This window comes from Bradyrhizobium sp. SZCCHNS3052, from assembly GCF_032484495.1.
Taxonomy (GTDB): domain Bacteria; phylum Pseudomonadota; class Alphaproteobacteria; order Rhizobiales; family Xanthobacteraceae; genus Bradyrhizobium.
In genome coordinates, this window is the sequence record NZ_JAUETB010000010.1 from 55374 (window position 1) to 111069 (window position 55696).

Here is a 55696-nt window from a genome sequence, read left to right on the forward strand (position 1 = left end):
CACCGGCGCCGCACAGCCACTTGGCACGCGCGGCGCCACGATGGCTGACACGGTGGGCCGTGGGAGCTGATCTGCCGTCGGTTGAGAATGCAGGTGCGATCGGCTCGGCCGTGCGAGATGCCGCACGGGGATCGCAACGCACGGGGCCCGCGCCACGGCGACCTCGTGGAACCGCCCGCCTGAGACGGAACCGGGGAACCCGAGGCGGATCCGCCGTGTTCCTATCGGGTCGTCGCGAAGCCCCGAATTGTCGGGTTCGCTGCGGCGTCGTCTCGATTGTCACGACGGAGCTTATGCATGACGGAGCAGCCTGTTCGCGGAAGCGACGAGGGTGGGCCCAGGGATCTGCCGCGCATTTCCACCGGAAGTGAAGGCCTCGACGACATTCTCGGCGGCGGCTTCGATCCCAATCGCCTGTATCTGTATGAAGGCCGTCCCGGCACAGGGAAGACCACCATCGCGCTGCAGTTCCTGCTCAAGGGCGCAAGTTGTGGCGAGCGCGTGCTGTACATCACGCTGTCGGAAACCCGGCGCGAGCTGGAGGTCGTGGCGCGGCGCCATGGCTGGTCGCTTGCCGGCGTCGACATGTTCGAGCTGGTGCCGCCGGAAACGACGCTCGACCCGGAGCGCGAGCTCACCGTGTTCCATCCGGCGGAGGTGGAGCTCAGCGAGACCACCGGTCTGATGTTCAACGAGGTCGAGCGCATCAATCCCAGCCGTGTTGTGATCGACAGCCTGTCGGAGCTCCGGCTGCTGGCCCAGAGCCCGCTGCGCTATCGCCGCCAGGTACTCGCGCTGAAGCACTTCTTCACCAAGCGCAACTGCACCGTCGTCCTGCTCGACGACCTGTCATCCTCGCAGGACGACCTGCAGCTCCACTCGGTCGCGCATGGTGTCGTGATGCTGGAGCAGCTCGCGATCGAATATGGCGCGGAGCGCCGCCGGTTGCGCGTGATCAAGATGCGCGGCATCTCGTTCCGGGGCGGCTTCCATGATTTCACGATCGCCTCGGGCGGGCTCAGGATCTTTCCGCGCCTGGTCGCCGCGGAGCATCACCGATCCTTTGCCGGCGATTTCACCTCGAGCGGCAACGCCGAGCTCGATCAGCTCCTGGGCGGCGGGCTGGAGCGCGGCACCAATGCGCTTCTCATCGGTGGGGCCGGTGTCGGCAAATCCTCGGTGGCGCTGATCTACGCCATCGCGGCGGCCCAGCGCGGCGAGCACGCGGTCTTCTTCGCATTCGACGAGGGCCGCGGCACCGTGGAAGCCCGTGCCCGGACGCTCGGCCTGCCGCTCGAACGCCATATCGAATCCGGGCGCATCCATTTCCAGCAGGTCGACCCGGCCGAGCTGTCGCCGGGCGAATTCGGCGCCATCGTTCGGCAGAGCGTCGAGCAGGACGGCGCCCGCCTGATCGTCATCGACAGTCTCAACGGCTATCTCAACGCGATGCCCGACGAGCGCTTTCTCATCCTGCAGATGCATGAGCTGCTGACCTATCTCGGCCAGCAGGGTGTGCTGACCATCCTCGTGCTCGCGCAGCACGGTCTGGTCGGGCCGATGGATACGCCGCTGGACATCAGCTATCTCAGCGATGCCGTGCTGATGCTGCGCTATTTCGAGGTGGGAGGGGCGGTGCGACGCGCATTGTCGGTGGTCAAGAAGCGCAGCGGTCACCACGAGCACAGCATCCGCGAGTTTCGCCTGAGCAGCTCCGGCATCACCCTCGGCCCGCCGCTCAGGGAATTCAGCGGAATATTTTCCGGCAATCCGCGCTTCACCGGAACGGATATCCCCGACATGGACGTGCGGGATGGGCATTGAGCGAGATCACCGCGTCCTCGTCTTCGCGCCGATCGGGCGGGACGGGCCGGCATCGGCAGAGCTGCTCCGCAGTGCAAGAATCGAGACGACCGTCTGCTCTGACCTCACGCAGCTGCTCGGTGAGTTGAGCGCGGGCGTGGGCACGGTCTTCGTTGCCGAGGAAGGGTTGTTCGCAAAGGACACCGCCGCCCTCACGCAATGGGTCGAGCGGCAGCCGGCCTGGTCCGATTTGCCCTTCATCGTGCTCACGAGTCACCGCGAGCAGAGTGCCGTCGTCACGTGGCGGCGCAATCTGGTAAGCGCGCTGCGCAATGTCTCGCTGCTCGAACGGCCGATCCAGCCGATCACGCTCACCAGCGCCGTTCAGTCCGCGCTGCGGGCGCGACGTCGTCAATACCAGATTCGCGCTCTCATCCAGGCGCGCGAGCAGGCGGCGCAGCAGCTCGAGCAACTCGTCGTCGAGCGGACGCGGGCGCTCGCGGAATCGAACGAGCATCTTCGCATCGAGATGGCCGAGCGCGCGCGGGTCGAGGAGACCCTGCGCCAGACGCAGAAGATCGAGGCCATCGGCCGGCTGACCGGCGGCGTCGCGCACGACTTCAACAATCTGCTGATGGTGATCTCCGGCGGGCTCGACATGCTCGACCGCCAGAGCGATCCGGCGCGGCGTCGCCGCCTGATGGACGGCATGATCCAGGCGGCGCAGCGCGGCGCCAGCCTGACCCGTCAGTTGCTCGCGTTCTCGCGCCGGCAGGAGCTGCGGCCCGAGCCGGTCGACATCGCCCGCCAGATCGGCGGCATGCGCGAGCTGCTTGACCGCAGCCTGCGCGGCGACGTGCACGTCGAGTTCGATTTCCCCGAGGCGCTCTGGCCAGTCGAGGTCGACCCCGGCGAGCTCGAGCTCGTCGTGCTGAATCTCGCCGTCAACGCTCGCGACGCGATGCCGACCGGCGGCACGATCGTGGTTCGGGCCGAGAACCTCCGCAATGTGCAAGACGATCAGATCGCCGGCGACTACGTCCGCCTGTCGGTGATCGACACCGGCACCGGCATGACGGAGGAGGTTCGCGTCCGGGTGTTCGAGCCGTTCTTCACGACCAAGGACGTCGGCAAAGGGTCCGGCCTCGGGCTGGCCCAGGTCTATGGATTCGTCACCCAGTCACGCGGCACCGTCCGCATCGACTCGGAGCCGGGCAAGGGGACGACGATTGCGCTCTACCTTCCGAGGTCCGAGCACGCGGCGTCCAGGGAGCCGCACCATCTGATCGATCTGCAGCGGCCCCAGGCCCGCCAGCGCAACGAAGGCCGCGTGCTGCTGGTCGAGGATGACGATGAGGTCGCTGCGCTCGTCGGCGAGATGCTCCGCCAGCTCGGCTATGAGGTGACCCGCGCCTCCAGCGCGGCCGCGGCGCTCGGTGCGCTGGCCGACGGACGAGCCGTCGATCTCGTGTTCTCCGACGTCATGATGCCGGGGGGCATGAACGGTGTCGAGCTGGCGCGCGAGATTCAGAAACGGCGCGGCGACATGCCGATCCTGTTGACCAGCGGCTATTCGGGCGCTGCCGTTCACGCCGCCAAGGAGGCGGGCGTCCGCATCCTGTCGAAGCCATATCGCATCGACGAACTGGCGACCGCACTCGATGCGGTGAAGATGGACCACGTCTGGTCGCAGGCGCGCATCTCGTGATGCGGGGGGCTGATGGTGAGCTGCTGATAGCGAGCTGCGGTCTCGGACCTCTCCGGTTCGCGATCAACCGCGCTCGATCAGCACCGAAACCGTGACATGCCCGACCTCGCCGTCATCGGAGCTGACCTTGAGGCTGACGTTCGTGGAGGAGGGATCGAGCCGGTCGCGTGCGATTGCAAGCGCGGTGTCCGCCGTCTGCATCAGCACCGTCTCGACATCATCGAAATCGACGCCATCGCCGCGCATTTCGCCAGGACTTGTCACATAGAAGCGCATCTCGTTCGTCCTGATCTGCCGTCACCCGAAGGCGGGAGCCGTCGATCTGGTGGAGATATGCGGGATCGAACCCTCCAGCAGCCACGACCATCTCAAAATCGAACATTGTGACAAGGTTCCTGCGGATGTCCGGAACACCCTGAACGCGGAACTCCTGAAGCACCCGCTTCACATGCACCGTGCTGAGACGGAGGGCTTCGGCGAGCGCAGGCTCGTAATCGGGAACTGATACTCGTTGTCGGCGACAAGACCGACCTCCGCCAGGCGTTGTCGCAGCTCAGCGACGAGATGCGCCACGCGTGCCGCTGCCGAGCCAAAGCCGAGGTGCCGCGGTGTCGATGGTGTTCAGCTCGTGCCGTCGCAACCGGCGGGTCAGGATCGTCATGGGATGCCTGACCCGCTCGCGATGGCGAAGCTCAAGACCATCGGCTTGAGGCAGGGTCTGCAGGACCGGAGGCGATCATCGAAAACGGCCGAATGCGAGGTCTGTTCCTCGCGGATCAGTTTTTTGCCGGCAGCCAGCCGCGACCGAACCGGTGCTCACCGCCGGTCGTCCATCCAATTGACAGATCCGCAGGCGGTACAATTGAACAGACGCGCCGCTTCGCCGGTTCGTGGGTTCAGGATGCTCTGAACCGCGCGCGCCGGTTGTCCGCAGCCGCGGCAGCGCGCCGGCTCGGTCCGACCGCTGTGGGAGTCACTGCTCTGATCCGACACGTCTGCCATGGCTGCCCCGAAACGGACGAGAGCGGGCGGTGGATCAGGTCGACCGCGCACGCCGGTCTGAGATGGGAGTGGGGGCGCCCGACGCTGGCCTTTTCTGGTCGATCCGCGGTTCCCCGCACCCGGCCGCGCTGCGATGACCCGCCGAGAAAATAGATGGCGTCGGTGTCGGGCCGCCGAGCCTTGCATCGTCCTCTGCGAAGGACACGGAGGACTCCAGACATGACCCCCAGAATAGTCACCGCGGACGAATGGACCGAAGCGCATCGCGCCCACCTCGCCCAGGAGAAGGCCTTCATCAGGCAGCGCGATGCGCTGGCTGCCGCCCGCCGGGCGCTGCCGTGGGTCCGGGTCGTGAAGCACTATGTCTTCCAGGCGGCGGACGGACCCGTCAGCCTGGGCGACCTGTTTCAGGGACGGAGCCAGCTGATCGTCTATCATTTCATGATGGCGCCGGGCGATCCGCACCGCTGTCCCGGCTGCTCGTTTCTGTGCGACCACATCGACGGCGCCAACCAGCACCTCCGGCACCACGATGTCAGCCTGGTCGTCGTGTCGCGTGCGCCGCTCGCCGAGATCGCGCCGTTCAAGGCGCGCATGGGCTGGGCGTTCGACTGGGTGTCATCCGAGGGCAGTGATTTCAACTTCGACTTTCAGGTCTCGTTCTCGGACGAGCAGATCGCGACGGGCAAGGCCGCCTACAATTTCGCACCCCTGACGAGCAGGTCGCCCGAGCTCCCGGGCCTGACCGTGTTCACCAAGGACGACGCCGGCAATATCTTCTGCACGTTCCAGGTCCGCTCCCGCGGCGGCGATCCCCTGATCGGCGCCTATCACTATCTCGATCTCACGCCCAAGGGCCGCAACGAGACCGGCCGCGGAAATCTCTCCGATTGGGTGCGCCTGCACGATGAATATGAGGAAAGCGGCGCGCGAGACTGTCATTGCGGCCAGTAGATCGAAACGAGTAGGGCGGATCAGCGTAGCGTGATCCGCCGCGCCGTCAGTGCCGCCATGCGGACACAGGAAATCGTGAAGGGTCCTTATAGGATCGATGCCCGGTCGGCGGACTTGTCGCGCGTGATGCCGCATTCGAGGAGGCTTCCATGCGCCGAGCCATGTTGCGACTGACGATATCAGCCCTGGTTTTTGCCTGCGGCACCGCCGCCGCGCTGGCGCAAAGCCAGACCACGCCGGATCAGCAGAAGATGCCGCCTGCGATGGCCCCGGGAACCGGCTCGCCGATGGGCGGCATGATGGGCGGCGGTATGATGGGGCATATGCCCGGCCCGATGGGACGCGGCGGGATGGGCGGCGGCGTCATGGGCCCGGCATTGATGCGCATGGTGTTCGCACTTGTCGACACCGACGGCGACGGCACGATCTCGCTGCAGGAATTCCAGGCGGCGCATGAGCGCATCTTCAAGGCCATGGACAGCAACAAGGACGGCAAGTTGACCCCGGAAGAGATGCAGGCGTTCATGCACGGGCCGCAATGACCGGCGTCGAACCGGCGTGATGGCCGGGCCTGCGCCGGCGCGAGTCCGGCAAGTGCGGCCATTTCGCTGATCTCGATCAAGTGCCCGCCGCACGGACGCGCAACAGTGCCGCCGTCAGATCCGATCGCCGCGTGCGACGAACTGCGTCGACGCGGCGGCAGACCAGCCGGAAAGAGGCGAGCATGACCTACTACTTTGCCAAAGCGGTCAATCTATCGTTCGACGCGGCGATCGAGCGGGTGACGGCCGAGCTGAAGGCGCGCGGCTTCGGCGTTCTGACCCGCATCGATGTGCAGGCGACGCTGCGCGAGAAGATCGGCGCCGACTTTCGGCCCTACACCATTCTGGGCGCCTGCAATCCGAAGCTGGCGCATGAGGCATTGCAGGCGGAGAGCCGGATCGGCACCATGCTTCCCTGCAACGTCATCGTCCAGGAGATCGGCGGGAGGGTCGAGGTCGCCGCCGTGAATCCCGTCGCCTCGATGCAGGCCATCGAGAACGCGGCGCTCGCGACGCTCGCCACAAAGGTCTCTGACGCTTTGAAGACGGTGGTCGAGGCGGTCTAGCTCTGCCGTCCAACGGGACCACCGCTGATCGGAGGATCGCCGGCCCAGGTGCATGACGACACCAGGGATGATGGACCGCGGTGATCGCATGCTTCCGCAGCAGAGCTGCGGCAGGCATGCGATCGACCGACTTGACGCCCCACGATCTCCGCGCCACGCGCCCGATTGTCGACGCTCCGGGGGCCGCAGCGCAGCTTCCGCGCGACGTTATTGTATGTCGGACGTCATGTCACAGCGGTAGAACTACGGAAAAGCCGGAATTCTCAACGCGCTTTAACGAGAGTGGAACAAGTTGCATCAATTTTTGCGCAGACATGTCGCCGGGCGCGCGGGACGATCGTCGTCGCCGCCGACCATCTGCAAACGAACTCTTCATCTGGAGGTTACCTTGTTGTTTCGATCGAACAGCCGCTCGGACGCGGAAGCACAGCTTGCAGCAATCAGTCGCGCGATGGCCGTGATCGAATTCCAGCTCGACGGCACGATCATCACCGCGAACAAGAACTTCCTGAACGCACTCGGCTATCAGCTAGAGGAAATCCAGGGCAGGCATCACAGCATGTTCGTGGAGCCTTCCGAACGCGACGGTGCCGCCTACCGCGAGTTCTGGGCGGCGCTGAGCCGCGGCGAGCTCAAGGCCGCCGAGTTCAAGCGCATCGGCAAGGGCGGTCGCGAAATCTGGATCGAAGCGTCCTATAATCCCGTCCTCGACAGCGCCGGCAAGCCGGTGAAGGTCGTCAAGTTCGCGACCGACATCACCGAGAAGAAGCTGCGCAGCATGGCCGACGGCTCCAAGCTTGCCGCCATCGATCGCGCGCAGGCCATGATCGAATTCAAGCTCGACGGCACCATCGTCAGTGCCAACAAGAATTTCCTGGACGCGCTGGGCTATCGCCTCGACGAGATCCAGGGCAAGCATCACAGCATGTTCGTCGAACCCGCGCTGCGCGACAGCGCGGCCTACCGCGAGTTCTGGGCAGCTCTCAATCGCGGCGAATATCAGGGCGGCGAATACAAGCGCATCGGCAAGGGCGGCAAGGAAGTGTGGATCCTTGCCACCTACAATCCGGTGCTGGATGCGACGGGCAGGCCAATCGGGGTCGTCAAGTTCGCAACCGATGTCACCGCGCAGAAGCTGACGAACGCCGACCTCGCCGGCCAGATCGAGGCCATCGGCAAGTCCCAGGCCGTGATCGAGTTCAACATGGACGGTACGGTCATCACCGCGAACGACAATTTCCTGCATGCGCTCGGCTACACGCTGGCCGAGATCCGGGGCAAGCATCACAGCATGTTCGTCGAACCGTCCGAGCGGGAGAGCGCCGCCTACCGCGACTTCTGGGCCAGCCTGAACCGTGGTCAGTACCAGTCGGCCGAATACAAGCGCATCGGCAAGGGCGGCCGGGAGGTCTATATCCAGGCCTCCTACAATCCGATCCTCGACCTCAACGGCAAGCCGTTCAAGGTGGTCAAATACGCGACCGACGTCACCCGGCAGGTCTTCGTTCGCATGGGCAACGAGCGCGTGCGCGCCATGATGGAATCGGTGGCGGCGGGCGCGGAGGAGCTCAACGCGTCCGTGCGGGAGATTTCCGAAGCCATGACGAAGTCGCGCGAGACCGCCATGGGCGCGGTGGACCGTGTCACCTCAGCCGACGCGCAGGCGCAGCGGCTCTCCGATGCCGCTCAGTCGATGAGCGGCATCGTCGAGATGATCCACAACATCACCGGCCAGATCAATCTGCTGGCGCTGAATGCCACCATCGAGTCCGCCAGGGCCGGCGAAGCTGGCAGGGGCTTTGCCGTCGTTGCCTCCGAGGTCAAGAACCTTGCCACCCAGGCAAAGACCGCCACCGACAAGATCGCGACCGAGATCGACAGTCTCAACAATATTTCCGGGGGCGTCGTCACGTCTCTCGGCTCGATCAAGCAGGCGATCCAGAACGTCAGCGAGTATGTGACGTCGACGGCCGCCGCCGTCGAGGAGCAGAGCACCGTCACGAGCGAGATGTCGTCCAGCATGGCGCGCGCCGCGGCCGAGGCTCAGGCGCTGGCCGAGCGCGCCGCGGCTTGAGGTCGGATCGGAAAGCACCGATCGCGCGGCGGCCTGTCAATCCAGGCCGCCGCGTGGTTGCAGGCAATGCCGCCGCCCCGCACGTCATGCGCCTGTCGTCTTCGCCGAATTCCACCTTTCTCATCGGGGCGACCCGTGGCTGATATCCTCGCATTTCCCGCCCGGGCCTCGTTGCGTATCATCGGCGCGAAAGCAGAACGGCTGCGCGATGCGGTGGTCACCGGCGAGGTCGGACGGCTGCGGCGCGAATTGGAGGCTTGGCGAAGCGCGGTCGACAATCTGGACCGGTGCATCAGGTCGGATCCGGCCCTCGCACCGCTTGCGGCCGAGTGCGACAAGATCCGCGACCTGATCTCCGTCACCGCGGGCAAGCTTGAAACATTGCTGTAGAACCGGCCGCCCCAGGGGTCGCGAGGAGTCGTGGTCAGGCTGGGACCGGCTGCTCCGGGCAGTTCGTCAGCCGCGCCGGCGCGCCCACGGCGGTGCAGCCCGACGGCACATCGGTGGTGACGACGGCACCGGCGCCGATCTTGGCAAAATCACCGATCGCGACGTCGCCCAGCACGGTCGCGCCCGAGGCGAGCAGCACGCCGCGGCCGATCCGCGGGGCGCGGCCGGGCAGCGCGTCGTGTCGTCCGATCGTAACGTTCTGCAGAATGGTGACGTCGTGGCCGATGCTGCTGTGGGCGCCAATGACGATGCCGGTGGCATGATCGAGAAACACCGCGGTCCCGAGCCGCGCCGAGGGATGGATGCTCACCTGCAGGGATGTTGACGAGTCCGCCTGCATCAGGAGCGCCAGGTCGGACTGCCCGTTGCTCCAGAGCCAGTGCGCGACGCGATGCGCCTGCAGCGCGACGTAGCCTTTGTAGTTCAGCAGCGGCGGCAGCAGCGCCGTCGTCGCTGGATCCTGCGACGCGATCGCCCCGAGGTCGCGACCCGCCGCCTCGACGAGCTCAGGCGCGGCGGCATACGCCTCGCGCGCGACCGCGGCAAATCGGGCGCGCGCGGCATCGCCGCTGCCGAGGCGGATGCCAATCTGCTGCGCGACGGCGCTGCCGAGATCAGAATGATCGAGGATTGCAGCCGACAGGGCGCGGCTGAACACGGGATCGGCCGTGGCGATGCGCCGGGCCTCGTGCTGGATCGACGACCAGAGCTCGGGACTGGATGGGTGTGTGTCGGCCATGGCAAAGCCTGCTCGATAACAGGTGACGGCGACAATATAGCCTGACCTGCGCGTTGCAGAAACCTGGACGACGCCTCGCGGGCGTCGTCATCCGATGTGGCCGGCGACGATCCACGCCGAAGGTCGCAGCTCGTTCAGTTCTGCGCCGTCCGCGCCGCTGCGGCGGCGACGCCCGCACCGATCAGAAGGGTGCCGCCCGCCTTGTTGAAGATGCTGATCACCTTCGTGCTCCGTACGAGCGCGCGGGCGCGCGAGGCGATCAGCGCATAGCCGACGGCGTTGGCGAAGGCGAGCACGACGAAGGTCGATTCGAACACCACCATCTGCGTGAGGAAGCTGCCGTTCGGACTGAGGAACTGCGGCAGGAACGCGACGAAGAAGGTGATGCTCTTCGGGTTCAGCGCCGTGACGATCCAGGCGTGACCGAGCATCTTCAGCGCCGAGGTCCTGTCGGTCCGCGGCACGGCGTTCAGCGCGCCGCCGGCCTGCCACAGCTTGATCCCGAGCCAGACGAGATAGGCCGCGCCGATCCATTTCAGCACGGTGAACAGCAGCGCCGAGGTCGCCAGCAACGCACCGACGCCCAGCATGGACAAGGTCATGGCGGTGAAGTCGCCCAGCGCGACGCCGACGGCCGTCGGCAGCGCGGTTCGCCACCCCTGGCCCAGCGCATAGGAGACCACCAGCAGAACCGTCGGCCCCGGGATCACCAGGAGGATGACGGACGTTCCCGCAAACGCGAACAAAGTCTCGATCGTCATGCTGATCGTCTCTCGCGAGGACATATGCGACGTTGGTATATCGAGGCGGATAGGGCCGCAATGATCTTTGTTGCGAGAGCCGCTTCGCCGTTTTCCTCGACGATCACAATCCGTCTGCCAACGCAAGACGTGTCATGAACGACCTTCGATCACTGCGGCGCTCCAAAAAAAGCGCTTTCGCTTTTCCAGAAAATGTGCTCTACTGCATCCATCCTGCTTCGCCACGAGGGGCGTATCGCGATCGTCACGACACGTGAGGCGGGGAGGCGATGGCCGCTTGCCTGTCGCAGCGTGCTTGCACGCGGACGAACGGCGGGCTTGCGGACGTGAAGTCGTGTGGTCCTGGCGCCGCGACGCTGGCGCCAAGCCGTCGGGCGATGATCCCGAGGCGACGGTGGCTAAACAGCCGTACACCGGGGAGATCACGATATAAGCGTGAAGACCATCGCGCGGGGAATGCCGGGATGTCTCGGCTGAACCTGTGGTTCCTGCCGCCTGCATTTTTTTCCGCAGGCGGGCCATGGGGGCGGCCAGCTCCCGGCATTCCCCGCGCCCTCGTGTTTCGCGAGGGATCGTCGATCCCATCAGCCCGGGCGCGTTGCGTCGCGGGATCTCGCCGATGCGCGCCAGAAGGCTGAGCCGGCGCGCGCGAAACAGAACGAGCGGGAGGACGCCTCCGTGCGCCGACGAGCCACCTGCCCAGTGGCCGTTTGCCCAGCGCGCGGGTGCTCGCGCCGCAGCCGGATTTGATCTACACGGGGGCGTTTACGATGGACCATTCATGACGTCTCGCGTGCACCGGTGCGTGGGACAATCAGGAGTTGCATATGTCGCCCAGCCAAGCATCGCCCCTGACACTCGTTGTCGAAACGGCCGAGATCCTGACCTCGCTCGGCGTCGCGCCGGAGCGGCTGCGCGGTGGGACGCGCGCCGCCCGTTCGCCGGTGACCGGCGAGGTGTTGGCCCATGTGCATGACGACAGCAGAGCGGATGCGACCGCGGTGATCGCGCGCGCGCATGCCGCGTTCTTGCAGTGGCGGCTCAAGCCGGCACCGAAGCGCGGCGAACTGGTGCGGCTGTTCGGCGAGGAGCTGCGCGCCCACAAGGCCGCGCTCGGCCGCCTGGTCTCGATCGAGGCCGGCAAGATCGTCTCCGAGGGGCTCGGCGAGGTCCAGGAGATGATCGACATCTGCGACTTCGCCGTCGGCCTGTCACGCCAGCTCTATGGCCTGACCATCGCCACCGAGCGCGCCGAGCACCGGATGATGGAGACCTGGCATCCCCTGGGGGTCACCGGCGTGATCTCCGCCTTCAACTTCCCCGTGGCGGTGTGGGCCTGGAATGCAGCGCTGGCGCTGGTGTGCGGCAACAGCGTCGTCTGGAAGCCGTCGGAGAAGACGCCGCTCACCGCGCTCGCGACCGACGCGCTGCTGGCGCGCGCGCTGCAGCGTTATCGCCGCGAGGGCGGCGAGGCGCCGGAGGGGCTCGCCGGCCTGCTGCTCGGCGGCCGCGCGGTCGGCGAGATGCTGGTCGACGATGCCAGGGTGCCGCTGGTGTCGGCGACCGGATCGACCGCCATGGGGCGCGTCGTCGGCGCCTGTCTTGCCGGCCGCTTTGCCCGCGCCATCCTCGAGCTCGGCGGCAACAATGCCGCGATCGTCACGCCCACGGCCGACCTCGATCTCACCCTGCGCGCCGTGGCGTTCGCGGCGATGGGCACCGCGGGCCAGCGCTGCACCAGCCTGCGCCGCCTGTTCGTGCATGCCGACGTCTACACCCAGCTCGTGCCGCGGCTGAAGCAGGCCTACGCCTCGGTGGCGATCGGCAATCCGCTGGAGCAGGGCACCTTGATCGGCCCGCTGATCGATCGCGGCGCCTACGACGCCATGCAGGACGCGCTGAGCGCCGCGCGGGATCACGGCGGCCGCGTGTTCGGCGGCGAGCGCGTCGCGGTCGGCGGCTTTGCGGAGGCGTACTACGTGCGGCCGGCCCTGGTCGAGATCGAATCGCAATCCGGTCCGGTCGAGCGCGAGACGTTCGCGCCGATTCTCTATGTGATGCCGTATCGCGATCTCGATGCCGCGATCGAGCTGCACAATGCGGTGCCGCAGGGGCTGTCGTCGTCGATCTTCACCAATGATCTGCGCGAGGCCGAACTGTTCGTGTCGTCGCGCGGCTCCGATTGCGGCATCGCCAACGTCAATATCGGCCCCTCGGGCGCCGAGATCGGCGGCGCGTTCGGCGGCGAGAAGGAGACCGGCGGCGGCCGTGAGTCCGGCTCGGATTCATGGAAGGCCTATATGCGCCGGGCCACCAACACCGTGAACTACGGCCGCAGCCTGCCGCTGGCGCAGGGCGTCAAGTTCGACCTCGGTTGATCGATGCGATGGGGCTCCCTCATCGGCGGAACCGCTTCGCTGCGTCGTGCGTTGCGCGCTGATAAGGAGATGCACCATGGCAACGAAGAAGAAAGCCTCGACCGCAAAGTCAGCTCGCGGACGCAACCAGGATCGCGCCCGCGTCGCGGGTGGACAGGACCACGAAGTCCGCTACGAAGCCAAGAAGAGCGGCCGCTCGGCGTCCGCGGTGAAGAAGGCGGTCAAGAAGGTCGGCAACAGCCGCAAGAAAGTCGAGCGCAAGCTGACGGGTCGGTGACGTCAATGCTGCTTCGGCCGCTCCGGCGGCCGAAGCGATCCCCTCGCCCAGCGGAGCGCCTTGGGCGAGTGCAGCGGATCGGGCCCATCGCAGGTCGGACAAGCAAGCTCGCGGCGCCCGCCCTTGCCCTCGCGAACCGCGAGCGCACGGCCGCAGGTCGGGCACGGCTTGCGCAGCAGCCAGGGGACCGGATGATTCGGCATGATTGCGTCTCCCGGTGGAGGCCTCAGGCTAGGGCATCTCGGGGTAGCTACGGAATCACTTATTTGAATCACGGCGGATATTCCGGCTCTCCGTGCCGTGAACAATCAGGGCAGGTGTCGCCGGTCGCCGCCAGGACGGCCTCGATCGCCGCGAGCGCGTCCGAACTACACAAGCCGCGTGGCGGATCGTCGCGTGCGATGCGAAGCGCCCGCGCCAGCGCATGCGGGTCGCCGCGCTCGCGCATCCAGCCGTGCTGTTCGCATTCGACGATCGCGCCGGCCTCGCGCAGGGTGGCGACCGCCCAGCGCTCGAGACGCTGGCTCGCGGAATGGTGTGTGACGGCAGTCTGCATCGGCCACGCTCTCCCGCCGGGAGAATCCATGAATCGGCGGGTGTTTCCAGGCCCATCCTGCAGGGCAGGGATTCCAAAATGGAGGGGCTGGCTTGCCGCGGATTATTCGGCGGCCCGGCTTGAGATCGCCGCGGGCTGGGGCCATCCTTGATGGAGTTTGAGTGAAACGGATGCAGACCGGAATGCAGATCAGGGCCAACGAGGATTTGCTGCTCATCATCGATGTGCAGAACGATTTTTGTCCCGGCGGCGCGCTCGCCGTGGCCGACGGCGATGCCGTGGTGCCGGCGATCAACCGGCTGAGCGGGATGTTCGATCACGTCGTCCTGACCCAGGACTGGCACCCGGCGGGACACAGCTCGTTCGCCTCGAGCCACCCCGGCAAGGCGCCGTTCGAGAGCGTCACGATGCCCTACGGGCCGCAGACCTTGTGGCCGGACCACTGCATCCAGGGCACGCCGGGCGCCGCCTTCCATGCCGAGCTTGCGACCGACAAGGCGCAGCTCATCATCCGCAAGGGCTTTCGTGCCGCGATCGATTCCTACTCGGCGTTCTTCGAGAATGACAAGACCACGCCCACGGGCCTCGCCGGCTATCTGCGCGAGCGCGGCCTGAAGCGGGTTTTCCTGGTCGGTCTCGCCACCGATTTCTGCGTGCACTATTCGGCGGTCGATGCGCGGCGGCTCGGCTTCGCAGCCATCGTCATCGACAACGCCTGCCGCGGCATCGACCTCGGCGGCTCGATGGCGGCGGCCAAGGCGCAGGGCGCGGAGGCTGGGGTCGAGCGGATCGCCGAGCTGGCGTAGCGACGATGGACTACGCCGCCGCGCCGATGGTCGGCTCGGCGATGGCGCCGGCGACGCGGACGCGGACGCGCAGCGCGTTGCCGGGGAGGTAGGCGATCGGCATGTCCTCGACATCGACCGTCTTGAGCGTGTCGCGGTCGGCGCCGGCCTGCACCGCGCGCTCCTCGGCGATGGCCCGCGCCGCCGCGATGGCCTCGTCGCGGGTCAGGTCGCGGAAGACCTGGTCGGCCTCGCCGGAGACCTGGGCGATGGCGGCGCCGACCGCGTTGGCGCAGTCGCCATGGTCGACGCGCACGATGGTGGAGATGCCGGCAAGGCGCTCCGGCACCAGGAAGGCGCCGCCGCCGACCGCGAGCAGCGGCACGTCGCCGGCCTCGGTCTTCATGCGGTCGATGTCGCCCTCGAGCTTGCGGTGGGCGTCGGCGAGCGCGGCGTCGATCAGGCTTTTCGGCAGATGCGCGACGCGCGATCTGTCGCCGATGTCGATCAGCCCCGCCGCGACCGCGATGTCGGTCGCGGTCAGGCGGTCGCCGCCAAACACCAGCGCGTCGGATGTCAGCCGGTATCCGACGCTGAGCGGGCCGACGCGGACCGGATCCTGCTCGACATGGCTGCCGCCGCCGAGCCCGATCGAGAGCAAATCGGGCATGCGGAACAGGGTGCGGACGCCGCCGACCTCGACGACGGTGTTGGCCTCGCGCGGAAAGCCGTGGCGCAACTGGCCGATGTCGCTGGTGGTGCCGCCGACGTCGACGACCATGGCGTCGTCGAGGCCGGAGAGATACGCGGCGCCGCGCATCGAGTTGGTGGCGCCGGAGGCGAAGCTCATGACCGGGAAGGCGGTCGCGATCTCCGCCTGCATCACGGTGCCGTCGTTCTGCGTCAGGAACAGCGGCGCATCGATGCCGGACTCCGCGATCGCCTTGCGGAAGGCGGCGACCGTCGTGACCGCGAGGTCGTGGAGCGCGGCATTGAGCAGGGCGGCGTTCTCGCGCTCCAGCAGTCCGATGCGGCCGAGGTCGTGCGAGAGCGTGACGGCCACATCAGGGCAGATCTCGGCGAGGATTTCCCGCGCCGCGATCTCACAGCTCGGGTCGAGCGGCGAGAACGACGAGGCGACCGCGACCGCGCGCAGGCCCTTGGCCTTGATCGCGCGCGCGGCGGCTGTCAGGCCGCCGATGTCGAGCGGCATGAATGGGCGGCCATCATAATCGTGGCCGCCTTCGAGCATGAAGGTCTCGCCGCTGACCAGCGCGGCGAGATCGCCCGGCCAGTCGCAGAACGGCGGCAGCGAGGCGGAGGCGGGCATGCCGATGCGGATGGCGCCGATCTTCTGCAGGTGCCGCCGCTGCACCACCGCATTGATGAAATGCGTGGTGCCGATCACGACCGCGTCGACCGGCACGGCCGCCGCGGGATTTTCTCGCAGCGCCTTCAGCGCCGCGAGGATGCCGGAGGTGACGTCGGCGGTGGTCGCAGCCTTGACGGAGTGGACGACATGGTCGTCGGCAATCAGGACGGCGTCGGTGTTGGTGCCACCGACGTCAATGCCAATCCGCTTCATTCTCAGGGAGCTCCAGGGGTCGCAAACAGCGACCGGAAATCGAGGTCGTAACCGAAGGCGCGGGGGCCGACGAATTCGAGCCCGCGCGGGCTGGTCAATACGGCGGGCGCGGGCAGCGCGATCACGGTGACGCGCTGGCCGTAGCGCGCCGTCTCGGTGCCGATGCCGTGGCCGTTGACGCTGTCGAGCACGCAGATCAGGTCTGGCGACATCGCGATCGCTTCGCCATCGCGCCAAGCCACGATCCATTCGTTCTGGAACGACAGCTTGAGCCGGGTGCCGCGATCGTCGTCGCTGCCCTCCACGACGGCGCTGCCGCGCAGAAAGCCCTCGGTGGTGCGGCGCTCGACGTCGACGATCTTGCCGCTGAACAGCCGCTGGCCGCCCTCGCAATCGAGGATCGCCGCGATCGGATCCTGGTGGCTCCGGTTCGCTGCCTCGACCGCGCGGCCGATGGCGATGGCCTTGGTGGTGGTGAAATGGATGCCCCAGTCCTTGACCTCGCGGCCCGTGCGCGGCGCCTTGCTGGTCGAGGCGATCGAGCCCATCTCGACGCAGATCTTGCGGCTGGCGCGCTCCATCCACTTCCAGCTCGGCACCTTGGTCACGACGGCCTCGATGCCGCGGGGATCGTAGAGCGTGCAGGGATAGGGCTTGAGGTCGCCGATCGCGACCGATGTCATCTGCGCCTCGGGAAAGGCGCGGCCCATGCAGTCGGCGTCGACCACGGGGATGTTCAGATGCGCCGCCGCCATCAGCGCCTGCATGCCGTTGCCGCCGCCGATCTCGACCGACATCACGGCGCGAAATGTGATGCCGTTGATCTCCTCCTGCATGCGCACCGCACGCGCGATGCTGCGGCTGTCGGCCAGCCGTTCCTGCCCGACCAAGGGGGCGCCCATGTTGGAGACCACCGCGACCCAGTCGTCGTCGGCGAGGTCGAGCGGCGATATCATCTGCACGCGACGCCCCTCCGCATAGAGCCGGCGCAGGTTGAGCAGGCCGAGATAGGGACTGCCGCCGCCGCCGGTGCCGAGGATCCAGGCGCCGACCGCGAGCGCCTCGATGTCGTCGAGGCTGATCGTCTTCATGCCGGCTGCGCTCACGGCACAAGCTCTTCGACGTCGCTCTGTGACTGCGGCGCACGGTACTGCTGCGGGAATAGGAATATAACGCTCACAATATCAATCCTCGAGAATGACGAGATCGGCCGGACGCCAGTCGAGCGTGACCGTTTGACCCGGCGCGTGGAGAGGACCAGCTCCGGAATTCGGCTGTTGCGCCAGCACGTGCTGTCCGCACTCCAGGGCGATGCGGTACAGCACCGCGCCGCCGAGGAAATTGGTGCTCTCGACTGTGCCGCGCGCGGACATGCCTGTCCGCTTGGCATCGGCCACCTCGGCTGGCGATACCGATATCTTCTCCGGCCGCAGCGCGACCGACAGAACCTCGGCCTCGGCTGCTGCAACTGTGTCCGCCAGGGCCAGCACCAGACCGTTGCCGACGGCTATCCCGACGCCATTGTCCAAGGTCACGCGCTGACCACGAAAAATGTTGGTGTCGCCGATGAAATCGGCAACGAAACGCGTCCGCGGCTGATCGTAGATCTCGAGCGGGGTGCCGATCTGCTCGACGCGGCCGGCGTTCATGACCGCGATGCGGTCCGACATGGCCAGCGCCTCCTCCTGGTCGTGGGTGACGAACACGAGGGTGAGGCCAAGCGTCTTCTGCAGCCGCTTGAGTTCGAACTGCATCTGCTGGCGCAATTTCTTGTCGAGCGCGCCGAGCGGCTCGTCGCAGAGCAGCACGCGCGGCGAGATGACGATGGCGCGGGCGAGCGCGACGCGCTGCTGCTGGCCGCCGGACAGTTGCGCCGGCCTGCGGTTCTCCAGGCCTCCGAGTTCAACCATCGCCAGCGCTGCCTTCACCTTCGCGGCAATCGTCGCCTTGTCGATCTTGCGCATGCGCAGGCCGAAGGCGACGTTCTCGGCCACGGTCCGGTGCGGGAACAGGGCGTAGTTCTGGAACACCATCGCCATGTCGCGCTTGTGCGCCGGCACGTGGGTGATGTCGGCGCCGTCGAGGCGGATCTCGCCGGCGCTTGGGCTGTCGAAGCCGGCGATCATGCGCAGGGTGGTGGTCTTGCCGCAGCCGGACGGGCCGAGCAGCGAAAAGAACTCGCCAGGCCTGATGTTCACGGCAACCGCGTCGACTGCGCGTACGCCGCCGTCGTAGATCTTGCTGACCGCGGCGATCTCGATGGCAGCGCTCATGCGCGGAAGATCCGGTTGACCCGGCCGTCGATCTCGTCCTTCCGTGCGTTGTACCACTTCCAGTCGACCTGGATCAGCTTGCCGACCTTCTCCGGCGTCGTCAGCAGCTTGGCGTCATACTTGGAGTCGAGCTTGACCTTCTTGTTGGCCGGCGAATACCAGACGGTCTCGGCGAGGCGCTTTTGAACCTCGGGGCGCAGCATGTAGTTGATATAGGCGTTGGCGAGCTCCTTCACCTTGCTGCCGGGCGTGATGCTCAGCACTTGCTCGAGCGACAGCACGCCCTCGTTCGGCGTGACGAAGTCGACCGGCTGGTTCTGACCGTCGTAACGATAGATGCCGGAATCATGCAGGATGCCGAGGCCGACCTCACCGGACAGGATCAGCTTCTCCATCGCGCCGGTGAAGTCGACCAGCTTGATCGGCTTCAGCTTCTCCAGCGCTGCATAGGCGGCGTCGAGGTCGGTCTGGCCCTTGCCATACAGGGCGCCGCACATCATCACGAACGCCTGTCCAAGGCTGTTGGCAGGGATCACATAGCCGCCGCGCGCGCCGTTGAATTTCGCATCCCAGTAGTCTTTCCACGACGTGACGCTCCCATAGCCCTTGTCGGTGCGCATGCCGAGCCCGATGGCGCTGGTGAAGATGCAGACGCCGACGATCTTGTCGCTGACGGCGTAAGGGTAGACGTCGGCAATGTTCGGAACCAGCTTGGGGTCGACCTTGGGCTCGACGAGACCCATCTCCACGGCCGCCCACTGCTCGTTGGAGTTGGTGTGCAGCACGTCGTAGATGGGAGCCGAGCGCGAACTCGCCTGCAGCTTCGGCAGGAATGGCAGCGCGGTGTCGGTCTTGAGCTTGCACTTGAACTCGCTTTCGAAGGCCGGGCCGATCTCGGCCTTCATCACGTCACCCCATTTGCCGCCCCAGCCGGTGACGTTGAGAACGGGCTCGTCCGCACGCGCGACAAAGGGAGCAGCGACAACGCCGGCGCCGAGCGACGCAGCCGCGGTCAGCAGGCGGCGGCGGCTCAGGGGAAAACGACGCGATGAGGCGGTCATGTCCGGGATCTCCCTTAGAGTTTGACGTAGGAGCGAAGACCTACGGTGCGGTCGAGCGCGATGACGACGATGAAGGCGAGCAGGATCGAGACCACCGAGGCCGCGCCGATGGTGCCGTCGAGATCGAACTTCAGATAGTTGAACAGCGTGATCGGCAAGGTCTCGCTGCCCGGCGCGACCAGGAACAGCGACACCGGAAACTGGTCGAACGAGACGATGAAAGCAAAGATCGCGCCTGCCAGAACGCCGGGCTTCACCAGCGGCAGCGTGATCTCGAAGAAGGTCCGGGTGGGGCTGGCGCCGAGATTCTGCGCGGCTTCCTCCAACCTGACATCGAAATTGTGCAGCACGGCGAGCGTGGTCCGCACCACGTAGGGAATCGTCACCAGCGTGTGACCAGCCACCAGCCCCCACACCGGGCGTCCGACGTCGAGCAGTACGTAGGACTGGAACAGCGCAAGACCGGTCAGGATCGCCGGCAGCATGAGCGGCGACAGCATGGTCGCCACGATCAGCCGGGAGCCTGGCAGGTTGCCGCGGGCGATCGCCAGCGCGGCCGAGGCGCCCAGCACGGTCGCCGCGACCGTGGTCATGGCCGCGACTTCGATGCTGAACAGCAGCGCGTGCATGAAGTCGCCCGAGGCGAAGAATTTCTCGAACCAGCGAAAGGAGATGCCGACTGGTGGAAACTGGATGAAAGGCGTCGGGTTGAGCGCGAACACGATCACGATCGCAATCGGCGCCAGCAGGAAGACGAGGATGGCGGTGTTGGCGGCGAGATAGAGCCTGCGGCCCCACCGGAGCGGCCGCGCCTTGCTGCGAAGGGCAGGTGTGGCTACCGGACCGATTGGCGCAGCGAGCGGCGGCCGCGATCCCGGAGCAAGGCTCGTCATCTGCGCCCTCATTGCAGCTCGCGCTGGCCCGAAACGAGGCCGAGCACGTGATTATACGCGATGACGAGCGAGAGCGAAATGATGAGCAGCACCATGCCGAGCGCAGCCGCGAAGCCGACGTTGAAGTTGGCGGAGATCTGCTGGTAGATCAGGATCGGCAAGGTCATGACCTGGAAGCCGCCGAGCAGGATCGGGGTGACATAGGCGCTGATCGCGAGCGCGAAGACGAGCAGCGAGCCGGCGAGGATGCCGGGCAGGCTGAGCGGCAGGGTGACCTCGAGAAATGCGCGCCATGGGCTGGCGCCGAGATTCTCCGCCGCCTGCTCCAGCCGCTCGTCGATGCGGCCGATCACGCCGGTGAGCGTCAGCACCATGAAAGGCACATAGATGTGGACCAGGCCGATGATGATGCCGGTCTCATTGTACATCAGCTGCAACGGCCTTGTGACCAGCCCGAGCGAGGCCAGGATCTGGTTGATGACACCCTTGTCGGACAGCAGCGTCATCCAGGCGAAGGTACGCACCACGATGCCGGTCAGCATCGGCGCCAGCACGGCCATCAGCAGCAGCGCATGGCCGGTGCGGCTCTTGATACGCGCCATCCAATGCGCGAGCGGGTAGCCGATCACGAGCGCGGCGAGCGTCGTCCAGAGGCCGATCCGGATCGTGGTCCAGATCACCTCGAGATAGTAGCCGTCATCGCCCATGCGGGCATAGTGCCTGGCTGTGAGGGCGACGTTCGGCATGACCACGGGGTTGCCGGTCAGGACGCTCATCACCGCCATCAATCCGATCGGCAGAAAGAAGAACAACGCAAACAGCAGCGCGCTCGGCAGGATCAACAGCGCCAGGCTGTTGACGCGCGGCGCGCTGCTGCTCGTCATCAGGAGGCCAGTCCGGCCAATTGCTCGATGGTCTGGCCGAGCGGATCGCCGGTCATGCGCCGCAGCTTTGCGGCCATGCTGCCGAGCTCGCGGCGGACATTGGCACGCTCGATCTCGGTGGTGGCCTGGACCGAGTAGGAGACGGCGATGCCGATCAGCTCACCGCTCTCGCCGCCCGTCAGCGCAAAGCCCTGCGAGCCGACGCCCTCGATGGCCTCGTCGGCGGCGTCCGAGATGCCGGTCCGGCGGATCTCGTTCAGCCGCGCCATCAGCTCGGTGAAGTTCTGCGGCGAGTTGGCCGGGACCTTCGGGTAGTCGAGCGGCACGCGCGTCCGGATCTCCTGGTCTGTCAGACGCGCCAGCATGGCGCGGCCGTTCGAGGTGATGATGGCCGGCGTGCGCTGGCCCGGCGGGTTGACGACGCGCAGCGGGTTGGAGCCGGGCACGATGCGCAGCACCACCTGCTGATAGCCGTCGAGCACGGCGATGTAGCCGGTGTGGCCGGTGCGCGCGCAGACATCGCGCAGCTCGCGCTCGGCGGTGGCGATCAGGTCGTCATGGGCCCGGTGCAGCCGCCCGAGCTCGAAGGTGAGCAGGCCCGGCCGGTAGCGGCGGCTGTGCGGATCCTGCTCGAGCAGGCCGCAATCGCGCAGCGAGCGGAGCAGGCGGGAGGTCGAGCTTTTCGGTTTGCCGGTCAGGACCTGGACGTCGGCAAAGGAGAGGTCGGGCCGCGCGGTCGAGAAGCAGCGCAGGATGTCGATGGCGTTGGTCAGGGCGCTCATGATGATACCGTTTGTTCCATTTTTTGGAACGTAGTCCCAAATTCTAGAAGCGGCAGACCGTCTGCCGCAAGGCGAAATTACTGGCAACGAGGTGCCCGAATGCGCGTCAGGGTGGTGGTCGGGGCGCCGGGCGCAGACGGAGCATGCTCAGCCTCACCGCGCCACGGTGGACCTGATGCGACCGACGGCGGCGTCGACGCCCGTCCAGGCCGGCTTGTCCGGAGCAAATTGCTGACGGAGATAGGCGACGAGTTCGGCGAGCTGGCCGTCGCTGAGATGGTCCTTGAACGCCGGCATGTAGCCGAGATCGGACGAGACCGGCTTCATGATCCCGTGCAGGATCACCTGGATCAGATTGTCGGGTGTGGCGCTGTGCAGGTTGCTGTTCAGCGCCAGCGAGGGCCGACTGCCGAACAACGGCAGGCCGCCGACCTCGTGGCAGACCGCGCAGGCGCCGAGATAGAGCCGTGCCGCCGGAGACGCCGTCGAGGTCGTCTTGGTGCGCGCTTCCAACTCCGCGGCCATCGCCTCCAGCTTCGCTGCCTCGGACGAGGGCGTCTGGAACGAGGCGAGATAGATCGCCATGGCCCGAACGTCCGCGTCGGGCAGCGTCGCGAGATCCTTCACGATCGGCGCCATCGGACCGGCGGCCACGCCATGGAAGCGCGACTGACCGGAGCGGAGATAGGTGTAGAATTCGTCCTCGGTCCACGGGATCGGGGCAGTCGAGAGCGCGGTCAGCGCAGGGGCTTCCCAGCCATCGGCGAAGCCGCCAGCCAGATGTGCGTTGCGTTGCTCGGCGCCAAGCGCATTGCGCGGCGAATGACAGGCGCTGCAATGGCCGAGGCTTTCGACGAGATAGAAGCCGCGATTCCACTGCTCCGATTGTGTCGGATCGGGCCGGAACGGCTGCGTGTCGTGAAACAGAGCGTTCCATCCGGCGACCAGCGGCCGCAGGTTGAATGGGAAGCGCAGCGCGTTGTCAGGCGCCTGCTGTCTCACTGGCGCCTGTGCCATCAGGTAGGCGTAGAGCGCCTGCAGGTCGGCATCATCGGTTCGCGCGAAATGCGTGTAGGGAAACGCCGGATAGAGCTGCCGGCCGTCGCGATGCACGCCCTCGCGCATCGCGCGCTCGAAGGCGGGATAGGACCAGGCGCCGATGCCAGTCTCGACGTCGGGCGTGATGTTGGTGCTGAACAGCGTGCCGAACGGCGTCTCCAGTGCGCGGCCGCCGGCATTGATCAGGCCGCCATCCGCGGTATGGCAGACAGCGCAATTGCCGAGCGCCGCGAGCGCCTCGCCTCGCGCGATCGTCGCTGCGGAATAGACCGAGGGATCGGGGCGCGTGATCGGCGCGATGGCGCGCCAGGGCAACACGGCGGTGGCGACGCCGATCGCCGCGGCGCAGGCCGCGACGGCGGTGGCGATCACGCCGCCCCGCTTGGCAAAGGGCTTGGGCCACGTGGTCGCCGGTCTTTCGGGGGCGGGCAGCGACTGCGGCGCCGGCGTCTCCGCCCGTTCGCCGCGCAGGCCTTTCAGGATGCGCTCCGGCGTGAATGGCGGCTCGCGGAAGCGGACGCCGGTGGCGTCGTAGATCGCATTGGCGATCGCGGCGGCGCTGGGCACGGACGCGGACTCGCCGACGCCGAGCGGCGGCTGATCCGGCCGCGGCAGCATCAGCACGTCGATCTCAGGCACGTCGGGGAAGGTGATGATCGGATAGGCGCCCCATTCCCGTGCCGCGACCTTGCCGCGCGTGAAGGGAATCTCCTCCATCAGCGCACGGCTGGTGGATTGGATGACGTTGCCTTCGATCTGGTGGCGTACCCCGTCGGGATTGATCATCAGGCCGGAGTCCTGGCCTGCAATGACCCGCGTGACGCTGACATCGCCGGTGGTCGTATTCACGGCGACATCGGCGATCCACGCCGACCATGCCGCGCCGTAGCCGGGAAACTTGCTGTGGACGTAGAGCGCGTAGGCGAAGCCGCGGCCATGGACGACGCCGTTCTCGGGCGTCTTCTCCTCCCGCACGGGGCGCGGCGTCCAGCCGGCGCGCTCGGCCACGGCGTTCACGAGATCACGTGCGCGCTCGTCCTTCAGATAGCGCAGCCGGTATTCGATCGGGTCGACGCCGGCCTCGGCGGCGAGCTCGTCGATGTAGGACTCGTGCGCGAAGGTGTTGGGCAGCGCCGAGACACCGCGGATCCAGGACGCACGCACGATCGGCGGCATGTCATGCGCCGTGACGCGCATGTGCTCATAGTCGTAAGGCGGGATCGCGGTGCGGTCGCCCATCTCGAACACCGCAGGCTCCGGTCCGATGCGCCCGGTCAGCAGCAGCGCCAGCGTCGGCGCGCCGTTCGAGGGATAGCGCGTGGCGAACTCATAGGCCGCGACCGAGCCGTCGGCATTGAGGCCGCCATTGACGTCCATCAGCTGCGCGGTGCCCTTGGGCTCCCACAGATGCTCCTGCTCGCGCGACAATTGCACCCGCACCGGGCGGCCGACCGCACGCGACAGCAGCAGCGCATCGGCCGTGACGTCGTCAGCGCAGTTGCGGCCGTAGCAGCCGGCGGCCTCGAGGCGGATCAGCTCGATCTGGTGTTCGGGGCAGTCGATCAGCTTGGCGAGATCGCCGCGCAGGATGTGCGGATTCTGCGTGCCGGAATAAATGCGGATCTGCCCGTCGCGATAGTCGGCGACAGCGCAGGACGGTCCGATCGAGCCGTGCATCTGGTAGGGCCAGAGATAGGCCCTCCGCATCGGCTTGGCGGCGCCGGCGATGGCGTCATCGACATCGCCCTTGTCGAGCAGCCGTCGCGGAGCGGACGGATTGGCCCGCAGCGCGTTCTCGACATCATCGAGGTCGCGCAGGGTCGGCACCGGCTTCCATTTCACCTCGAGGCGCTCGGCGGCACGGATCGCATTCTCCTCGCGCTCGGCGACGACGCCGATGAAGTCGCCGATGACGACGACGTCGACCAGGCCAGGGACATCGCGCACTGACTCCCTATCGACGCCAAGAAGGCTGGTCCCGATGAAGGGGCCGGCATCGACGCCGGCATAGGGCGGACGCACGACGCGGCCGTGCAGCATGCCGGGGACGCGAACGTCATGCACGTAAGTGAGCTCACCGGTCGCCTTCGCCGGCAGGTCGACGCGCGGCACCGAGCGGCCGACGACCTGATAGTCGTTCACCGACTTGACGAGGATATCGTCGGCGAGCTCGAGGCGGATCGTCTCATCGCCGATCAGCTCGCCATAGCTGAGGACGCGGTTGTTGGGCCCGCGGACCAGTCCGTCCTCGACCGTCAAGTCCTGAACGTCGAGGTCGAGCTGCGTCGCCGCCCGCGCCAAGAGGAAGGCGCGCGCCTGCGCCGCCGCCTTGCGCAGGGGCACGGCGGTGATCTGGATTGTCTCGCTGGCGATGGTCGCGCCCTGGTTCGGCACGACCGCGGTGTCCCCGAGCACGACCACGACCCGAGCGAAGGAGACGTCGAGCTCTTCTGCGACGATCTGTCCCAGCGCGGTGCGGATGCCGGTGCCGAGATCGACATGGCCGTTGAAGGCGGAGACCTCGCCTGCCGCCGTGATCCGGATGAAGGTTTCGAACTGGCCATCTTTGCCGGCTATGGGACGTTCGACAACCAGCCGGCCGCGAGGCATGTCGGCGTCCTTGGTGAGGCGATCGTTCATCAGTCCAGCGCCTCGAGCGTGTGGCGGGCCGCGCGCATCGCCGCGCGGAGGATTTCGACATGCGCGCCGCAGCGGCAGAGATTGTAGCGCAGCGCTTGCTTGATCTCGTCGGGTGACGGATCGGGCTTGATCGCCAGCAGCGCCTTGGTCGTCATGATCATGCCGTTGAGGCAGTAGCCGCATTGCGCGGCCTGCTCGGCGATGAAGGCCTGCTGCACCGGATCGGGCGCCTCGCGCGAGCCCAGTCCTTCCAGCGTGGTGACGTCGCGGCCGATGCAGCCTTCCACCGGAATGATGCAGGAACGGGCGGCGCGGCCATCGATCAGCACGGTGCAGGCGCCGCATTCCCCCAGGCCGCAGCCGTATTTCGGACCGTTCAGAGCGAGGTCGTTGCGCAGCACATGGAGCAGGGGCGTGTCCGGCGCGGCCGCGACGTCATGCGTCCGTCCGTTCACGGTCAGCCGAATCGTTGCTGGCGTCATGCCCTTCTGTCGTCCGCTATGCTATCGTTAACGAGGATGCGATGGTGATCGCTCCGAGCGTATCGTTTGTGTACTAACATGCAAGTGGCACGTATTGCGCTGCAGCGTATGCACGATTTGTCGTCATTGTGCAGGGCAAACTGATCGTTTATCCGGCAATCGTGTTTTTCGTTCGCGGTGGCGCTTGACAGTCGGCGGAGGGGCGCGACATCATTCGTATACGAACGAATTGCCGCGGCGCGTGGATGGCTGCCGCCAACTCCGCTTCAAGATGGGCTTCTCTGCATGGTGACTGAGACGGCGAGCGACGGTGCAGGGGACAAGATCCGCTGCGATGCCTGCCCGGTGATGTGCTACATCAAGCCGGGCGCGGCAGGCGCCTGCGACCGCTATGCCAATCAGGACGGTGTGCTGGTGCGCGTCGATCCGCATATCCTGCTGGAGCGCACGGTGTCGCATGGCGGCAAGCTGGTGCCGTTCCAGGCGAGCGGCGACTGGGACGGCAAGATCGTGCATCAGCCGGAGCTGTTCGTCACCGCGATCGGCGCCGGCACCACTTATCCCGACTACAAGCCGGCGCCGTTCATCGTGTCATCGGTCGTCGATGGCGTCGACATGGTCACGGTCGTGACCGAGGGCATCTTCAGCTATTGCGGCGTCAAGGTGAAGATCGACACCGACCGCTATCTCGGCCCGGAAGCGGCGACGGTGCGCGTCGACGGCGAAGCGGTCGGTCACGTCACGACCAGCGAATACGGCTCGCAGATGTTGTCGCTCGGCGGCGTGCATCATCTCACGGGCGGCTCCAAGAAGGAGGGGCGTGTCACCTGTGACGCGCTGATGGACCTCAGCAACCGCAAGGCCGTGGAACTCGTGGTTGACGGCGGCTCCAGCGTGATCGTGCAGGCGGGGCAGCCCCCGATCGTCAACGGCGTCAAGGAAGAGCGCATGCGCGTCGGCTGCGGCTCGGCCACGATCGGCATGTTCGCCAAGCAATGGCAGGGCAAGGTCGACGAGGTCGTCGTGGTCGATGATCACATCACCGGCGTGCTGTCAGAGCACCAGGCCGGCAAGCTGCTCGACATTCCCGCGACAGGCATCAAGATGAAGGGGCGACGCTCGACGCCGGGCCGCTACTTCCAGGTGGCGCAGCCCGGAACCGGCTGGGGCGGCACCGACATCTCCGATCCGCTGTCGATCCTCGGGCCATTCGATCCCAAGACGGCGAAGCCGGGAACGACGCTGCTGATGGTGTCCACGACGGGCGAGCATGCCGGATACTACGTGCTCGACGAGACGCTCAGGCCGGTGCCGCGCGAGATGCCGCCGGAGCTGCAGTTCTCGGTCGAGCGCATCCAGGAGAACTGCGAGCCGGCGCTGTGCACCGTGCTGTTCATGGCCGGTGCCGGCGGCTCGCTGCGCGCCGGCGTCACCGACAATCCGGTGCGGCTGACGCGGTCGGTCAAGGATACGCTGACGCGGGTGACGAGCGGCGGTGCGCCGGTCTATGTCTGGCCGGGCGGCGGCATCACCTATATGGTCGACGTGACCCAGATGCCGGCCGGCGCCTTCGGCTATGTGCCGACGCCGGCGATCGTCGCGCCGATCGAGTTCACGCTGAGGCTATCGGATTATGCGGCGCTCGGCGGGCACATGGATTACGTCCAGCCGCTCGCTTCGCTCAAGGATGTCAGCAAGGACATTCGCCAACTGCCGTGGCCGAGGCCGGGTGCATGACCCGGCAGCCACAGATCGCCTTGTTGCCCGACCGGCGGCTGCATCTGCAGGACGGCCCGATCGATCTGATCATCGGCGCCGACGCAGTCGATGGTGATATCCGCGCGGCCTATCGTGCGGCGGCAGAGCGTTTCACGGGTCTATTGGACGAGCTGTGTGTGGAACTGTCCGATCTGCGCAGGGGCGCCGATCACGATCGATGCCCATTGAAAGGTGTCGTCGCGCGGCGGATGCATGCGGCCGTGTCGCCGTTCGCGCGCGAAATGTTCATCACGCCGATGGCCGCGGTTGCCGGGAGCGTGGCCGAGGAGATCCTCGGCGCCATGCGCGGCGCGGCGAATCTGACGCGCGCTTATGTCAACAATGGCGGTGACATCGCACTCCATCTGCGGGATGCCGCCACCTTCAGCGTGGGGCTGATGGACCGTCCCGACGGCGCAGGTGTGATGCGCAGGATGACGCTTCGTGCTGCCGATGCGATTGGCGGCGTCGCCACATCGGGCCGCCACGGCCGCAGTTTCTCGCTGGGCATTGCTGACGCGGTGACGGTGCTCGCGCGCAGCGCGGCGCAGGCGGATGCGGCGGCGACGGTGATCGGCAACGCGGTCGATCTTCCGGGTCATCCGGCCGTGCTTCGCCGACCCGCCTGCGAGTTGCAACCGGAGACCGATCTCGGTGATCGCCTCGTCACATGCGAGGTCGGAGAGCTCCGTGATGTCGAGGTTGCCGAAGCGCTGGCCGCGGGCGAGCATCGTGGGCAGTCGCTGCTGTCGGCCGGTCTGATCGAAGGCGCCGTTCTGCAGCTCCGCGGCAACATTCGCGTTGTCGGTCCGCGCGCGATCGAGATCGATCGTCGGCCGCAGTTGCGAGCGGCGGCGGCGTGAGGTTTGATGCATGATGTGCAGGAACACGAAGGATCATCGATGAGCGCCGTCATCAGAAAGATCGTGACCGTGGTCGAGGAAGTCCATCAGGAGATGGGCCGGTCCGTCTCGCCGCCGACGCGGCGGGCTGCGGCAGTGGCGGTGATCGAGAATCCGTTTGCCGGCCGCTATGTCGAGGACCTGTCGCCTCTGATTGCGATCGGCGAGGAGCTGGGCGAGATGCTGGCCAAGCGCGCCGTGGCCGCGCTCGGCATCGAAGGGCCGGCCGCGCACAGCTACGGCAAGGCGGCCGCCGTCGGCAGCGACGGCGAGCTGGAGCATGCGGCCGCGATCCTGCATCCGAAAATGGGCGCGCCGGTGCGCAAGGTACTCGGCAAGGGCGCGGCGCTGATCCCGTCGTCGAAGAAGCGCGGCGGCGTCGGCTGCACGCTCGACATTCCGCTCGGCCATAAAGATGCGGCCTTCGTGCGCAGTCATTTCGACGGCATGGAGGTGCAGATCAACGACGCGCCACGCGCCAATGAGATCATGGTCGCGCTCGCGGTCACCGACAGCGGCCGTCCGCTGCCGCGCGTCGGCGGGCTCACGGTCGCCGAGATCAAGGGCGAGGACGGTCTACGGTAATTCGACACAACATGGAGGCTGAAGGGATGCGACGGAGAACGATGCTTGCGGCAGGCCTGGGCCTTGCCGTCGCGGGACTGACGGGCGCGGCGCGCGCCGAGGACGTCATCAAGATCGGCGAGATCAACAGCTATTCGCTGCTGCCGGCCTTCACCGAGCCCTATCGCAAGGGCTGGCAGCTCGCGGTCGAGGAGATCAACGCGGCCGGCGGCATCAACGGCAAGAAGCTCGTCGTCGTCTCCAAGGACGACAGCGGCAAGCCGGCCGACGCGCAGACCGCGGCCAACGAGCTGGTGTCGAGCGAGAACGTCGCGATGCTCGCCGGTACGTTCCTGTCGAACATCGGCCTCGCCGTCAGCGACTTCGCCAACCAGAAGAAGGTGTTCTTCCTGGCGGCCGAGCCGCTGACCGACGCCATCACCTGGGCGAAGGGCAACAAATACACCTTCCGCCTGCGTCCGTCGAACTACATGCAGGCGGCGATGCTGGTCGAGGAGGCCGCCAAGCTTCCCGCCAAGCGCTGGGCCACCATTGCGCCGAACTATGAGTATGGCCAGTCGGCCGTCGCGGTGTTCAAGAAGCTCTTGTCGGAGAAACGGCCCGACATCCAGTGGGTGGACGAGCAGTGGCCGCCGCAGGGCAAGATCGACGCCGGTCCGGTGGTGCAGGCCGTCGCCGCCGCCAATCCGGAGGCGATCCTCAACGTCACCTTCGGCGCCGATCTCGTGAAGCTGGTCCGCGAAGGCAACACCCGCGGCCTGTTCAAGGACCGCAAGGTCGTCAGCTTCCTGACCGGCGAGCCGGAATATCTCGATCCGCTCAAGGAGGAGACGCCCGAGGGCTGGATCGTCACCGGCTATCCCTGGTATTCGATCAAGACGCCCGAGCACGACGCGTTCCTGAAGGCGTATCAGGCCAAATATAACGACTATCCGCGGCTTGGTTCGATCGTCGGCTACCAGACCATCAAGTCGGCAGCCGCCATCCTCGCCAAGGCCGGCTCGACCGATACCGACAAGCTGATCGCCGCGGCCGAGGGACTGTCGGTGCCGTCGCCCTTCGGTGAAATCACGTTCCGCAAGATCGATCACCAGTCGACGCTCGGCGCTTACGTCGGCAAGACTGCGCTGAAGGACGGCAAGGGCATCATGGTCGACGCCGTCTATCGCAAGGGCTCGGACTACCTGCCTGGTGACGCGGAGGTCGGCAAGCTCCGGCCGAAGGACTGATCCACACGATCCTGCTTCTCCCTCTCCCGCAGGGGGAGAGCGGGCGGGGTGAGGGAATACGACGCCTGATCTGCAGGTTCGGGCCGAGATCCCTCACCCCACGCTTGCTCGCCAGCTCTCTGAGGGAGCGCCGAGCGCAAACGCGGCTCATCGATTCGACGATCTCCTCACGCGGACCGCCCATGGCCTTCTATTTCGTCCAGTTCCTGACCGGCCTTGCCAGTGCAGCCTCGCTGTTCCTGGTGGCGTCGGGACTGTCGATCATCTTCGGCGTCACCCGCATCGTGAATTTCGCCCATGGCGCGTTCTACATGCTCGGCGCCTATGTGGCCTTTTCGCTCACTGAGAGGCTGTCCGGTCCGCTCGGCTTCTGGGGCGGCATCGTCGTGGCAGCGCTCGCGGTCGCGGCCGTCGGCGTGCTCGTCGAGATCGTGCTGCTGCGCCGGATCTATCACGCGCCGGAGCTGTTCCAGCTGCTCGCGACCTTCGGCTTGACGCTGATGGTCGAGGATCTCGTTGTGCTGATATGGGGGCCGGACGACTTGGTCGGCCGCCGCGCGCCAGGATTGAAAGGTGCGGTCGATTTCTTCGGCCAGAACATTCCGAGCTACGACCTGTTCCTGATCGCGCTCGGTCCGATCGTGCTCGGGGTGCTGTGGTTGCTGTTCCAGCGCACCCGCTGGGGCATCCTGGTGCGCGCGGCGACGCAGGACCGCGACATGGTGGCCGCGCTCGGCGTCAACCAGAAATGGCTGTTCACCTCGGTGTTTGCGGTCGGCGTCTTCCTGGCCGCGCTCGGCGGCGCCCTGCAGATCCCGCGCGACGCGGTCCATCACGCGATGGATCTGCGCATCATCGTCGAGGTGTTCGTGGTCGTCGTGATCGGCGGCCTCGGCAGCATCCTCGGCGCCTTCGTGGCCGCCGTGCTGGTGTCCGAATTGAATGCGTTCGGCATTCTCATTTTTCCGACGATCTCGCTGATCCTGGTGTTCCTGGTGATGGCCGTGGTTCTGGTGGTCCGTCCCTGGGGCCTGTTCGGCAAGAAGGAGGCGCCGGCGCGCCGCACGCCGGGCCTCACCGTTATTCCGTGGCGTCCGCTGAGCTCGGTCGAGCGGCTGGCGTCCCTCGTCGCTCTGGCGCTGGCAGCGATGCTGCCCTTCATCGCCGGCAACTACGCGCTGACCGTGGGCGCCGAGATCGCGATCTTCGTGATCTTCGCGGCGTCGCTGCATTTCCTGATGGCGGTCGGCGGGCTCGCCTCGTTTGGTCACGCCGCCTATTTCGGCCTCGGCGCTTACGGCGTCGCCTTCCTCGCGAAGATGGCGGGACTACCGATGATCGCCTGCCTCTTGCTGGGGCCGCTGCTCGGCGCGCTTGGTGCGGCCGTGTTCGGCGCCTTCGCCGTCCAGCTCTCGGGCGTGTATTTCGCGATGCTGACCTTGGCCTTTGCGCAAATCGTGTGGTCGATCGCGTTCCAATGGGTCGCGGTCACCGGCGGTGACAACGGCATTCTCGGGCTCTGGCCGGAGAAATGGGCCGCGTCGCCGTCGCACTTCTACTGGCTCGCGCTCGGCGTCTCCGCGTTCGTCGTCAGCGTGCTGCGCCTGATCACCCTCTCGCCGTTCGGCTACGCCTTGCGCGGCATGCGCGACTCGCCGCTGCGCAGCGAGTCGATCGGCATCAACGGCAAGCGCATCCAGTGGACCGCTTTCATCATCGCCGGCACCACGGCCGGCATCGGCGGCGCGCTGTTCGCGTATCTGAAAGGCAGCGTCTTTCCCGACAATATGGGCATCTCGCTCTCGGTCGATGCGCTCGTGATGGTGTTGCTCGGCGGCGTCGAGACGGTGCCCGGCGCAATCTTCGGCGCCATCGTCTACAAGGCGCTCAACATCTGGCTGGTCAGCCAGACCGACTGGTCGAAGCTCGTGCTCGGCATCTTCATCGTGCTGATCGTGGTGGTGTTCCCGAAAGGCATCGTGGGCGTGGTCGAAACCGTCATGCATCGGCGCCGCGCAGCGGCCCCCAAGGGGGCTTCGCTGTCGGCCAAGATGGAGGGCGCACAATGAGTCCCGGCGTGTCGCTGCTCTCGGTCGAAGGCCTGTCTAAATCCTATGGCGGCATTCACGCCGTCCGCAACGTGTCGTTCACGCTGCGGGCCGGCGAGATCCTGGCGCTGATCGGCCCGAACGGCGCGGGGAAAAGCACCTGCTTCGACATGCTCAACGGCCAGAACGTGCCGGACAGCGGCCGCATCACGGTGATGGGGCAGGAGACCACCGGGCGCAAGCCGCGCGAGGTCTGGCGGCTCGGGGTCGGCCGCACCTTCCAGATTACCGCGACCTATCCGACCATGACCGTGCGTGAGAACATCCAGGTCGCGCTGGTCTCGCATCATCGCCGCCTGTTCGATTTCTGGAGCCCGATGCTTGGCATCGAGCGCGACGAAGCCGATCGCCTGCTCGATCTCGTCGGCATGGCCGGCTATGCCGAGCGTCCCTGCGGCGAGCTCGCCTATGGCGACCTCAAGCGGCTGGAGCTCGCGATCGCGCTCGCCAACCAGCCGAAGCTGCTGCTCATGGACGAGCCGACCGCCGGCATGGCGCCGCGCGAGCGTGTCGAGCTGATGCGGCTGACGGCTGGAATCGCGCGTGAGCAGTCGATCGGCGTCCTCTTTACGGAGCACGACATGGACGTGGTATTCGAGCATGCGGACCGCATTCTCGTGCTCAATCGCGGCAGCCTCATTGCCGAGGGATCGCCAGCCGAGGTGCGCGCCAACCGGGAGGTGCAGGCGATCTATCTCGGCGAAGGCCTGCTGTATGATGCCGATCATCGCGAGGGAGCTCCGGCATGAAGCTGTCCGTCGCCAGTCTCAACAGCCACTACGGTCCGGCGCATATCCTGTTCGACATCGGCCTCGAGGTCGGCGAGGGCGAGGTGGTGGCACTGCTCGGGCGCAACGGCGCCGGCAAATCGACGACGTTCCGCTCGATCGTCGGCCTGGTCGAGCTGCGCGAGGGCCAGATCATGTTCGAGGGCAAGGACATCTCGTCCGCGCCGACCCATGAGATCGTCCGCGCCGGCCTCGGCTATGTTCCGGAAGAGCGCCGCATCTTCACCGAGCTGACGGTGGAGGAAAACCTCGAGGTCGGTCGGCAGAAGCCGCGGCCCAATGCGCCGCAATGGACGCGCGAGAAACTCTATCAGTTGTTTCCCAATCTCGGCGAGATGAAGAACCGCCCGGGCGGCCGCATGAGCGGCGGCGAGCAGCAGATGCTCACCATCGCCCGTACCCTGATGGGCAATCCGTCGCTGGTGCTGCTCGACGAGCCCTCGGAGGGTTTGTCGCCGAAGATCGTCGAGCAGATGGTCGATGCGATCCTGACCATGAAGAAAGAAGGCGTCTCGCTGGTCGTCTCCGAGCAGAACCTGCATTTTGCCAAGCTGATCTCGGACCGCGCCTATATCATCGAGCGCGGCCGCATCTGCTTCTCCGGCACCATGGCCGAGCTCGACGCGCGGCCCGACATCCGCGACGCGCATCTGTCGATCTGAGGCGAGGGAAGATATGGCCAAGAGCGCCACGCTGAAGCGATCGGCAAGGACCGCAACGAAGACCGCGCCGAAGCCGCAGGCAAAGGCCGCCGCGAAGGCCACGGCCAAAGCGGCGAAATCAAATTACGTGCTCGACGATCAGATCGGCTTCATCCTGCGTCAGGTCTGGCAGCGCCACACGATGATCTTCGCGCGCGACATCGGCAGCAACCTGACGCCAACGCAATGGGCGGCACTGTCGAAGCTGGTCGAGACCGGGCCGTGCTCGCAAAACCAGCTTGGACGGTTCACGGCGATGGACGTCGCGACGATCAAAGGTGTGATCGACCGGCTGACCGCGCGCGGTCTCACCGAAACCAGCCCGGACCCGCAGGATGGTCGCAGGCTGCTCGTCAGCCTGACCCGCGCCGGCCAGCAGCTCGCGGAGAAGACCGCACCGCTCGCGCTCGCCATCTCCAAGGAAACACTGGCGCCGCTCGATGCGAAGGAACGCGAGACGCTGCTGGGGTTGTTGAACCGGCTGCGGTAGCCCTTCCTCCACGTCATTCCGGGGCGTCGCGAAGCGACGAACCCGGAATCCCGAGCTGAGGGAAAGAACAGCGCAGGCCAATCTCAGGATTCCGCGTTCGCCCTTTGGGCGCCCCGGAATGACTGTGTATGCCGCTCTACGACGATATTACTTCGCCACGATCTCCGGGATCTTCGTGGCCGGCGGCGTGTTGCGGCTGCGCTGGGTGCGGACGATGCCGTCGATGATGGTCATGCCGATACCCGGGAGATCGCCGAGCTGGACGCTGTCGAGCAAGGTCGTGGCCGGCGAGTGCTGCGCCTTGTCCATGATGACGAAGTCGGCGGAGCGGCCGACCTCAATCAGGCCGCAGTCGAGCTCGCGCATCCGCGCTGTGTTGCCGGTAGCGAAGCAGAACGCGATCTCGGCGGGGACGTCGCCGAGCGAGGACAGTAGCGACACCATGCGCAGGATGCCGAGCGGCTGCACGCCGGAGCCGGCCGGCGCGTCGGTGCCGAGGATCACGCGGTTGAGTTCGTTCATCTCGCGCGCGGTGCGCAAGGTGAACAGCGCCGAGCGCTCATTGCCGTTGTGCACCAGCTCGAGCCCAGCCTTGCAGCCCTCGCAGATGCAGCGGATCTGGTCGTCGGGCAGGGCGGTGTGGCCGCCATTGATGTGCCCGATGACGTCGGTGCCGGCCTCCAGCACGACGTCCTTGTCGATCAGGCCGGAGCCGGGAATCGACGGACCGCCGGTGTGAATGGTGCTCTGGATGCCGTATTTGCGCGCCCAGCCGACCATCTTGCGCGCGGTCGGGCCGTCCTTGACGCCGCCGAGGCCGACCTCGCCGAGCAGCTTGACGCCGGCCGCCGCGAGCTCCTTGAAATCGTCCTCGACCATCTCGCATTCGATCACCGGCGCGCCGGCATGCACCTTCACACCGCCGGGGCGGAGCGTCCAGAATGCGCGCTGCGCGAAGATCGCCATCGCCTTCAGGCCGACCACGTCGCGCGGGCGACCGGGCATGTGCACCTCGCCGGCGGAGATCATCGTGGTGACGCCACCATGCAGATAGGAGTCGATCCAGTTGGTCTGGTTCTGCCGCGGCGTCCAGTCGCCGGCGACCGGATGAACATGGCTGTCGATCAGGCCTGGCGCCACCGTCGTGCCATGGGCATCGACGATGGTCGTCGCGCCTTCGGTGTCGACGTCCTTGAAGCGGCCGATGCCCGTGATCTTGCCGTTCTCGGCGACGATCGTGTCGGCGTCCAGGATGGGCCGTTCCAGTGCGCCGGACAGCATCAGGCCGATGTTGCGGATGACCAGCTTGCTGGGACCGGTTGCTTGCGGCGCGTCATGGGCCATCGGGATATCCTTCTTTCCTGGCAAGGCATTTGCGGCAGTTTGCGCCTGCACGCGGCGCAGCATCAAGCCGGTTTCGGTCATTCGTACACGAATGATCAGGTCCGGCAAGCTGCGGCCTGCACGAAGATTTGGCGCGGGTTGCCTACCCTTCAGACACAGCGCGGGCCCTATGAGCGCGGCGACATCCTCGGCTTCGGTCGCGTGTTCGACATTCCCGTCCCCTGTGCTTGTGGCGGTGGTCTACGCGCAGGTGACGAACCGCACCCCTGGACGTTGCCGCCGCAATCCGGCATCACCTCGTGCGATCTTTTTGCGACGTGGGTGACGGCAGATGAGCGACGACCTCCACATGATCGGAGCGGGCGGCATCACCGCCTCGGTCAAGGCTGATGGCGCCGAGCTGTGCTCGTTGAAGACGGCCGGGGGCCTGGAGTTGCTGTGGCAGGCCGGAGCCGTCTGGCCGCGCCATGCGCCATGGTTGTTTCCGATCGTCGGCCGACTCAAGAATGACCAGCTCCACCACCGCGGCCAAACCTATCCGATGACGCAGCACGGCTTCGCCCGCGACCTCCCATTCACCTGGCTGGAGCGCGGGGCCGAGTCGTGCGTGTTGCAGCTGACCGACGACGAGACGACGCGGGCGCGCTATCCGTTCGCCTTCCGTCTCACGGTGAGCTACCGGATCACCGCTGATGCGCTGGACGTGGCGGTCGAGATCGCCAACCCCGGCGCGGAGGTTCTGCCAGCCTCGTTCGGATGCCATCCCGCCTTCAACTGGCCGCTGCTCCCCGGCCAGCCGAAGGAGAGCTATCGGCTGATCTTTGCAGAGCCGGAGCCGGCGCCGATCCGCCGTCTGACAGGAGGTTTGCTGCGCGAGCGGCCGGAGCCCTCACCGATCGAGGGGCGCGTTCTCCCGTTGAGCGAACGTCTGTTCGACGACGATGCCGTGATCCTCGATCAGCCGGCCAGCCGTTCGGTTCGCCTCGTCGGAACCACAGGACGGGCGCTTGAGTTAACTTGGGATCATTTTCGTCAGCTTGGAATCTGGTCGAAGCCCGGCGGCGTGCCGTTCCTGTGCATCGAGCCGTGGCGCGGTTTCGCCAGTCCGCTCGATTTCGACGGCGAGTTTGCGGCCAAGCCCGGCGTCATGCACATCGCCCCGGACTCTGCAAAGACGCTGCGATGCCGCATCCGGGTCGACGGATTGGTATGACTAATGCTCGCAGCGCCCATTTGCGTGCACAGCGGTAACTGTGACTCGCAGTTTTGGGCCTGGAAATGACGGCGCCGTGACCTACATCAGAGACGAGCGCGGAACTTTGGCTATGATGCGTCGAACGACCGGCGGTTGGTGGGCGCTTTCTCCGAACTGATAACGGTCGATCATCGAACATGATGTGCGGCGTGATGTCAGGCGCTCTTAGCTGGCTCTTGCAGCCGGGCAGCGCTGCGAGTTCCCCATCAGCCGGCGTGCAGAGATCTCGCGGCAGGGGCGCGTAAGTGGCGTTACGCGGGGAACGGGAGGATGGGATGGTGTTGAGAGCTGTTATCGGCACGATTACATGCGCCGTGTTGCTCACGGCGAGCGATGCTGTGGCGGGGGCCTATCAGCCGGGTGACTTCCTCAAGCTTGATCTGTCGAAGGCCGTGTTGTCGCCGGAGCCGCTCGGCCCCGAGGCGCATTTCGAACCTGTGCCTATCGAAGCCAAATCAGATCGACCTGCGGTCGCCGTCCGTTCCGCGATCGACCCGGACGAGCGCTCCGCCATCCCGCGCGCCATCGCCAGCCGGCGCGCTCATGGCACCAGGACGGCCGAGCGGCCCCGCGGCGCCGCCCGCGCCAAGCTCGTCCATCGGCGCGGCAATCCGCTCGACGCGCAGGCGATGGATACGCGCATTCAGACCTGGCCGTGCCGGCCTGGCAGCGGCGGCATCTGTAACTGGCGCTGATCGGCGGGGCTACCCCGCGCGCCTGTTGCGTTCAGGAACCTCGCTCCCGACATCTTGATTGAGGCGGATGCCGGCTCGCTTGAACTCGCAAGCGGAGCAAAGGCAAGTTGAGCGCTTCCCGCCAAGGTCTTGATGTTCGAGGCTGCCGCCGGCGTTTGCTGGCGAATGGCTCGCGCGATTCCAGGAGATTTCATGAACGCCATCGACACCCAGGGTATCCGTCTGCCCAAGCTCGGGCTCGGCACCTTTCGCATGCAGGGCACTGTCTGCCGCGAGGCCGTCGAGAGCGCGCTTGCGCTCGGCTACCGCCACATCGACACCGCCGAGATGTATGCCAACGAGGACGCGATCGGTGCTGCACTTGCGGCAACAAATCTGCCGCGCGCCGAATTGCACGTCACCACCAAGGTCTGGCCGGAGAACCTCGCGCCGGACGCGATCCGTCGCGCATTCGACACGAGTCTGAGGAAGCTCAGACTGGATTTCGTCGATCTCTATCTCATCCACTGGCCGGCCAAGGGGATGAACCTGCCGGCCGCGCTGGAGACGCTGTTGAAGCTGAAGGAGGAGGGGCGTACGCGCGCGATCGGCGTCGCCAACTTCACTGTCGCGCTGCTGAAACAGGCGGTGGAGGACGTCGAGGCACCTGTTGCCTGCAATCAGGTCGAGTGTCATGTGATGCTCGATCAGTCGAAGCTGATGGCCTACATGGCGAGCCGGTCGATTCCCCTGGTGGCCTATTGCCCGCTGGCGCAGGGACGCGCCGCCGCCGACGAGACGCTGGGGGCCATTGGCAGGAAGCATGGCGCGAGCGCCGCCCAGGTCGCACTGAAATGGCTGTTGGACCAGGATGGGGTGGCGGCGATCCCCAAGGCCGCGCGTCCGGAAAGTCAGCGTGCGAACTGGAATGCGATGAAGCTTCAACTCGATGATGAGGATCGTGCCACCATCGCGTCCCTCCCGAAGGACAAGCGCTTCGTCAATCCGGCCTTTGCGCCGGAATGGGACCGCTGACCACCACGCGGAGCCCTGCGAGAACGGACGTCAGAACGAACGCCACAGAAAATGGCCCCTCTCGGGGCCATTGCTGTGTCGAAGTTGCAGATCAGTCGCGCCGGATGATCACGGTGCGATCGTGATGGCGGTGGAACGGCCGGACATAGCGGTGAGGCCGGTACTCACGATGCATGCGGTATTCGGCGTGGGACCGATCCCAGCCGTGGTGGTAGTGATGGCCGCCACGCTTGATGACCACCGTCTCGGCGTTGGCGATCGACGGTGCCGCGAGCGCGACGACCGCAAGGGAAGCGAGCGCGAGAGCGATTTTCTTCATGTTGTCCTCCAGAATGAAAGTGCGGGATCAACTTGAAGTGTGAAAGAACGTTCCGCAGGAACTTCCACGAAGTTGCTGAATACACGTTCAGATTTGGTCTTCACGCTCGCGGGCGGACCGTGCCGTCCCCTCGAGCCTGCCGCGTCAGTCGCACTTCCTGAGCGCTGGCGTCGGCTTGCCGTTGGCGACGAAGCGGCCGTCACGAATGGTGTAGCTGTCGTCCTCGCCGCGATTGAACGCGGAGCGGATGTTGCCGTCGGCGGTCCGGGTGATCCCGTTCTCTCGCGTCTGGCGCGCTTTGGGCAGCACGATCGAGAGCACCAGCGTCTGGTCCGCCTCGACGCGTGCGCTCGCCACCTGGTTGACGTCGGACGGATCGTGGTCACGACGATAGATCAGGTGACCATCGTCAGTGACTTCGTAGGAGATGATGGCGCCGCGGCCCTTGACCGCGGGTGCGCTGCAGTCGGCGGCCCAGGTTCCGATCAGGCCCCAGGTCCGAGCAACCTCGACGGTGTCGTCGGCCCGGGCGGCAGACGCTGATGATGCGCAGAGGACGATTGCGATGAGAGGGCGGGAGATCGAAATCATGCGGTCTCGGGGGGTGACTGCCGTGACATCTTAATGCACTGCGTCAACGGCGCAATGACAGAGCCGCGCCGAGATCGTTGGCACAAAGTCTCATTCTTTCCGGGCCGGCCTTGCTGGCGAGGGGGACAAGGCGCATGCTCCCCGCAACTACAAACAAGCGTGGGGAGGCTGACCATGTCTGCGCTGTCGCGCCGCAAATTCCTGCTGTCGTCCGGAGCGGCCGCCATGGCCGCGCTATCGGGTCCTGCCGGCGCCGCGGTGGGGCCGGCCGACAAGTTCGATCTGGTGATCAAGGGCGGCGACGTGATCGATCCAAGCCAGTCGCTCCGAGGCAAGCGCGACATCGGGATCCGCTGGGGCGTCGTCGAAGCGGTCGAGCCCGAGATACCGGCCGAGCGGGCGCTGCGGTCGATCGACGCCAACGGCCGGTTGGTGACGCCGGGCCTCATCGACCTCCACAGCCATGTCTATCCCTATGGCTCGGCGATCGGGATCCCGCCCGACGAACTGGTGCAATTCCAGGGCACGACGACGGTCGTCTCGGCCGGCGACGCCGGCGTCAACAATCTTGCGGCGTTGCGCCGCTTCATCGCCGCCCAGTCGCGGGCACGCATCTACGCCTTCGTCCACATCGCCAATAACGGCCTGTCGGCGTTTCCGGTGGCCGAGCTCTACAACATCGACAATGCGCAGGTAGACGCCTGCGCCATGGCGCTGGCGGAGAACCCGGACTTCCTGCTCGGGGTCAAGGTGCGGATGTCGGAGAACGTGATCTTCAAGCATGGGCTCGAGCCGCTGAAGCGCGGCATCAAGGCCTGCGAGCTGTGCGGCTGGCCGGCGCGGATGATGGTGCATATCGGTGGGGTCGAGACCGGCGAGTTGATGTCGCAGATCCTGGACCTGCTGCGCCCCGGCGACATCCTGACCCATGCCTATTCCGGCGCGCCGAATATGGGCGGCGCCTTCACCAACATCGTCCAGGACGGCAAGCTGCTGCCCGCGGCGCTCGCCGCCAAGCAGCGCGGCGTGCTGTTCGATGTCGGCCATGGCGGCGGCAGCTTCGATTTCACCGTGGCCGAGGTCGCGATCCCCGGCGGCTGCGGCCCGGACACCATCTCCTCCGACATCCATGTCTTCTCCGGCAACAGCCCGGGCATGCCGTTCCTGCCCAACGTGATGGCGAAATTCATCGCTATGGGATTTTCGTTGGAGCAGGTGGTGAGCATGGCCACCTCCGCGCCGGCCAAGATCATCAACCGTGCGCCGAAGATCGGCAGCTTGCAGGTCGGTGCGCCGGCCGACGTCGCAATCATGGACCTGGTCGAGGGGCCCGTCAGCTTCGTCGATACCCGCGGCAACAAGCGCGAGGGCAAGCTGCAGCTCAAGCCGGTGCAGACGGTGATCAATGGCGTGCCGTTCGGGCGGCCCTACCAGTCGCCCTTTTCGGTGCGGTGAGCAGCGCGCGATCACTCGATCGCGCGCGTCCGCTCCACATTGGATGAGCGCAATGGGACCCCGAACTCCTCCCGGCAGACGTCGGCGAGGACTGCGATGCCCTCGCGGATCTCCTGATGCGAGGGGCTGGCGAAGCACAGCCGCAGGCGGCTCCGCGCATGCGCGGCGTCGGTGGACCATTCCGGTCCCGGATTGATCGAGACGCCGCGTTTGAGCGCTGCCTGTGACAGCTTCATCGCGTCAACCTGGTCCGGTAGCTTGACCCAGAGGAAGATCCCGCCCCTGGGCGGCGCGAACTCGGCCGCGGTGCCGAACTCGGCGTTGAGCGCCTCGATCAGGGTGTCCAGCTTGGCGCGCAGTCCCCGCACCAACTGCGGCACGTGGGTCGCGAAATGCGGCCTGCAATATTCCGCGAGCACCATCTGCTCCAGCGCACCCGAGCCGGCATCGGTCTTGAGGGACAGCAGCACCGACATGATCTCCCAGGGGGCGACCAGGAAGCCGACCCGCAACGCCGGCGCGACCGACTTCGAGAACGATCCGAGGTGGATCACACCGCCATGGTCGGACATGCCGTGGATCGCGCGGGGCCGTTTGCCGTCCCAGATCAGGTCGGCGTAGCAGTCGTCCTCGAACACCGGTACGCCATAAGCGCGCGACAGCCACAGCAGCTCGGCCCGCCGGCTTTCCGGCATGATGGTGCCGGTCGGGTTCTGCACCGTCGGAATGGTATAGATGTATTTCGGCCGGATGCCGCGATCCCTTAGATCGGCCAGCACCGTCGCCAGCGCATCCGTTCGCATGCCGTCCTGGTCGAGCGGGATGCCGATGACCTTGACGCCCAGTCGTGCCAGCCGCGTCAGCGTGCCCTGGTAATTGTCCTGTTCGACGAGCACGGTGTCGCCGTGCGTGAGCAGCGCCTGGTTGACGAGGTCGAGGCCCTGCAGCGAGCCGGACAGGATCATGATGTCGTCGGCGCGTGCCGACATGCCCGCGTCCCGCGTCAGCTTGGCGGCAAGAAAGTCCCGCAGCGGCCGGTAGCCTTGAGGCCCGTGCGCGAGGCCGTAGGTGGCGAGCGCGCGTCCCTCGCGGGCGAGCACGGCGTCGGCGGCCGCGCGCAAGCCCTCCACGGGCACGGCATCGGCGTCGTTGTTGCCGCCGACGAAGCTGTATTTTGCGAGTCCCGTCCAGCGCGCGGCGGGTGCGGGCAGGCCGGGGCTGAGGAGGGGTGCAAAATCGAATGCGGCCATGAGGCGCGGCTCCCTTGTTCTCGATTTGAGGCGACTTTAAACAGATACCAGGGCGCTTGTCCTGGCAGGGCCGGTCCTTTTCCCGGGGAAGGCGACCTTCGAGCGGCGGTTCCGCCGCTCTGGCGCGCGCCTGCGATCCCGGCTAAAGCAGCCCGGAAAAGCAGCGAGACTTGCAATGGCCGACTCGATCCAGGAAGTTCTGTACGCCTTCGCCAAGGGCGAGATGGTCGTCGTGACCGATGACGACGACCGCGAGGGCGAGGGCGATCTCATCGTCGCCGCCTCGCTCTGCACGCCCGACAAGATGGCGTTCATCATTCGCCATACCTCCGGCATCGTCTGCGCGCCGATCACCGCCGACGACGCGCGGCGGCTGCGGCTCGACCCGATGGTCGCGCACAATGATTCCAACCACACCACGGCCTTCACCGTTTCGATCGACTACAAGCCGGACGGTGGCACCGGAATCTCGGCCGAAGAGCGCGCCTCCTGCTGTCGTGCGCTCGCCAACCCGAATGCCGGTGCCGCTGATTTCGCGCGCCCCGGCCATATCTTCCCGTTGATCGCGCGTGACGGCGGCGTGCTGCTGCGCTCCGGCCACACCGAGGCGGCGGTCGATCTCTGCAAGCTCGCCGGGCTCCCGCCGGTCGGCGTCATCTCCGAGTTGATGAACGACGACGGCACGGTCATGAAAGGCGAGCAGGTCGTTCGTTTCGCCGCGGCCCACAATCTCAAGCATGTCACCATCGCCGATCTGATCTCGTACCGGCAGGCGCGCGAGAAGCTGATCGAACGGGTGTCGACCTTCACGACCGACAGCCCGATCGGGCCGCTGCAGGGCTTCGCCTACCGCTCGCCGTTCGATCCGATCACCCACGCCGCGTTCGTCTATAACGGCATCGGCGACGGCAAGAACGTGCTGACGCGGCTGCATAAGCCCAACATCGTGAAGGATCTGATCGCAGGTCCGCAGCGTATCCAGGCGGTGCTGCAGCACTTCAAGCGGGCCGGTCGCGGCGTGCTGATCTATCTGCGCGACGGCGCGGCCGGCGTTCCCGTCGAGCCGGTCGAAGAGCCGCATACCGCGGAGGCCGATCGCCATCGGCAGTGGCGCGAGGTCGGCGTGGGTGCGCAGATCCTGCGTGATCTCGGCGTGACCTCGATCCGGAACCTGACGTCGTCGGTGCATGACTACAAGGGCCTGTCGGGTTTCGGCATCGAGATCGTCGCCAACGAGCGGCTTGAAGGCTGAACTTCCAGGATTTAACCTCTCAACTGCTGCGACCCGTGCGCAGCGAGACGCGAAAGGACCATTCATGAGCGCGCGCCCTCAGGCAAAGGACAAGCCGGCCCAGTCGAGCTTCCAGTGGGACGATCCCTTCCTGCTGGACGATCAGCTGACCGAGGACGAGCGCATGGTGCGTGACACCGCGCGCGCCTACGCCCAGGACAAGCTGTTGCCGCGCGTGACCAAGGCCTATCTCGAGGAGAAGACCGACCGCGAGATCTTCAACGAGATGGGCGAGCTCGGCCTGATCGGCATCACCCTGCCGGAGGAATATGGCTGCGCCAATGCGAGCTACGTCGCCTATGGCCTCGTGGCACGCGAGATCGAGCGCGTCGATTCCGGCTACCGCTCGATGAACTCGGTGCAGTCCTCGCTGGTGATGTATCCGATCTATGCCTATGGCGACGAGAGCCAGCGCAAGAAATATCTGCCGAAGCTCGCCAGCGGCGAGTGGGTCGGCTGCTTCGGCCTGACCGAGCCGGATGCCGGCTCCGATCCGGCCGGCATGAAGACCCGCGCCGAGAAGGTGGCCGACGGCTATCGCCTGACCGGCAGCAAGATGTGGATCTCGAACGCGCCGATCGCCGACGTGTTCGTGGTGTGGGCCAAGTCGGCCGCGCATGACAACCAGATCCGTGGCTTCATCCTGGAGAAGGGCATGAAGGGCCTGTCGGCGCCGAAGATCGGCGGCAAGCTCTCCTTGCGCGCCTCGATCACCGGCGAGGTCGTGATGGACGGCGTGGTGGTGCCGGAGAGCGCGCTGCTGCCCAACGTGTCCGGCCTCAAGGGGCCGTTCGGCTGCCTCAACCGCGCCCGCTACGGCATCTCCTGGGGCGTGCTCGGCGCCGCCGAGGATTGCATGCATCGCGCCCGTCAGTACACGCTCGACCGCAAGCAGTTCGGCAAGCCGCTGGCTGCCACGCAGCTGGTCCAGAAGAAGCTCGCCGACATGGAGACCGAGATCGCGCTCGGCCTGCAGGCCTCGCTTCGCGTCGGCCGCCTGATGGACGAGGGCAAGATGGCCCCGGAGATGATCTCGATCGTCAAGCGCAACAATTGCGGCAAGGCGCTCGACATCGCCCGCGTCGCGCGCGACATGCACGGCGGCAACGGCATCTCGATCGAGTATCAGGTGATGCGCCATGCCGCCAACCTCGAGACGGTCAATACCTACGAGGGCACGCACGACGTCCACGCGCTGATCCTCGGCCGCGCCATCACCGGCATTCAGGCGTTCTTCTAACTGCTGTGCGCGACGCCCATTCGCTGCATAGGGCGGTATACGCGGTCGCCGTTGCGCCCTCGCTGTCATCGTCCGCGAAAGCGGACGATCCAGCGATCACCGGCCCATCGAGGCTCATCGCCGTCTCGGAGTACTGGATCCCCCGCTTTCGCGGGGGATGACGGCAGCGAGTGAGGCAGGCGATCTGCCCCATGCACAGGGAAGGCACGCCATGGCCGAGAATGACGACGTCCCGTTCAACCGCAACTTCCCGCTTCGGGCGGGCGTCGTCGAGCAGGTCCGCCCGGGCATTCGCCGCGTCCTCTGCAACAATCCGAGTCCGTTCACCTTCACCGGCACGGTCAGCTACATCGTGGGGACCGGCAACGTCGCGATCATCGATCCGGGTCCGGACAACGAGGCCCATGCGCAGGCGCTGCTCGATGCCATCAGAGGCGAGACCGTCACGCACATCCTGGTGACGCACACGCATCGCGATCACTCGCCGAACACCGGCCGGCTGAAGGCCGCGACCGGCGCCACTGTCTATGCCGAGGGCCCGCATCGCGCCTCGCGGCCGCGCTACGAGAGTGAGAAGCACAGTCCGGAATCCGGCGTCGACCGCGACTTTGCGCCGGATGTCACCGTTGCTGACGGCGATGTGATCGAAGGGCGGGGCTGGCGGGTCGAGGCCGTGGCGACGCCGGGCCATACGGCCAACCATCTCGCCTTCGCCTGGGCCGAGCGCAGCACCACCTTCGTCGGCGATCACGTCATGGGCTGGGCGACGTCGATCGTGGCGCCGCCCGATGGTTCGATGGTCGACTACATGGCTTCGCTGGAGCGGCTCGCCGCGCGGCCCGAGGAACTGTATTTCTCAGGTCACGGTCCGGAAATTCCGGAGGGACCGCGCTACACGCGCTTCCTGATGCGCCACCGCCAGGCCCGCGAGGCCTCGATCCTGCATCGCCTCGCCAAGGGCGAGGCCGACATCCCGACCATGGTGCGCGCGATCTATATCGGCATCGATCCACGGCTCACCACCGCGGCCGGCTATTCCGTGCTGGCCCATCTGGAAGACCTCGTCGCCCGCGGCGTGGTCGCGACGGAAGGTGATCCGGTGATCGGCGGGACGTATCGGCTGGTGTAGCGAATAGCGAGTAGGGGAAGAGTGCGAGCCGGGAAGACTTCGTTCCCTATTCGCTACTCCCTATTCGCCATTCGCCCCGCTCACTTCTTCACCGTCTTCGCATTGCCCTTCGCCGCCACCGGCGGCGGCGTGACCTTCTTCACCGGCTTCTGCGCCTCGGCCTCGCCGGCGTTGGACAGGTCCTCGATCAGCTTGGTCACGCGCGCGGCATTGCTGCCGATATCCGACTCGAAATAGCGCGAGGCGGAGCGGACGTCGACGCGGGAATCCTCGCCGTCGGGCTGGATGCGGATCGAGATGTCCTCGCGGAAGCCCATGATCGGCGTGCGCGCGACCGCCTCGATGCGGCCGACGCGGCGCGGCGGCTGCGGCGCGCGTTCGTCGACCACGAACCATTTGCGCCGGTTGACCAGCTTCAGGGCGATCGCGTAGGCGCGATCGGGCGGCAGTTCGATCTGCACCGGCTCGATGTCCGGATAGAATTTCTGCTGCTGCTCGGCTGAATACAGCCCGGCATAGACGGCCGTGTTGGTGCCGTCGCCGTTGCGGAGCGGCGCCAAAGCCTCGAAGCGCGGCGGATCGATCGGGTCGGTGGTGATGTCATAGATCTTCGGCAGCTTGCGGTACTGGAGCGCGAGGTAGGCCGGATAGGCCAGCACCACCGCATCGATCATGAAGGCGAGCAGGATCCGGCTCATGCCGCGGCTGCCGTTGCGCCAGATCGCGACGAAGGCGGCAAGCCCGAGCAGGATCGACAGCACGGCGAGCCCCAGCGCGCCGAAGAACGTCGCCAGCGCCGGCTTCATCTCCAGAAAATCGAAGCGCAGGATCAGGATCGAGACCAGCACGGCGACGACCGAGAACACCGCCAGATTGCGGGTCCAGGTCGCGAGGCTGGAGATCGGCTCCGACAGATAGGGGGCGTGAAACCTGCGTGCCATCGTGTCAGGAACTGCCGGGGTTGGGCCGCTGCCTGCGTTGCCGGGCGGCCGGATCACCCCGTGTGAGACCACGCGGATCGCGCAAATTCAAGAGGCGTTTGGCCCGGAGAGGGCGGTTGATGCGGAGACCGCGTCAGGCGGCTCGGTCTGGGCGGCTGCGCAACGCCGTCAGCATCAACAGGACGGTTGCGATCGAGAAGGCTGCGCCGGTCGTGAACGTCGCCTGCGACCCATAGGCGTGCCACAGCCATCCCGCCAGCAGGCTCGCGACCAGCAGCGCAGCGCCGGTCACAAGGTTGAACAGGCCGAACGCGGTGCCGCGCAGATCCGGCGGGGCGGTATCGGCGACCATTGCCGACAGCAGCCCCTGCGACAGCCCGAGGTAGAGGCCCCACAGCGCGACGCCGATCGCGGTGCCGATCAGGCCGGGCACGAAGGCCAGCGTCAGGTCGGCGGCTGTCAGCACCACGAGGCCACAGGTCAGCACGTTGTTGCGGCCGATGCGGTCGGAGAGGATGCCGGCGGGCATGGCGACGCCGGCATAGATCAGGTTCATCAGCACGTAGACCAACGGGATCAGGGCGAGAGCGAGGCCGTCGGCCTGTGCCTTCAGCACCAGGAACGCCTCGCTGAAGCGGGCCAAGGCGAACACCGCGCCGGTGGCGACCACGATCCAATAGGCCGATGGCAGCCGGCGCAGCTCGCGCGCATGGACCGGCCAGTCCCGGCGCGCCGCAGGCGCGGTCTGCGCCGGCTCGCGCAGGCCGAACAGGATCAGCAGCACGGCAAGCGTGGCCGGCAGCGCCGACCACCAGAACACCGCCCGGAAGTCGTCGGCGTAGAGCGCCATCAGCGCCACGGCGAGGAGGGGACCGGCAAAGGCGCCGATCGTGTCGAGCGCCTGGCGCAGGCCGTAGCTCGCGCCGCGGATGCCTTCCGGCGTGACGTCGGCGATCAGCGCGTCGCGCGGCGCCTCGCGGATGCCCTTGCCGATGCGGTCGACGAAGCGCGCCGCGAGGATCTGCCATGATGTGCTGGCGAGCGGAAACACCGGCTTGGTCAATGCCGCCAGCCCATAGCCGATTGCGACCAGCAGCTTGCGCTTGCCAATGCGGTCGGACAGTGCGCCGGAGAACACCTTGGTGATTGCGGCGGTCGCCTCGGACACGCCTTCGATCAGGCCGATGGTCACCGTGGAGGCGCCGACCACGGTCGCGAGGAAGACCGGCAGCAGCGCATGGATCAGCTCCGAGGAGATATCCATCAGGAGCGATACCAGCCCGAGCGTCAGCACCGTCGACGGTATGTCGCGCCATGTCGTGGACGCTGGGAGGCGCGCTCTTGAACTCATGCCCACCTTCTAGATGCGGCCCGGCATGCCCGCCTTGCGCCACGTCAACGCCACGGCCGCACGCAACGCCACGGCCCCGCCGAAGGGGAGGGGCCGTGGCTGCCTTGGTCAGGCTTGCGCCGGATGCTCAGTGCGAATGCACCAGCGGGCAGGCGGACTCCGAAAGCTTGCCGAACGCCTCCTCGCCGGACATCGTCTGGATCAGCTTGTAGTAGTCCCAGGGGTACTTCGACTCCTCCGGCTTCTTGACCTGCATGATGTACATCTCATGCTCCATCAGGCCGTCGGCGCGGATCTTGCCGTTCGACGTGAACATGTCGTCGATCTTCATATTGCGCAGCTGGTCCATGACCTTGTCGGACTCGGTGGTGCCGGCCGCCTTCACGGCATTGAGATAGGTGATCGTCGCCGAGTAGTAGGCGGCCTGGTTCATGGTCGGCTCGCGCTTGGTCTTTTCGTAGTAGCGCTTCGCGAAGGCGCGGGTCTTGTCGTTGAGGTCCCAATACCAGCCGGTGGTGAGATAGAGACCCTGCGCGGTCTTCAGGCCGAGACTGTGGATGTCGCTGATGAAGGCGAGCAGCGCCGCCGGCTTCATCGTCTTGGCGATGCCGAATTCATCCGCGGCCTTGATCGAGTTCGTGAAGTCGTTGCCGGCATTGGCGAGGCCCAGAACCTGCGCGCCCGAGCCCTGCGCCTGCAGCAGATAGCTGGAGAAATCCGACGTGGAGAGCGGCACGCGGACCGCTCCGACCACCTTGCCGCCATTGGCCTCGACCACCTTGGACGCGGCTTCCTGCAACTGGGTGCCGAAGGCGTAGTCGGCGGTCAGGAAGAACCAGCTCTTGCCGCCCTGGCTGACCATGGTCTTGGCGGTGCCGTTGGCGAGCGAGGTCGTATCGTAGGCGTAGTGGACGGTGTAGGGCGTGCAGTCCTTGCCGGTCAGCGAGGCGCCGGCGGCACCGATCGCGATGAACGGTATTTTCTTCTCCTTGGCGGCGTTGGCCATCGCGAGGCTGACCCCCGTGTTGGAGCCGCCGAGGATCATGGTGACCCCGTCGCGATCGGCCCACTCGCGCAACTTCTGAGCGCCGACGTCCGGCTTGTTCTGATGATCGCTCTCCATGAACTCGATCTTGTTGCCGAGCACGCTGCCGCCGAAATCCTCGATCGCCATCTTTGCAGCCTCGACCCCGCCCGGCCCGATCACGTCGGCATAGAGTCCGGACATGTCGTCGATGTCGCCGATCACGACCTTGTTGCCAGCGGCGTGAGCGGCCGTGGCGGCCAGTGATGCTCCCAGCAGCCAGGGCAGCAGGCGGGTTGATTTTAGCATGGTGGCGTTCCCTCGTTTTTTATGGTGCCGGACCTTAGGAACGCGCCCATGGGCTTCCTATTCGCCTTTGGTCGAGGCGAGGGCGATGGAACTTTTTGCGCGGAACGCAAACGGCCCCCGCGGGGCGCAGGGGCCGTGAGTCTCGCGCGGAGCGGGAGTGGTTGCTAGGCGGCGGCGTTGGGGAAGCGATAGCTCTTGAACTGGTCGCGCAGCGCAGTCTTCAGGATCTTGCCCGTTGCCGTGTGCGGGATGCCGTCGACGAAGGCGACGTCATCGGGCATCCACCATTTGGCGATCTTGCCTTCCATGTATTTCAGGATGTCCTCGCGCGTCGTGGTCTGGCCGGGCTTCAACTGCACGATCAGCAGCGGGCGCTCGTCCCATTTCGGATGATAGACGCCGATGACGGCAGCCTCGGCGACGGCGGGATGGCCGACGGCGAGATTCTCGAGGTCGATCGAGGAGATCCATTCGCCGCCGGACTTGATGACGTCCTTGGAGCGGTCGGTGATGCGCATGTAGCCATGTTCATCGACGGTGGCGACGTCGCCGGTGTCGAAGAAGCCTTCATCGTCGAGGATGTTGCTGTCGACCTTGTAGTAGGCCTTCGACACCGCGGGACCGGACACCTTGAGCCGGCCGAAGGTCTTGCCGTCCCACGGCAACTCGGTGCCGGCATCGTCGGTGATCTTCATCTCGACCCCGAACGGCGGGAAGCCCTGGGTCTGCAGCACATCGAGCTTGGCGTCGCCGTCGGCGGCGAGGAACGGCGGCTTCAGGGTGGCGAGCGTGCCGATCGGGCTCATCTCGGTCATGCCCCAGGCATGGCGCACGCCGATGCCCATGTCGAGGAAGGCCTGGATCATCGAGCGCGGCATCGCCGAGCCGCCGCACACGACCATCTTCAGATGCGGCAGTTTGAGGTTATGCGCCTGCATGTGCTGCAGCAGCATCAGCCACACCGTCGGCACGCCGGCGGTGTAGGTCACCTTCTCGGTGTCGAGCAGCTCGTAGACCGACGCGCCGTCGAGCTTGGGGCCGGGCATCACCAGCTTGGTGCCCATCGAGGGAGCGGAGAAGGCAATGCCCCAGCTGTTGGCATGGAACAGCGGAACCACCGGAAGCATTGTGTCTGCTGCGGACGTACCGAGTGAATCCCGGCTATTGGCCATCAACGCATGCAGCACGTTGGACCGATGCGAATACAACACACCTTTCGGATCACCGGTGGTCCCGGACGTGTAGCACATCGCGGCTGCGGTGTTCTCGTCGAAGGTCCCCCAGGCGAAATCGCCGTCGGCCTCGCCGATCCACGATTCGTAGGCGACGGCATTCTTGAGCGTCGTCTGCGGCATGTGCGCGGCGTCGGTCAGCACGATGTAGCGCTCGACGCTCGGCAGCTTGTCGGCGAGCTTCTCGAGGATCGGCACGAACGTCAGATCGGTGATGACGATGCGGTCCTGGGCATGGTTGATGATCCAGCCGATCTGCTCGGGAAACAGGCGCGGATTGACCGTGTGACAGATCGCGCCGATTCCCATGATGCCGTACCAGACCTCGAGATGACGGCCGGTATTCCAGGCGATGGTGGCGACGCGGTCGCCCAGCTTGATGCCGTCGCGCGTCAGCTTCTGCGAGACCTTGAGAGCGCGGTCGTGGATTTGCCGATAGGTGGTGCGAACGATGGGGCCTTCGACCGAGCGGGTCACGACCTCCTGGGAGCCGTGGATTGTCGCCGCATGCTCGATGATCCGGTGACAAAGCAGGGGCCAGTCTTGCATCAAACCAAGCATCAGGTCGTTCCTCCGGTATTCGCTTGCAGCGAGGGTCTTTTGGTCTCTTTGGTCAATTTTAGCGCGCGCCGCACCCGACGCAAATGGGCTTGTGATGGCCACGACGTCGCGCCGGGCGTGATGGTTAGCGCTGTGGCCGTGGCGATCGCATTGAGCTGGCTCATGGCGGCGCCGGCGGCGGCCGCGAAATCGGCGCACCGCAGCCCGCCCGCGGCCTCTGAGCCCGCAGCGAAGCCGGCCGACGACGTTGCCAAGGTGCCGCTTCCGCAGCCGCGGCCAGCCGACGCGCCGGCGCGGCAGGCGGCCAAGGGTGAGGATGCCGCTCCGCGCGACGCGGCCAGCGGCGGTCCGAAGGCGGATGCCCAAGCCCCGCCGCCGCCTTCGGCCTGCCGGCTGGCCCTGACCGAAGAGGTCGCGATCGCGCCATCGATTCCGCCGATCAAGGGGCCTGGCGGCTGCGGCGGCGAGGACCTGGTGCGGCTGGAGGCGGTGGTGCTGCCTGACAAGCGCAGGGTGGCGCTGACGCCCGCGGCGACCATGCGTTGTCCGATGGCGACCGCGGTCGTCAACTGGGTGCGCAACGACGTGGCGCCGCTGGCCGAGCGGCTCGGCAGCGCGGTCACCGCGCTCGACAATTTCGATTCATATCAGTGTCGCGGCCGCAACAATGTCAGCGGCGCGCAGTTATCGGAGCACGGCCGTGCCAATGCGCTGGACGTCCAAGGGTTCAAGCTGGCCGACGGCCGCCTGGTCGATCTCACCGACCGCACCCAGCCGCGCGATTTGCGCGAGGCGGTGCTGCACGCGGTGTGCACCCATTTCTCCACGGTGCTCGGCCCCGACTCCGACTGGTACCACGAGGATCACATCCATCTCGACCTGATGGAGCGGCGGAACAATTACCGGATCTGCCAATGGGACGTGTTGGATCCGCTGCCGAAGGTCGCGCCCCTGATGCCGGCGATGCGTCCCGACGATGCGCCGCCGCGCGAGACGGCTGAGGACGGGGACGTCAAGGGCGGCAAGGCCGCGGCCAAAGCGGGGCCGGCTGCCACACCCGGTGTCAGTGCGGAGAAGGCGGCTGCCCCGTCCGAGTCAGCTGCTGATGACGGCGCTGCAGCGGAAGCTGAAGAGACGGAGCCGGCAGCGTCTCCGCCCGCGGCTCAACCTGTGCCAGCCAAGAGTGGTGGCAAGAGGAAGCACAAGAACAAGTCATGAGTGGCGTTGCGCCGATCGCAATGACCAGCTAGGCGCTTTGGTATCAAAGTAGAGGGGGGCGCCGACGTGATGAAGTTGTCTTGTCAAAGGAAGTCTGGCTGTCGGTTCCTCGGAGGCGTGGTCCTGCTGCTCATCGGGACCTGTCCGCTAAGGGCCAACGATTCCTCCGCGGCAATGGCAGCGGGCGGGCTGACCCTGGTCAAGAATCAGCAAGTGCGGATGGTGTCGGAGGTGCTGCGCATTGCGCCCCGGCTGGTCGAGGTCACCTACGTGTTTCAGAACACAGAGTCAGACGACGTTACCACCCTGGTCGCCTTTCCACTGCCGGACCTCGACCAGCAGACCTTGAACGTGCATCCCGTAAATCTCGCCTTCGAAGGCAAGGCCAATTTCGTCGGTTTCGAGGTCTGGAGTGATGGGCGGGAGATCGCGCCGGATGTGGATGTGAGAGCCTTTGATGACCGCGGCCGCGATGTCACTGCGGAGCTCAGGCGTCTAGGCGTCGATCCGGTCAATCCGAGCCTCGACGAGGTCCGCCACGGGGCTGCATTGCGGAGCCAGCATCTGGCCGAGTTCGAAGACAAGGATATTCTTCCGATCTGGAAAACGCGTGTCAGCTTTCACTGGCAGCAGACATTCCCGGCCGGCAAGCAGATCACGATCAGGCACCGCTATCGGCCTGTCTATGGCTCATGGTACACGCCGACCGATTCCCGGGTGTCTCGAGTCAAAACTTCGAGCGAACTCGGTGGGCCCTGGTGCTTCGATCGCGGCTTTGTTGCTGCCGAGCAGCGCCTGCTCGATCGAGAAAGCGCGGCTAACAAGAATGGCTCAGGCGGCTCTGACATTCTGTATGACAATGTCCAATATGTGCTGAAAACCGGCGCCAATTGGCATGGCCCAATTGGCCGTTTCGAACTGCAGATCGATAAGGGCAGAGCGGACTTGGTCTCGACCTGCCCGGTTCAGGGACTGACGCTGCAGCGGGTCCCTTACGGCTTCAGCGGCGTCGCAATCGACTACACCCCGACCAGCGATCTCGACATTCTGTTCGTGTCCAGCCGGTTTCTCGGCAAGGCCGATGGAACCGACGCCAGGACCAAGTAAAGGCACGAGCCTGCGGACACGCCGGAGTCGGGCAGGTGCCGCGCGAAGATGATCTCGCTCATGCCAGTGTCCGAGGCAGCATCAGCCCAAAACAAAAGAGCGCCGGTTGCCCGACGCTCTCGAAAAGATGCTAAACGCGTTTCTCGGCTTTTTGATATCGTGCCGGCTTCAGCCGAGGCTCACTGCATCGCAGCGTAGGTGCCGCCGCCCTGCAGCGCCATCTGCGGCTTGTAGGGCGAATCACCCTTCTTCGGATCGAGTACCACGACGATGGTGCCGACCTTCACCCGGTTATAGAGGTCGATCGCGTCCTCGTTCGTCAGGCGGATGCAGCCCGAGGAGATCGAGGCGCCGATATATTCCGGCTGGTTGGTGCCGTGGATGCGGAACAGCGTGTCCTTGCCGTTGGCATAGAGGTACATCGCGCGCGAGCCCATCGGATTGTCGGGGCCCGGGGCGACGAAGGTCGGAACGCCCAGCCGCTCGATCTCGCCCTTGGTCGGATGCCAAGCCGGCCACTCGGTCATGGCGCCGACCTTGGCGATGCCCGACCAGGCCATGGCCTCTTCGCCGACGGTGATGCCGTAGCGGATCGCCTTGCCGCCATCCAGCACGTAATAGAGGTAGTGGCTGTCGGAATCGACGACGATCGAGCCAGGAGCTTCCTTGCGGTGATAGTCGACGATCGCGCGCCGATAGGGCTCGGCCACCGGCGTGTTGGTGTAGCGGATCTTCGCGAGAAGTTCCTTGTCCTTCGGCTTGAAGGCCTGGGTGTTGGTCGCCTCGTACGTCGTGGCCTGCATGCAGCCCGACAGCATCAGGCCGGCGGCCAGGAGTCCGAGTTTCACCTTCAGCGACATGTCACCAATTCCAATCGACAGCTGACGTTGCAATGACACGGCCGCGCCACTGCAGCGCGATTCCACATGTCCCATTATCGTCAAAATCGTTCTCAATTCCAGCCGATACACGCACAGGTCACGCTGCAGCGCCGCGATTGTTGCTTTTTTGCCGCAAAGTTGCGGGCAGTCATCCACAGCTGTGCTTCGAATGGCACGGTCAGCTCCCCCGCGGCGCCGCGCGAGAGGCCGCGGAGCATTGGCGCGAAAAGCCGATGGACCGGACTCGCAAGCTGCGTCACAAGGCGGCAGCATCCCACCGCTAAGTCCCCGAAATTCAGGTTTCGCGATTCGGAGTTTGTCCATGTTCTCGGTGTTCGTCCCGTCCGAAACCGCGCTGAAGAAGGCGGCGATCACCGATCCCGCGGCTCTGCCGGACAATGCGGTCTGGGTCGACCTGGTGAACCCGAGCAGTGCCGAGGATCGGGCCGTCGAAAAGCTGGCCGGGATTGCGGTGCCGACGCGCGAGGACATGCAGGAGATCGAGATCTCCAGCCGCCTCTATATCGAGAACGGCGCCCGCTACATGACGGCTACGCTGATGTGCCACTCGGACTCCGATATGCCCAGGACCACCGCCGTCACCTTCATCCTGGCGGGCCACCGTCTGGTGACGGTCCGCTACGACCAGCCGCGACCGTTCGCCGTGGTGGAGG

Annotated in this window: 52 protein-coding genes (2 of these 52 only partly in view); 29 read left to right on the top strand and 23 right to left on the bottom strand. The window is 66.2% G+C overall.

Annotated features, from left to right (window positions below; all coding sequences use genetic code 11):
* From QX073_RS25635 to QX073_RS25645, 3 genes are all read left to right on the top strand, one after another.
* Positions 1 to 70 carry the 3' portion of a YihY/virulence factor BrkB family protein gene (locus QX073_RS25635; protein ID WP_316226587.1) on the top strand. It extends 965 nt beyond the left edge of the window, so only the last 70 of its 1035 coding nucleotides appear in the window; the start codon falls outside the window, past its left edge; its stop codon occupies positions 68 to 70.
* A gap of 227 nt (positions 71 to 297) precedes the next feature.
* Positions 298 to 1824 (top strand): ATPase domain-containing protein, encoded by a 1527-nt coding sequence (locus tag QX073_RS25640; RefSeq protein ID WP_315752100.1) that lies wholly within the window; start codon positions 298 to 300, stop codon positions 1822 to 1824.
* Positions 1814 to 3511, top strand: a complete 1698-nt coding sequence (locus QX073_RS25645) for a response regulator (protein WP_315828054.1) — start codon at positions 1814 to 1816, stop codon at positions 3509 to 3511. Before QX073_RS25640 ends, QX073_RS25645 begins: the two co-directional genes overlap by 11 nt.
* 63 nt (positions 3512 to 3574) lie before the next feature.
* Here the strand turns inward: QX073_RS25645 and QX073_RS25650 are convergent, their stop codons facing one another.
* Positions 3575 to 3787 carry a hypothetical protein gene (locus tag QX073_RS25650; protein WP_316164226.1) on the bottom strand — a complete coding sequence of 71 codons (213 nt, stop codon included), beginning with the start codon at positions 3785 to 3787 and terminating at the stop codon, positions 3575 to 3577.
* A 945-nt stretch (positions 3788 to 4732) separates the two neighbouring features.
* Between QX073_RS25650 and QX073_RS25655 the strand changes: the two genes are divergently transcribed.
* The 5 genes from QX073_RS25655 to QX073_RS25675 all read left to right on the top strand — a co-directional run bounded on the left by QX073_RS25655 (position 4733) and on the right by QX073_RS25675 (position 9039).
* Positions 4733 to 5467 (top strand): thioredoxin family protein, encoded by a 735-nt coding sequence (locus tag QX073_RS25655; protein WP_316226588.1) that lies wholly within the window; start codon positions 4733 to 4735, stop codon positions 5465 to 5467.
* A 149-nt stretch (positions 5468 to 5616) separates the two neighbouring features.
* Complete coding sequence (locus tag QX073_RS25660; RefSeq protein ID WP_316174768.1) at positions 5617 to 6009, top strand: EF-hand domain-containing protein; 393 nt, start codon at positions 5617 to 5619, stop codon at positions 6007 to 6009.
* Between the two features lie 182 nt (positions 6010 to 6191).
* Positions 6192 to 6575 (top strand): DUF302 domain-containing protein, encoded by a 384-nt coding sequence (locus QX073_RS25665; RefSeq protein WP_316226589.1) that lies wholly within the window; start codon positions 6192 to 6194, stop codon positions 6573 to 6575.
* Between the two features lie 451 nt (positions 6576 to 7026).
* Positions 7027 to 8649 (top strand): PAS domain-containing methyl-accepting chemotaxis protein, encoded by a 1623-nt coding sequence (locus QX073_RS25670; RefSeq protein WP_315715483.1) that lies wholly within the window; start codon positions 7027 to 7029, stop codon positions 8647 to 8649.
* 135 nt (positions 8650 to 8784) lie between these two features.
* Entirely contained in the window at positions 8785 to 9039 is a 255-nt protein-coding gene (locus QX073_RS25675; protein ID WP_316202486.1) for a hypothetical protein, read from the top strand.
* A gap of 34 nt (positions 9040 to 9073) precedes the next feature.
* On the opposite strand, the gene QX073_RS25680 is transcribed toward QX073_RS25675, so the two are convergent.
* Positions 9074 to 9838, bottom strand: a complete 765-nt coding sequence (locus tag QX073_RS25680) for a serine O-acetyltransferase (protein WP_316226590.1) — start codon at positions 9836 to 9838, stop codon at positions 9074 to 9076.
* 134 nt (positions 9839 to 9972) lie between these two features.
* On the bottom strand, positions 9973 to 10599 hold the full coding sequence (locus QX073_RS25685; RefSeq protein WP_316226591.1) for a LysE family translocator: 627 nt from the start codon (positions 10597 to 10599) through the stop codon (positions 9973 to 9975).
* 827 nt (positions 10600 to 11426) lie between these two features.
* Between QX073_RS25685 and QX073_RS25690 the strand changes: the two genes are divergently transcribed.
* Positions 11427 to 12977 (top strand): aldehyde dehydrogenase family protein, encoded by a 1551-nt coding sequence (locus QX073_RS25690; RefSeq protein ID WP_315752091.1) that lies wholly within the window; start codon positions 11427 to 11429, stop codon positions 12975 to 12977.
* A gap of 76 nt (positions 12978 to 13053) precedes the next feature.
* Positions 13054 to 13254 (top strand): DUF3606 domain-containing protein, encoded by a 201-nt coding sequence (locus tag QX073_RS25695; RefSeq protein ID WP_316226592.1) that lies wholly within the window; start codon positions 13054 to 13056, stop codon positions 13252 to 13254.
* Between the two features lie 2 nt (positions 13255 to 13256).
* On the opposite strand, the gene QX073_RS25700 is transcribed toward QX073_RS25695, so the two are convergent.
* Together QX073_RS25700 and QX073_RS25705 are read right to left on the bottom strand one after the other, a co-directional pair.
* Positions 13257 to 13457, bottom strand: a complete 201-nt coding sequence (locus QX073_RS25700; protein ID WP_315715489.1) for a hypothetical protein — start codon at positions 13455 to 13457, stop codon at positions 13257 to 13259.
* 68 nt (positions 13458 to 13525) lie between these two features.
* Entirely contained in the window at positions 13526 to 13810 is a 285-nt protein-coding gene (locus QX073_RS25705) for a hypothetical protein (RefSeq protein ID WP_315715490.1), read from the bottom strand.
* A 170-nt stretch (positions 13811 to 13980) separates the two neighbouring features.
* Here QX073_RS25705 and pncA point away from each other — a divergent pair, with 170 nt between their 5' ends.
* Positions 13981 to 14616, top strand: coding sequence for a bifunctional nicotinamidase/pyrazinamidase (gene pncA, locus QX073_RS25710; RefSeq protein ID WP_315752148.1), 636 nt, complete (start codon positions 13981 to 13983; stop codon positions 14614 to 14616).
* 10 nt (positions 14617 to 14626) lie between these two features.
* Here pncA and QX073_RS25715 read toward each other — a convergent pair whose 3' ends face one another.
* The 9 genes from QX073_RS25715 to QX073_RS25755 all read right to left on the bottom strand — a co-directional run bounded on the left by QX073_RS25715 (position 14627) and on the right by QX073_RS25755 (position 26254).
* Positions 14627 to 16180 (bottom strand): hydantoinase/oxoprolinase family protein, encoded by a 1554-nt coding sequence (locus QX073_RS25715; protein WP_316226593.1) that lies wholly within the window; start codon positions 16178 to 16180, stop codon positions 14627 to 14629.
* A gap of 2 nt (positions 16181 to 16182) precedes the next feature.
* Complete coding sequence (locus QX073_RS25720) at positions 16183 to 17286, bottom strand: DUF917 domain-containing protein (protein ID WP_315828060.1); 1104 nt, start codon at positions 17284 to 17286, stop codon at positions 16183 to 16185.
* Between the two features lie 78 nt (positions 17287 to 17364).
* Complete coding sequence (locus QX073_RS25725; RefSeq protein ID WP_316193387.1) at positions 17365 to 18453, bottom strand: ABC transporter ATP-binding protein; 1089 nt, start codon at positions 18451 to 18453, stop codon at positions 17365 to 17367.
* A complete protein-coding gene (locus QX073_RS25730; protein WP_316226594.1) occupies positions 18450 to 19514 on the bottom strand; it encodes an extracellular solute-binding protein in 1065 nt (354 codons plus the stop codon). Before QX073_RS25730 ends, QX073_RS25725 begins: the two co-directional genes overlap by 4 nt.
* Before the next feature lie 14 nt (positions 19515 to 19528).
* Positions 19529 to 20407 carry an ABC transporter permease gene (locus tag QX073_RS25735; protein WP_316226595.1) on the bottom strand — a complete coding sequence of 293 codons (879 nt, stop codon included), beginning with the start codon at positions 20405 to 20407 and terminating at the stop codon, positions 19529 to 19531.
* 8 nt (positions 20408 to 20415) lie between these two features.
* On the bottom strand, positions 20416 to 21291 hold the full coding sequence (locus tag QX073_RS25740; RefSeq protein WP_315715497.1) for an ABC transporter permease: 876 nt from the start codon (positions 21289 to 21291) through the stop codon (positions 20416 to 20418).
* A complete protein-coding gene (locus QX073_RS25745) occupies positions 21291 to 22073 on the bottom strand; it encodes an IclR family transcriptional regulator (RefSeq protein WP_316164235.1) in 783 nt (260 codons plus the stop codon). The genes QX073_RS25740 and QX073_RS25745 overlap by 1 nt, the downstream gene beginning before the upstream one ends.
* A 153-nt stretch (positions 22074 to 22226) precedes the next feature.
* Complete coding sequence (locus QX073_RS25750) at positions 22227 to 25772, bottom strand: molybdopterin cofactor-binding domain-containing protein (RefSeq protein ID WP_316226596.1); 3546 nt, start codon at positions 25770 to 25772, stop codon at positions 22227 to 22229.
* Positions 25772 to 26254 (bottom strand): (2Fe-2S)-binding protein, encoded by a 483-nt coding sequence (locus QX073_RS25755; protein ID WP_316226597.1) that lies wholly within the window; start codon positions 26252 to 26254, stop codon positions 25772 to 25774. The genes QX073_RS25750 and QX073_RS25755 overlap by 1 nt, the downstream gene beginning before the upstream one ends.
* Before the next feature lie 285 nt (positions 26255 to 26539).
* On the opposite strand from QX073_RS25755, the gene QX073_RS25760 reads away from it, so the two are divergent.
* From QX073_RS25760 to QX073_RS25795, 8 genes are all read left to right on the top strand, one after another.
* On the top strand, positions 26540 to 27991 hold the full coding sequence (locus QX073_RS25760; RefSeq protein WP_316164238.1) for a 6-hydroxynicotinate reductase: 1452 nt from the start codon (positions 26540 to 26542) through the stop codon (positions 27989 to 27991).
* Positions 27988 to 28875 (top strand): UPF0280 family protein, encoded by an 888-nt coding sequence (locus tag QX073_RS25765; RefSeq protein ID WP_316226598.1) that lies wholly within the window; start codon positions 27988 to 27990, stop codon positions 28873 to 28875. Before QX073_RS25760 ends, QX073_RS25765 begins: the two co-directional genes overlap by 4 nt.
* 39 nt (positions 28876 to 28914) lie before the next feature.
* Positions 28915 to 29499: an amino acid synthesis family protein gene (locus QX073_RS25770; protein WP_315715503.1), complete on the top strand. Its 585-nt coding sequence runs from the start codon at positions 28915 to 28917 to the stop codon at positions 29497 to 29499.
* 26 nt (positions 29500 to 29525) lie between these two features.
* On the top strand, positions 29526 to 30728 hold the full coding sequence (locus QX073_RS25775; RefSeq protein ID WP_315752083.1) for an ABC transporter substrate-binding protein: 1203 nt from the start codon (positions 29526 to 29528) through the stop codon (positions 30726 to 30728).
* 182 nt (positions 30729 to 30910) lie between these two features.
* Positions 30911 to 32797: an ABC transporter permease gene (locus tag QX073_RS25780; protein ID WP_316226599.1), complete on the top strand. Its 1887-nt coding sequence runs from the start codon at positions 30911 to 30913 to the stop codon at positions 32795 to 32797.
* On the top strand, positions 32794 to 33585 hold the full coding sequence (locus QX073_RS25785; protein WP_316226600.1) for an ABC transporter ATP-binding protein: 792 nt from the start codon (positions 32794 to 32796) through the stop codon (positions 33583 to 33585). The genes QX073_RS25780 and QX073_RS25785 overlap by 4 nt, the downstream gene beginning before the upstream one ends.
* On the top strand, positions 33582 to 34286 hold the full coding sequence (locus QX073_RS25790) for an ABC transporter ATP-binding protein (protein WP_315715507.1): 705 nt from the start codon (positions 33582 to 33584) through the stop codon (positions 34284 to 34286). The genes QX073_RS25785 and QX073_RS25790 overlap by 4 nt, the downstream gene beginning before the upstream one ends.
* 13 nt (positions 34287 to 34299) lie before the next feature.
* Complete coding sequence (locus QX073_RS25795; protein WP_316164241.1) at positions 34300 to 34815, top strand: MarR family winged helix-turn-helix transcriptional regulator; 516 nt, start codon at positions 34300 to 34302, stop codon at positions 34813 to 34815.
* A 147-nt stretch (positions 34816 to 34962) separates the two neighbouring features.
* On the opposite strand, the gene QX073_RS25800 is transcribed toward QX073_RS25795, so the two are convergent.
* A complete protein-coding gene (locus tag QX073_RS25800) occupies positions 34963 to 36159 on the bottom strand; it encodes an amidohydrolase family protein (RefSeq protein WP_315715509.1) in 1197 nt (398 codons plus the stop codon).
* Between the two features lie 331 nt (positions 36160 to 36490).
* On the opposite strand from QX073_RS25800, the gene QX073_RS25805 reads away from it, so the two are divergent.
* From QX073_RS25805 to QX073_RS25815, 3 genes are all read left to right on the top strand, one after another.
* Positions 36491 to 37372, top strand: coding sequence for an aldose 1-epimerase family protein (locus QX073_RS25805; RefSeq protein ID WP_316226601.1), 882 nt, complete (start codon positions 36491 to 36493; stop codon positions 37370 to 37372).
* A gap of 317 nt (positions 37373 to 37689) precedes the next feature.
* A complete protein-coding gene (locus QX073_RS25810; RefSeq protein ID WP_316164244.1) occupies positions 37690 to 38109 on the top strand; it encodes a hypothetical protein in 420 nt (139 codons plus the stop codon).
* Positions 38110 to 38301: 192 nt separating this feature from the next.
* On the top strand, positions 38302 to 39123 hold the full coding sequence (locus tag QX073_RS25815) for an aldo/keto reductase (RefSeq protein ID WP_316174757.1): 822 nt from the start codon (positions 38302 to 38304) through the stop codon (positions 39121 to 39123).
* A 91-nt stretch (positions 39124 to 39214) separates the two neighbouring features.
* Here the strand turns inward: QX073_RS25815 and QX073_RS25820 are convergent, their stop codons facing one another.
* Positions 39215 to 39442, bottom strand: a complete 228-nt coding sequence (locus tag QX073_RS25820) for a hypothetical protein (protein WP_315715512.1) — start codon at positions 39440 to 39442, stop codon at positions 39215 to 39217.
* Between the two features lie 144 nt (positions 39443 to 39586).
* Complete coding sequence (locus tag QX073_RS25825; RefSeq protein WP_315752075.1) at positions 39587 to 40033, bottom strand: hypothetical protein; 447 nt, start codon at positions 40031 to 40033, stop codon at positions 39587 to 39589.
* A 174-nt stretch (positions 40034 to 40207) separates the two neighbouring features.
* On the opposite strand from QX073_RS25825, the gene QX073_RS25830 reads away from it, so the two are divergent.
* Positions 40208 to 41488, top strand: coding sequence for an amidohydrolase/deacetylase family metallohydrolase (locus tag QX073_RS25830; RefSeq protein WP_316174756.1), 1281 nt, complete (start codon positions 40208 to 40210; stop codon positions 41486 to 41488).
* A gap of 11 nt (positions 41489 to 41499) precedes the next feature.
* Here QX073_RS25830 and QX073_RS25835 read toward each other — a convergent pair whose 3' ends face one another.
* A complete protein-coding gene (locus QX073_RS25835; RefSeq protein ID WP_316226602.1) occupies positions 41500 to 42738 on the bottom strand; it encodes a PLP-dependent aminotransferase family protein in 1239 nt (412 codons plus the stop codon).
* Positions 42739 to 42913: 175 nt separating this feature from the next.
* Here QX073_RS25835 and ribB point away from each other — a divergent pair, with 175 nt between their 5' ends.
* From ribB to QX073_RS25850, 3 genes are all read left to right on the top strand, one after another.
* On the top strand, positions 42914 to 43990 hold the full coding sequence (ribB, locus tag QX073_RS25840) for a 3,4-dihydroxy-2-butanone-4-phosphate synthase (RefSeq protein WP_315715516.1): 1077 nt from the start codon (positions 42914 to 42916) through the stop codon (positions 43988 to 43990).
* A gap of 64 nt (positions 43991 to 44054) precedes the next feature.
* Positions 44055 to 45269: an acyl-CoA dehydrogenase gene (locus tag QX073_RS25845; protein WP_315715517.1), complete on the top strand. Its 1215-nt coding sequence runs from the start codon at positions 44055 to 44057 to the stop codon at positions 45267 to 45269.
* Positions 45270 to 45480: 211 nt separating this feature from the next.
* The gene (locus QX073_RS25850; RefSeq protein ID WP_316171894.1) at positions 45481 to 46398 is read left to right on the top strand and encodes an MBL fold metallo-hydrolase; all 918 of its coding nucleotides are present in this window, start codon (positions 45481 to 45483) and stop codon (positions 46396 to 46398) included.
* An 80-nt stretch (positions 46399 to 46478) separates the two neighbouring features.
* Here QX073_RS25850 and QX073_RS25855 read toward each other — a convergent pair whose 3' ends face one another.
* The 4 genes from QX073_RS25855 to QX073_RS25870 all read right to left on the bottom strand — a co-directional run bounded on the left by QX073_RS25855 (position 46479) and on the right by QX073_RS25870 (position 51816).
* On the bottom strand, positions 46479 to 47339 hold the full coding sequence (locus QX073_RS25855) for a DUF1499 domain-containing protein (RefSeq protein WP_315715519.1): 861 nt from the start codon (positions 47337 to 47339) through the stop codon (positions 46479 to 46481).
* A 133-nt stretch (positions 47340 to 47472) separates the two neighbouring features.
* On the bottom strand, positions 47473 to 48690 hold the full coding sequence (locus tag QX073_RS25860; protein WP_315752070.1) for an MFS transporter: 1218 nt from the start codon (positions 48688 to 48690) through the stop codon (positions 47473 to 47475).
* Positions 48691 to 48817: 127 nt separating this feature from the next.
* Positions 48818 to 50023, bottom strand: coding sequence for an ABC transporter substrate-binding protein (locus tag QX073_RS25865; RefSeq protein ID WP_316226603.1), 1206 nt, complete (start codon positions 50021 to 50023; stop codon positions 48818 to 48820).
* Positions 50024 to 50187: 164 nt separating this feature from the next.
* Complete coding sequence (locus QX073_RS25870; protein ID WP_315752068.1) at positions 50188 to 51816, bottom strand: fatty-acid--CoA ligase; 1629 nt, start codon at positions 51814 to 51816, stop codon at positions 50188 to 50190.
* Positions 51817 to 51936: 120 nt separating this feature from the next.
* Here QX073_RS25870 and QX073_RS25875 point away from each other — a divergent pair, with 120 nt between their 5' ends.
* Complete coding sequence (locus tag QX073_RS25875) at positions 51937 to 53034, top strand: extensin family protein (protein ID WP_316202495.1); 1098 nt, start codon at positions 51937 to 51939, stop codon at positions 53032 to 53034.
* Positions 53035 to 53151: 117 nt separating this feature from the next.
* Positions 53152 to 54141: a DUF4424 family protein gene (locus QX073_RS25880; RefSeq protein WP_316226604.1), complete on the top strand. Its 990-nt coding sequence runs from the start codon at positions 53152 to 53154 to the stop codon at positions 54139 to 54141.
* Between the two features lie 179 nt (positions 54142 to 54320).
* Here the strand turns inward: QX073_RS25880 and QX073_RS25885 are convergent, their stop codons facing one another.
* Entirely contained in the window at positions 54321 to 55001 is a 681-nt protein-coding gene (locus tag QX073_RS25885) for a L,D-transpeptidase (RefSeq protein WP_011925214.1), read from the bottom strand.
* 343 nt (positions 55002 to 55344) lie between these two features.
* On the opposite strand from QX073_RS25885, the gene QX073_RS25890 reads away from it, so the two are divergent.
* On the top strand, positions 55345 to 55696 hold the beginning of the coding sequence (locus tag QX073_RS25890) for a magnesium transporter CorA family protein (RefSeq protein WP_316226605.1). Its footprint extends 626 nt past the window's final position; 352 of the gene's 978 nt are visible here — the first part of the coding sequence; the start codon lies at positions 55345 to 55347; its stop codon lies off the right edge, out of view.

Excerpts from the sequence above, each read along its gene's own strand:
- QX073_RS25640 (WP_315752100.1), top strand. The coding sequence starts at position 298 with ATGACGGAGCAGCCTGTTCGCGGAAGCGACGAGGGTGGGCCCAGGGAT.
- QX073_RS25645 (WP_315828054.1), top strand. The coding sequence starts at position 1,814 with ATGGGCATTGAGCGAGATCACCGCGTCCTCGTCTTCGCGCCGATCGGG.
- QX073_RS25650 (WP_316164226.1), bottom strand. The coding sequence starts at position 3,787 with ATGCGCTTCTATGTGACAAGTCCTGGCGAAATGCGCGGCGATGGCGTC.
- QX073_RS25655 (WP_316226588.1), top strand. The coding sequence starts at position 4,733 with ATGACCCCCAGAATAGTCACCGCGGACGAATGGACCGAAGCGCATCGC.
- QX073_RS25660 (WP_316174768.1), top strand. The coding sequence starts at position 5,617 with ATGCGCCGAGCCATGTTGCGACTGACGATATCAGCCCTGGTTTTTGCC.
- QX073_RS25665 (WP_316226589.1), top strand. The coding sequence starts at position 6,192 with ATGACCTACTACTTTGCCAAAGCGGTCAATCTATCGTTCGACGCGGCG.
- QX073_RS25670 (WP_315715483.1), top strand. The coding sequence starts at position 7,027 with ATGGCCGTGATCGAATTCCAGCTCGACGGCACGATCATCACCGCGAAC.
- QX073_RS25680 (WP_316226590.1), bottom strand. The coding sequence starts at position 9,838 with ATGGCCGACACACACCCATCCAGTCCCGAGCTCTGGTCGTCGATCCAG.
- QX073_RS25685 (WP_316226591.1), bottom strand. The coding sequence starts at position 10,599 with ATGACGATCGAGACTTTGTTCGCGTTTGCGGGAACGTCCGTCATCCTC.
- QX073_RS25690 (WP_315752091.1), top strand. The coding sequence starts at position 11,427 with ATGTCGCCCAGCCAAGCATCGCCCCTGACACTCGTTGTCGAAACGGCC.
- QX073_RS25695 (WP_316226592.1), top strand. The coding sequence starts at position 13,054 with ATGGCAACGAAGAAGAAAGCCTCGACCGCAAAGTCAGCTCGCGGACGC.
- QX073_RS25700 (WP_315715489.1), bottom strand. The coding sequence starts at position 13,457 with ATGCCGAATCATCCGGTCCCCTGGCTGCTGCGCAAGCCGTGCCCGACC.
- QX073_RS25705 (WP_315715490.1), bottom strand. The coding sequence starts at position 13,810 with ATGCAGACTGCCGTCACACACCATTCCGCGAGCCAGCGTCTCGAGCGC.
- pncA (WP_315752148.1), top strand. The coding sequence starts at position 13,981 with ATGCAGACCGGAATGCAGATCAGGGCCAACGAGGATTTGCTGCTCATC.
- QX073_RS25715 (WP_316226593.1), bottom strand. The coding sequence starts at position 16,180 with ATGAAGCGGATTGGCATTGACGTCGGTGGCACCAACACCGACGCCGTC.
- QX073_RS25725 (WP_316193387.1), bottom strand. The coding sequence starts at position 18,453 with ATGAGCGCTGCCATCGAGATCGCCGCGGTCAGCAAGATCTACGACGGC.
- QX073_RS25730 (WP_316226594.1), bottom strand. The coding sequence starts at position 19,514 with ATGACCGCCTCATCGCGTCGTTTTCCCCTGAGCCGCCGCCGCCTGCTG.
- QX073_RS25735 (WP_316226595.1), bottom strand. The coding sequence starts at position 20,407 with ATGACGAGCCTTGCTCCGGGATCGCGGCCGCCGCTCGCTGCGCCAATC.
- QX073_RS25740 (WP_315715497.1), bottom strand. The coding sequence starts at position 21,291 with ATGACGAGCAGCAGCGCGCCGCGCGTCAACAGCCTGGCGCTGTTGATC.
- QX073_RS25745 (WP_316164235.1), bottom strand. The coding sequence starts at position 22,073 with ATGAGCGCCCTGACCAACGCCATCGACATCCTGCGCTGCTTCTCGACC.
- QX073_RS25750 (WP_316226596.1), bottom strand. The coding sequence starts at position 25,772 with ATGAACGATCGCCTCACCAAGGACGCCGACATGCCTCGCGGCCGGCTG.
- QX073_RS25755 (WP_316226597.1), bottom strand. The coding sequence starts at position 26,254 with ATGACGCCAGCAACGATTCGGCTGACCGTGAACGGACGGACGCATGAC.
- QX073_RS25760 (WP_316164238.1), top strand. The coding sequence starts at position 26,540 with ATGGTGACTGAGACGGCGAGCGACGGTGCAGGGGACAAGATCCGCTGC.
- QX073_RS25765 (WP_316226598.1), top strand. The coding sequence starts at position 27,988 with ATGACCCGGCAGCCACAGATCGCCTTGTTGCCCGACCGGCGGCTGCAT.
- QX073_RS25770 (WP_315715503.1), top strand. The coding sequence starts at position 28,915 with ATGAGCGCCGTCATCAGAAAGATCGTGACCGTGGTCGAGGAAGTCCAT.
- QX073_RS25775 (WP_315752083.1), top strand. The coding sequence starts at position 29,526 with ATGCGACGGAGAACGATGCTTGCGGCAGGCCTGGGCCTTGCCGTCGCG.
- QX073_RS25780 (WP_316226599.1), top strand. The coding sequence starts at position 30,911 with ATGGCCTTCTATTTCGTCCAGTTCCTGACCGGCCTTGCCAGTGCAGCC.
- QX073_RS25785 (WP_316226600.1), top strand. The coding sequence starts at position 32,794 with ATGAGTCCCGGCGTGTCGCTGCTCTCGGTCGAAGGCCTGTCTAAATCC.
- QX073_RS25790 (WP_315715507.1), top strand. The coding sequence starts at position 33,582 with ATGAAGCTGTCCGTCGCCAGTCTCAACAGCCACTACGGTCCGGCGCAT.
- QX073_RS25795 (WP_316164241.1), top strand. The coding sequence starts at position 34,300 with ATGGCCAAGAGCGCCACGCTGAAGCGATCGGCAAGGACCGCAACGAAG.
- QX073_RS25800 (WP_315715509.1), bottom strand. The coding sequence starts at position 36,159 with ATGGCCCATGACGCGCCGCAAGCAACCGGTCCCAGCAAGCTGGTCATC.
- QX073_RS25805 (WP_316226601.1), top strand. The coding sequence starts at position 36,491 with ATGAGCGACGACCTCCACATGATCGGAGCGGGCGGCATCACCGCCTCG.
- QX073_RS25810 (WP_316164244.1), top strand. The coding sequence starts at position 37,690 with ATGGTGTTGAGAGCTGTTATCGGCACGATTACATGCGCCGTGTTGCTC.
- QX073_RS25815 (WP_316174757.1), top strand. The coding sequence starts at position 38,302 with ATGAACGCCATCGACACCCAGGGTATCCGTCTGCCCAAGCTCGGGCTC.
- QX073_RS25820 (WP_315715512.1), bottom strand. The coding sequence starts at position 39,442 with ATGAAGAAAATCGCTCTCGCGCTCGCTTCCCTTGCGGTCGTCGCGCTC.
- QX073_RS25825 (WP_315752075.1), bottom strand. The coding sequence starts at position 40,033 with ATGATTTCGATCTCCCGCCCTCTCATCGCAATCGTCCTCTGCGCATCA.
- QX073_RS25830 (WP_316174756.1), top strand. The coding sequence starts at position 40,208 with ATGTCTGCGCTGTCGCGCCGCAAATTCCTGCTGTCGTCCGGAGCGGCC.
- QX073_RS25835 (WP_316226602.1), bottom strand. The coding sequence starts at position 42,738 with ATGGCCGCATTCGATTTTGCACCCCTCCTCAGCCCCGGCCTGCCCGCA.
- ribB (WP_315715516.1), top strand. The coding sequence starts at position 42,914 with ATGGCCGACTCGATCCAGGAAGTTCTGTACGCCTTCGCCAAGGGCGAG.
- QX073_RS25845 (WP_315715517.1), top strand. The coding sequence starts at position 44,055 with ATGAGCGCGCGCCCTCAGGCAAAGGACAAGCCGGCCCAGTCGAGCTTC.
- QX073_RS25850 (WP_316171894.1), top strand. The coding sequence starts at position 45,481 with ATGGCCGAGAATGACGACGTCCCGTTCAACCGCAACTTCCCGCTTCGG.
- QX073_RS25855 (WP_315715519.1), bottom strand. The coding sequence starts at position 47,339 with ATGGCACGCAGGTTTCACGCCCCCTATCTGTCGGAGCCGATCTCCAGC.
- QX073_RS25860 (WP_315752070.1), bottom strand. The coding sequence starts at position 48,690 with ATGAGTTCAAGAGCGCGCCTCCCAGCGTCCACGACATGGCGCGACATA.
- QX073_RS25865 (WP_316226603.1), bottom strand. The coding sequence starts at position 50,023 with ATGCTAAAATCAACCCGCCTGCTGCCCTGGCTGCTGGGAGCATCACTG.
- QX073_RS25870 (WP_315752068.1), bottom strand. The coding sequence starts at position 51,816 with ATGCTTGGTTTGATGCAAGACTGGCCCCTGCTTTGTCACCGGATCATC.
- QX073_RS25875 (WP_316202495.1), top strand. The coding sequence starts at position 51,937 with ATGGTTAGCGCTGTGGCCGTGGCGATCGCATTGAGCTGGCTCATGGCG.
- QX073_RS25885 (WP_011925214.1), bottom strand. The coding sequence starts at position 55,001 with ATGTCGCTGAAGGTGAAACTCGGACTCCTGGCCGCCGGCCTGATGCTG.